Here is a 56451-nt window from a genome sequence, read left to right as displayed (position 1 = left end):
ATTAGGATTTTGATCAGTTGCCATTTTCATTTCCTCTTATTTAGGTTGCAATATCCATGACCTGAATTGAGTCGAACGAGTCATTGAAATTATCTAAACATAGATTTGGCCTGCTTTTGTGGCAGAGCTGTTAATAAAAAACTGAGTTTAGTAACAACCTTGACATTTTGGTTGCAAGTTTAATGACTTCAGTGAAGAAGGATACCTATAAAATGAATTAAGCTATTTTATGGTTTGTCGAATGTTTAAAGTTTTATAAAATAGTAGACATTGGGAAGTTAGTACTTTTGAAGAAATTTAAAGCTTTGTCGATTGTTGCACCTGGTTGTGAACGGATCGTATCAGGACTCAAAAAACTGGAAATCCGTTCATGGCAGCCTGAACAATTGCCCTTACGAGATTTAGTGATCGTACAAAATACGCAGTTTCTTTATCAAAATGGTGATGAACAGGCCGGAGAAGCCATTGCCATGATTGATATTATTGCTGTGCACCCGTGGTCTGAAAACGAAGTTGAAGTTGCTTGTGCAAATCATTGGGAAGCAGGCTATTGGGCATGGGAAATTACCAATGTGCGTCCGATTGTGCCACGACTTAAAACCGTAGCAAAACGTAAAATTTATCAGATTGAATTAGAATTATAAAAAATCCCCCTTAAGCGGGGGGATAAACTGAATAATACTCATCAATAGTATTGGGCTGATGAGCATTAAAATAAGAAATTACAGCGCATTTTCTAGGCTGAATTTTATAATTTAATCATTTTGTAGCATAGTCTATTTTTGCAACGCAGCATTGCAAAATAACTCTAGACATAAAAAATCATATTTTACTTGGATGGGAATTCACAGCTATCATCATTACATAGTGCTGTAGAGGGTGAAATAGGCCCTTCCTGATTTTGCTCTTGTGCTTGTTGTAAAGCTTGTAAAAAGACTTCACGTGGCTGTGCACCCGATAAAGCCAGTTTTTGATCAAAAACAAAAAAAGGAACACCACTAATATTGAGCTGTTCATGTGCAATTTTTTCATCATGGCGTACAAAATCAGCTAATTCATCACTGTTAAGTACAAACTCAACTTCTGCATGGTCTAGTCCAATACGAGACGCAATTTCCTCGACCACCTCACGTTCGCCAATGGCAAGGCCTTCAGTCATATACGCATGAAAGAAGGCTTCTTCGGCTTGATCACCTAAGCCTTTACTTTGCGCCAGATGAATAATTCGGTGTGCGTTAAAACTATTACCAGATTTGGCTTGCTGCCATTGGAAGTCAATCCCCTCAGTGGCTGCCATCTCTGCAATATTACGTTCCATTTCTTGCATTTGCTCAAAAGTACGACCATATTTAATCGCCAGACGTTCAGTATTTGACATATCATGTTTTGCAGGCGAATGAGGATCAAGTTCGAAACTATGCCAATGTACCTCTAATTCGATACCTGCCTGCTCTGCTACGTGTTCTAGACGTTTTTTTCCAATATAACAAAATGGACAAACTACATCTGACCAGATATCTACACGCATGTTTTATACTCAAATATGGATAATAACTTTATAATAGGGGTGAGCAAACGCAGTTTAAAGTACAAAAACTGCAATACAGCATTACAAGTTATGCAATCAAGCCAAGAGTTTGGTGAGGATGAGAATTCATCTGACCAATAGCAATAAAACAAAATAACAAATAAATAAAGGAGCTGCATATGCAAATGCGCCGTTTAATGATGGGTTTGGTTCTCATCATTTTGTTAGTGGCATGTGTCTTCTGGTTTTATAAAAACTCACAATATCAGCGCGACGATGCTTATAACCAAAAAATGTTTGATGTCGTGATGTCTGAAAAAATGCAGCAGCTTTACGATCAGGCTCAAAACTGGGAAAAGCCGATCCATCTGGATGTGCATGATAAACGACTGTATGGCGATTATAAAATTGTGTCCGAATTTTTGTTGAATTATTGGATGGAAAATGCCGAAGCCAGAAATCTATATTTACGAGAGCTAAAAGCCACTCAATGGGATAAATTTCTAGATGTTGATCGACTTGACCAAGATCGGCAAAAAAATTATGCAGAAACCTCACAAATGCTAGCTAATGTTAAAATGATTGAAACCAATTACTTACAGGACACAAGTGAATTACAACGGCATTTCTTCAATCAGGCACGTAGTTTATCCATTAATCCTCAAATGAAAGCCGCTCTTTTACAAAAATTAAGTCAAAAACAGGAACAACCTAAGGAGTACGCATTATTTAATCTGGAGCAACAAATTTATAATAAAGCAGAACAAATGTTTGAGTTACTCAAAAATCATCGTTGGCAAAAACAACAAGGTAAAATCTCATTCTATGAAAGTAGTCAAGTCAAACAATTTAATACACTCTATCAAGATGTATTACGGCTGAATGCAGACATTGAAAAAATTAAAAGTCAAAACGCGCAAACTTTAGAACAAGATGTAACCGCAGCTACACAATAAAAAAGGCAAATAATCAATAGTTGCCTTTTTCTGTTTTTTAAAGAAACAATGTAAATGAATCAAACCTGACTTTGAATATAGTTTTCGATACCTACATCTTCAATTAAGTCAATTTGTGTTTCGGTCCAATCCCAAAATTCTTCTTCTTTTTCTAGAATTTCACGAACTAAATCACGAGAGACATAATCTTGGGCCTGTTCACACACTTCAATCGTTTTCTTTTCGACTTCAATGTTTTCTTTTACCTTACGTACATCACACTTTAAAACTTCTGCAGTATGTTGGCCGATATAAAGCTTGCCAAGATGTTGCAAATTTGGAAGACCTTCTAAAAATAAAATACGCTCAATAATTTTATCGGCATGTTTCATTTGACGGATCGATTCTTTATATTCGCTTGAGCCTAATTTTTCAATGCCCCAGTCATTACACATACGTGAATGCAAAAAATATTGATTAATGGCGGTTAAATGATGATAAAGCACCTGATTGAGTTGATTGATAACTTCACGATTGCCTTTCATTGTGCTGACTCCCAAAACAAGTTTTGACCCGACAGTAAGATTCAAGGCCATCTTTTAAGCTAAGTTTAATCAAGATTTTGGGTTCAAGCGAGTAATTTATGGAACAGCAAATGAAAATCGCAATCAAAAACAACTAAATATAAAATTGAGAAAAAATAAAACCCGCTTAGAGTCACAAGCGGGGAGGAGAATATGATCTGGGGATCATGATGATATTGTTATAATTATGTTTAAAATAGAATTTAAGCAGCAACTGAAATGCGTGCAGCAATTTCAGCAAGTTCATCACTAATAATATTGCGGGCCTCTGGCGCGCAACGTCCGCAACATGTACCCAAATCTAATAAATCACGAATTTCACGATAGCTTTCAGCACCGTTTGCAACAGCATCTTTAATATCTTGATCGGTAATACCGCGACATAAACACACGTACATCAGACTTATTCGCATTATGAAATGGGATAACTGATATTATTGATAATTATTATCGTTTGTCAATGAAATTCATTTAAAAAGAGGATTTTGATCATTGCCATTTTGAATAAAAAAATACCACCTAATAGGTGGTATCGATTGCAAATTGATCTAATTATGAGTTGATAATCACGATACCATCCATCTCTACCAAAGCACCTTTTGGCAAACTTGCTACTCCTAAGGCCGCACGTGCAGGATAGGGCTGCGCAAAATACTCACCCATAATTTGGTTCACTAACTGAAAATTAGATAAATCAGTCAAGAAAATATTTAATTTCGCGATATCCGCTAATGTTCCACCAGCTGCTTCACAGACTGCTTTTAAATTATCAAATACTCGGCGGATTTGCGCTTCAATGCCTTCAACAAGCTCCATGCTATAAGGGTCTAAACCAATTTGACCCGATAAATAAAGCGTGTTGTCCACTAAAATTGCCTGAGAATAGGTTCCAATCGCAGCAGGTGCATTTTCAGTATGGATCACTTGACGGGTCATTGATTTTTCCTCAATCTAAACTATTCCCCATCATAATCCATGCGGCGGCTGGACAAAAGGTCGATCCATGAATTATCCAGAATTAATTCATTCTGTTTGAGTCATGCAATGAGGGCTTTAACTGGCTTGAGAGCTTTCCATAATCGAAGGGGGAAGAGCGAGGCGAGAAATACGGGGGAAATTGAATTGCATGCGTAAATCTCGGATGATTTGAGCAATTTGCTTTCGATTATTAACTACAATGTTGGCATAGGTAGAATCAGCATTAGGATAAACTTGCTCTACTCCGATATGCGATTTACGACATAAATAGATTAACTCAGAGACTTGTTCATCATCCATCGCCAATTCTACACATAAATACGCATTAAAGCTGACATCTTCCAGATCATCGGATTGCCAATGTAATGGCATAATATTTTCTGGATGTAAATGCTGTTCATGCAGTAAATTATGACATCGTGCACGATGTACAATGAGCCCGCGACGTGACAAATGGCCTTGAATAGGATCACCTAAAACAGGATTGCAGCAATGCGCATATTTGACATCAATCCCTTCAGTTCCCTGAATTAACCTATCGGATTCATGTGTTTCAACGGGCGCTGTATCTTGTTGCACATATAAATGATTAGCGACCAGTTGCGGTAACAGATCCCCTACCGCAATCTGTTCAAATAAAGCGTTTTGGGTCTCAACATGACGCCATTGTAATAAATCAAGCCAGTCCGATTCAGATAAATCATTGATGGATCGGTTAAATAGTTTTAAGGCACGATTCAAAGCTTGTTGTCCAACTAAGCGCTGTTCCTCAATGTCTTGATCACGCAAAATATTTTGTAAGGCGCGGCGTGCCTTTTGAGTATTAATAAAACTTAACCAGTCTGGATTAGGTGTGGCTAAAACATCGGTAATAACTTCGACTACTTGACCACTGGTTAATGGAGTAGAAAGGGGGCGAATTTCACCATCAACTTTGGCACCTACGGCATGATTGCCAAGAAATAAGCTAGCAGCATAGGCAAAATCAACAACGGTTGCGCCTTGTGGTAATTCGTGCAAGTGACCGTGTGGTGTGTACACCCAGATCTTTTCCTGATGAAGATAATCCAACAAATCATTAAATGTAGTTTTGGCGCAGGCATCATCAATCAGGGTATTTAAATTCTGCATGGAAGCCTGAATTGCTGATCGGCAAGCCTGTGGGGCATTTTCACCAAGTACCACACCAAAACGCGCTGCTTTACGCATGAGCTCAGTTTGAATAGTTAAGGACAGCGTAGTATTTTCACCTTTGAGTTTCATCAATAAAGATTGATTACCACCTGGAAGTGGACGTCGAATATGATCTTCGTAATGTAATACTTCGAAATTTTCCCTTAACGCTTCAACCAAACGATCACAATCGGCAATGCTATGTAAAATAATTTCAAAGGCATGGCTATGCGTCAGTTCATGCAAATCAATTTCATTTTTCACAAAATGACGTAATAATTCAATATTATTGTTTTTCTTTTTAATTCGACCATTTAACTGGTAGGCCAGAAGTAAATCAGCTAAATGCTTTTCCCATTGAGTCTGATACTCACAGCGTTTGGGTTTACTTTCAAGTAATGCTGTTTGTACATTATTGTACATATCCAAATCTAGATTCTGATAACACAACAATTCAAGGTTATCCGCCATTTCATTCATACCGACAATACGCGCCATAGGTACAAAAATATCGAGCGTTTCTTGTGCGATTCGTGCGCGTTTATCTGGGCGCAGGGCATCTAACGTGGTCATATTATGATAGCGATCTGCTAGCTTGATAATAATGACACGTGGATCTTGTAAGGTAGCTTGTAAAATTTTACGAAAAGAAGCTGCTTTATTAAATTGTTTATCGCTTGAATGGGTAAGTTTAGTCACCCCATCGACCAGATCTGAAACGGTACGCCCAAAACGCTCCGCAACATCATCTTTAGTATATTCCGTATCTTCAATGACATCGTGTAATAACGCAGCCATCAAGGTTTCTGCATCCAGCCGCATATGCGCTAAAATACAGCATACTGCAATAGGGTGCAGTACATAAGGCTCTCCACTTTTACGGGTAATGCCCGTATGTGCCAAATCGGCAAAATCACAGGCAGCAAGCACACGCTCGACATCCTCAACTTTTAAATAGGCATCGATAATAAGTTTGAGCTGTCGCTTGGCTTGGCTGACCTCTTCGCCTGGCATAGAGCACCTTTATTTGCAGTGAATAATTAGAATGTACCTATCTCTTAATGAAATGCATATTGCAAATTTTGTCAATTTGTTCACAAAAAATATGCGTTGGTAAATTTCAATAGAAGAGATCGGCAGAATCAATCGAATCTTACAGTTGTATCAAATCTTTTATTGAGATGCACCATTTTTGATGGGCAAGATGCATTTTTTTAGGCAGTTTAATGTAATGAGTGTTTTATTTTTGAGCAAAATGGCTGGGTTGAAATAAAGAATAGAGAAAAATTGATGACAAAAAGATGAATATGGAAAAATTAAATTGTAATGTGAAGCCGCAGATTATTATATTTTCGGGTATAAAAAAGAGTGCTATATAAGCACTCTTTTTCACTGAACAAAAGCTTATTGGAAAGAAAAGCCTTCCAGATTTAAGCTATTTGCAGATAAAGCTAAATCAAGACTAGACGTTTGATAATCTTGATCGCGCTGTTTTAAAATATCTTTAGTGACATGACCTGTAGCAATTTCACGTAATGCAACTACAGTTGGCTTGTCATTGTCCCATTCTACAGTCGGTTCAATGCCCTGACGAGCCAGTTGACGCGCGCGTTTGCTTGCCACTAGTACAAGCTCAAAGCGGTTGTCTACATGGTCTAAACAATCTTCAACGGTTACGCGTGCCATATAAATTCTCGGGTTATAAATACAACTAGACTGCGAAGTATAAAATGTATTGGGCGCAGACTCAAGTTTATTCGTTATTCGGAGTGATGAGCTGTTCAATCAAAGGCTGATGACGATAAACTTGCTGTGCCAAAGTCAGGCGGTTTGCAGTAATAATGGATTCAAGGTCGTGCAGTGCTTTATTAAAGTCATCATTAATAATCACATAATCAAAATTGACATATTGCTGCATATCTTCAACGGCACAGCTCAAGCGATGCTCAATGATTTCAACAGAATCTGTGCCACGGTTGGATAAGCGCTGACGTAAATCAAACTGGCTAGGAGGAAGAATAAAAATTTGTCGGGAATCAGGGAAAAGCCGGCGAACCTGTTGTGCACCTTGCCAGTCAATTTCGAGTAATACATCATGACCTTTTGCAAGTTGCTGTTCTACAGTAGCTTGTGAGGTTCCATAATAGTTACCAAAAACCTCAGCATATTCAATAAAACCACTCTGTTCAACGTGGCTTAGAAAAGCGTCTTTTGTGGTAAAATGATAATGTACGCCGTCGAGTTCACCTGATCGCTGTCCACGGGTGGTATGCGAAACGGAAACGTGTAAATTGGTGACACGCTCCAGTAGGGCTTTGACTAAAGATGTTTTGCCTGTTCCTGATGCAGCAGAAACGACAAACAATAGACCCGACATGATATTTTTCCTGATATGATAAAATATCTTCGCTATTGTAGTGTACCGACAGCTTAAACTAAAGAGTCGAAGACCAACTTTAGCCCGCTATCTCACTTAAAAATTTAAAATATTGTTCATTTCAGTCAGTTGTTGAGGATCATATGCAAATCGTATTGGCAAATCCACGAGGTTTTTGTGCTGGTGTAGACCGTGCGATTGCAATCGTCAATCGTGCACTTGAATGTTTTAGCCCTCCCATTTATGTGCGTCATGAAGTGGTTCACAATAAATTTGTGGTAGATGATTTGCGTCAGCGTGGTGCGATTTTTGTTGATGAGCTGGATCAAGTTCCAGATGATTCGATCGTGATTTTTAGTGCACATGGCGTTTCTAAAGCTGTTCAGCTTGAGGCGGAGCAGCGAGGCTTAAAAGTCTTTGATGCCACGTGTCCTTTGGTCACTAAAGTGCATATTGAAGTGACTAAATACGCACGTGAGGGTACAGAGGCGATTTTAATTGGTCATGAAGGTCATCCAGAAGTCGAAGGCACCATGGGACAATATGACAAAAAAAGTGGCGGAGATATTTATCTGGTTGAAGATGAAAAAGATGTTGCTGAGCTGGCGGTAAAACATCCTGAAAAGTTAGCCTTTGTGACACAAACTACTTTATCTATCGACGATACAGCTAAAGTCATTGATGCATTGCGTTCACGTTTTCCTCATATTCAGGGACCACGTAAAGATGACATTTGCTACGCTACGCAAAACCGTCAGGATGCGGTACGCGATTTAGCTGCGCAGTGCGATGTGGTGCTTGTAGTAGGTTCTCCAAATTCGTCCAATTCCAACCGACTTCGTGAACTTGCAGAGCGTATGGGGAAATCGGCGTATTTAGTGGATAATGCAGATCAGCTTGAACAGGTTTGGTTTAAACCTCAGGATAAAATCGGGGTAACAGCAGGTGCATCTGCTCCAGAAATTTTAATTAAACAGGTCATTCAGCGTTTGCAAGATTGGGGAGCAGAAGCACCAAAAGAGTTAGATGGGCGAGAGGAAAATATTACATTTAGCTTGCCAAAAGAGTTAAGAATACAAGTGGTTCAAGCTTAATTTTTACCCAGTAAAGACCTAAAAAAACGGATGAGTGCTACTCATCCGTTTTTTTACGCCCTTAATCTTGATTGTATTGGTTCTGTAAAAAAAACAGTTAATCTAGAATCATAAAAAAAGCGGTTATAAAAAGTAGGGCGGACAATGGTTAAGGGTTCAGGATTTACGCTAATTGAATTAATGGTCACTATTGCAGTGTTAGCAGTCATTGCGACAATGGCGGTGCCTTCTTTTAGGAATATGGCTTTGGCACAAAATTTTAATAGAAGTACGCAGCAGCTTGTATCTCAGTTGAATCAGGCACGTTCAAAAGCTGTGTTAGAGCGTAAAGAAATGACAGTCGATTTAAGTAAAACTGAACAAACTCCAGATACTGCAACAACCCTATATTGGATACCCACAGGCGATGCAGTTTTAAAATCTGGATCACCGACAGAAATTACTTTTTTATTGAGTGGTGGTGTGAAAGATTTTGATGCAGATATTAAGAATAAGCCTTTTGTGATTTGCAATAAAAGCGGTGGAGATAAATCTAAAAGTATTGATATATCTTTAATGGGTACAGTAAATATTACAGAGAGCTCAACATGCTAATAACTATAAAAAATCAACGTGGCGTAGGATTAATAGAGATATTAGTCGCGTTACTAATTTTGGCAATTGGCATATTAGGATTTATTGCTTTGCAATACCGTGCAGTTGAGGCCACATCCGAGAGTAATTATCGAGTTCAGGCAATGAATCTTGCAAGAGATTTAGCAGAGCGAGTACGTGTCAATCGAGGAGCATTGGCAACTTATGAAACTGAAATAAAAACAGCAGCCAACCAAACAACTTCGACAAAAAATTGTTTTACCGCAGATTGTAATGTAACAGAGTTAGCTGATTTTGATGTGGCTCAAATCACTACAAGAGCACATTCAGTAGGGATGTCGGTAAATTTAGTTGCTTGTCCTGGCAACAATGACAATCGTAATTGTGTTTATATTGCTTGGGGGGATACGGCTCCCCTTAATGGAGAAGCAAATGGGGAGGGAAATTGTACAACCAGTACAGCTTATGATCCTGTCTCAACGTGCTTGATTATGGAGATGTACTGATGCTAAAAAATCAAGCAGGACTGACTTTAATTGAATTAATGATTTCTCTAGCGTTGGGGTTAGTGATTTCTGCTGCTGCAATAATGTTATTTCTTACGGCTCAACGTAGTTATACCCTCCAGCAAGGAATGACCGATTTACAGGATAATGCTAACTTTGGTTTAAATTACATAACAAGAGATATTCGTCTAACAAATTTAAATATCTCTGTTTCTGAAATTAATGATCAGACGAGTTATGGCGGAGTTGTTTTAACTTCTTCTGTTAATGCGACGAAAGATGGATCATATACTCCTGCTAGGCCTTTAAGTAATTTATTTCGCACCATCGTTGGAAATAGTGCTGGGGTTAATTTTCTATCTAGAAGTAATGGGATGAGTGCTGGCACTGCGCCGGCATGGACAGGTGCCTCCAATGTTGTTACCGATTCCGATGGAAGTTTATCAAGTGATCAACTGACTATTCAATATCGACCGCAGTATATTCTGGATGATAAAGGCTCAACAGCTACCAGTGATGATGAGTGGGTAGGCGGTTATGATTGTGAAGGGCGTGAACTGAGATTTAAGGTTGAAGATCCTGGGGGAGGTCTTCCCTTTGGTCAGCAAATGATTGTTCAACGTTATTTTTTAAGATCAGACGCTAGTGCAGCATCTAATGAACCTAATACTCCGCTTGCTTTAGCTTGTGAAGCTGGTTTTTATGCCATTGCTGAAACACCAGCAGTTACAAAAGTAGAAGGTGGAGCACCATCTTCCGCCCTGGGGACTCGATTATTTGGTAGTACTTCCGGGCAAATTATTATGAAAAGAGTGGATTATTTTAGGGTGTTATTAGGTGTCCAGAGTGGTGCCAATTATCGCTATATTTCATTTAAGGATTATATGGATATTGCAGCAGGTTCACGTCCAAGGATTCTTTCTATACAACTAGGTGCATTAGTTCGTTCTGCTCAACCTGCAGGTAATGATGCCATTATTGATAATAGCCAAATATTTCAGGTCTTAGACCAATCTATTAAGGTTAAAACGCCAGCTGCATCCGCGCCAAAATATGTGAGGCAAGTGGTCGTGCAAAATATCGCATTGCGTAATACTTTTGGGGAGAGAGGGAAATGAGACATTATTCATCTCAACGCGGGGCGGCCTTAATTGTAGTAATGATTATGCTATTAGTTATTATGATTATTGGGACTCTTGCAGTGCGACAAAGTTTAATTTCACTAGGTATTGCTACAAATGGTCAAGCACAACAGTTATTAATACAAAATTCAGATAGTGCTTTTTTCAATGTTGAAAGAGAAGACAATTTAATTCAAAGCTTAACTGCAAGTGGCATGTTTGGTTATATCAATGGCGCAGCAAATAAAGATAAAGAAATGGTGTTCTGCTTTCGAGGGGAAGAGTCCGCTTTTTTTGATATTAATCGAGCCAGCTTAATGATGTGGGAAGCAGGAAAAACCCAGCCTACAAATGACGCCTTAGGTAAAGATGGCTATTGCAGTGTTTCTGCCTCAAGCGGGAACTTTTTTACTTCTGGACGTAGAGCAGTAATGACACAGGTTTCCGTTAAGTTTTCTAGTCAATCAGAAAATGATCCATTTTATGCAATGCAATATGGTACCGATTCAAATGGCGTAAAATTTGAAAAAAATAAGCCTGTAAAGGTATTTGCAGTATCGATTATGCCGACATTCTCTAGCGAGTCATCGGCCGATATTGATGAATGTCTCAATTCGCATATGAGTGAAGTCACTATGCCATCAGGAATAACGCCAGCTACAGGGGCAAAAGATAGTGTGACAGAATGTTTGGCACGTCGAAATATACCGTTTACTACCCAAGTTACCGAATACCTAATCGCGCAAGATTTTGTATAAGTAGGAGCAAGGAAAATGAAGCAGATTCAGAAAATACTAAAAAAATCCTACCCTCATAAATTGCTTGCGACCAGTATTGCGGCAATATCTACCAGTTTAATTATGACCAGCGTTGTTCAGGCTAGCGATATTGATATTTATCAGGAAGCTAAATCAGGACAAATTACGCTAATGTTTATGCTGGATATTTCGGGAAGTATGGGGGCGCCGCAATTAACAAATGATGCAGGGGCTTGTGACGCTCCAAGTAGTAATGGTAGTGGTAGTGAAGATTCGACTAATGGTTCACCGACCTACAAGCGTTATTATTGTAATGTAACGGATACAACAAGAACTTACTATTATAAGCGTACTGGTAATAGGAGTAACAACTATGCTTATTATCGTTGTGGTACTAGTGGTTCGATCTCACAGAGTGATTGTATAACATCTATCTCTAGCTCCAATATGTCTACAACAGATATGTCCACAACAAGTAGTGGTAGTGGAAGTAGTACAATTACTTATTATTATAAAGATGTAACCGGAGCAACGACTAAATATTATGACCGTATTACTCGCGTTAAAGACGGTTTGTTCGATTTGCTATATGGGAATACAACTAAAGGGATTATTCGTTTAGATGATGCCAAGGTCATTGGTTTATCAACTTACTCTCGACCAACCAGTTTTAATAGTTCGGGTGCACCATTAACTGCTGATAATACCACAGGTCAAGTACGTATACCTGCACGGCCATTAGGTACCATTGTTAATGGTGTTTCACAACGTCAGATTTTGTTAAATGAAATCGCTCAATTGGGAGCAAGGGGGGGGACGCCAACGGCCAATGCTTATGCTGAAACAGCAGCATATTTATTTGGAACAAGGACAGCTGGAACAACCACTGTAAATATTCCGAAGTATTTTAGATATTATCCTGATGTAATTACCACTTCAGGAACGACATACTCTGCTTGTGGTAATGCTTCTGCGAGTGGTAGTACAAATAGTTCTAATTGTACTTATACACCAACTACAGCACCAACGGCAGCAACACTTGCGAGTTACACGGCAAGTACTTCCAGTTCAACCAGTGGGAAAGTAATAACATATACAACGCTATATTATACAGGTAGTTCAAGCAAAAAATATTATTATAAAGGTGTTTATACTAGTACTACTTCGACAGGAACAACACCGTATTATCAAAGTTGTACAGCTTTTACCTCAAGTGGTTGTACTACATGGGGTTCAACTGGTACAACTAACCCTGCTACAGTACCGTATAGTACCTCGTCATGTACAGTTCCAGTAAGTGGTACAAGTACTACAGGTAATTGTGTATATGAAAACGAAGACTTTAAGACCTCAGCAACGGATAGTGGTTTTGAAAATTCTTATACTGACACCAAAAATACCGATCAAACCTTCTATAAAAAACCTGACTCCTTGCAGCAAAGTGATGAGGTTAAGCAATGTAGTGGACAAGGGATATATGTTCTTACAGATGGTGCACCAAATAATAATACAAGTGCCCAGTCTTTAATGAAAAATGCCTTAACCGCTGCAAAAAGTTCGACTTTGAGCTGTACCGATTCTGATACTGGCTGGGATTGTATGCATAAGTTTGTACAAAATTTATTAAATACAGTAAATAATCCAGCAGGTTTAAAAATTAGAACGGCCGTTGTTGGTTTTGGTTCTGATTTTAATAACTTATCTTCTTTTGATCGAACAAAAACACAGGCACAAAATATTGCAGCATTAGGTACAATTGATACAGATGTTAAAAAAGCCGCATATTGGGGAATTATTGGAGAAGGGGGGTGGTATTCAGGAAATAGTTCACAAGATATTGTTAATAGTGTTAATTCATTTTTAGGTGACTTAAATACAGATATTCCATCAGTGACCACGGGGTCGCCAACAATTCCAAAGGATATGCTGAATCCGGCTGTTTTACAGGATGATGCTTATTACCAACAATTTCAGCCTTCTCCAGACAAAGGTTATCAGCTCTGGGCGGGAAATTTAAAGAAATATTTAGTTGCGGAATCTGGAAAGTTAGAAGGCCGAAGTGGAGCAAGCGTTACAGATAGTAAAGGTAGATTGATTACCCCAACTTACGACGATAGCGGTAAATTATTAACTGCTACTTATGATTTTTGGTCAACGAGCATTGATAGTAGTAGCACTATTGCTGACGCAGATGAAAATACATTTGGAAGTAAAAAGTTTTCAGCGAAAGGTGGGGCTTGGTCCCAACTGAAATTGCGTACGGATACAGATGGAAAAGTTCAGCGTAAGTTGTTTACCAATCGCGTAGCAACTGGAACAGGAACTTCAGCAACATTTGGTGATGGAACAAGTCTAAGACAAATTAATTTGGATTATTTAACAGATACTACCTATCAGAATGATCCAGATCGTGGTTATTTAATTAGTTTATTGGGATACGTGGTTGATGCCGCTAATCCATCAACGATTACTGCCGCCTCTTTAAATACGGCAGCTGAATTACGTCAAATTGGTTCAGTAATGCATTCACTTCCAGTATTAGTAACCAATAAAGGTAAGGTTGCATATAACTCCACTACAAAGAAAATAGAATCAACTAATCGGGAAGACTATGTATTGTTTGGTACTACACAAGGTTTATTGCAAGTTGTGGATGCTAAAACGGGGCAAGAAAAATTTGCGTTCGTACCTAATGAAATGGTTGATAGTCAAAAACAAGCATTTCTTAACTACACCTCGACTAATGGTGGAATGAGTAATCTTTACTATGGTATAGATGGACCTTGGGCTTTATATACTGAATACGTTATTGATAGTTCTGGAAATTTGACTGTAGGAACAGGTAAGGGAACAAATCAGAAAGGTAAACAGTTGGCGTTTGGTGGATTACGTATGGGTGGCCGAAGTTATTATTCTTTGGATTTGGCAAATATTAGTAATCCTGCATTAAAATTCCATATTAATCCTGATGCTGTAACAAGTGGACCACTCAGTTATATGGGGCAAAGTTGGTCGAAACCGGCACTTGGCTATGTAAATTGGAATGGTAAACGTACCTTAGTGATGTTTGTTGGCGGTGGTTATGACACTGGCTATGAAAGCGATGGCTATGATCAAACTAATAAGAAAGGTGCTGGAATATATATGTTTAGTGCCGAAGACAGCGTAGATAAAAATGGCAATACAATTAAAGCTGGTACTCTATTATGGTGGTCAAGCGCAAATGCAAACACGAGTACAGGATCTACCTTACCTATTGGCACAAATAATGAAAATTTAAAATATAGTGTTGTTAGTGAAATTCGTACTGTCGATCGAAATGGTGATGATCTTATTGACCATTTATACTTTGGTGATTTGGGTGGGCAACTGTTCCGTATCGATTTAGATAATAACGCATCGAGTTTAACTAGTTTCGCCAAAACTCCTGTTCGGTTATTAAACTTGCATGAAAATAGTGGTAAAAGCCCTCGTTTTTATGATATGCCAGGATTCTCTATATATAGTAATAATGGTGAGACTTTTGCGGTCATTTCCATAGGAAGTGGTAATCGTAGTAAGCCTTTAGTGAGCTATACAACAGGCGCTGCTAATACTAATAATGATGCAGTTTATAATATTTATGATAAAGATGTAGCGAAAAAAAGTTTATTTACTACAGGCAGTTCAAATACTCAGAATATTACTCGAGCGACTTTAGGCAAGCTGACAGAAAGCAATCGTTATAGCGATACTACCCTTATCGCTCCTTATGGAGGGAAAGATGGTTGGTATTATGAATTTGATAACTGTGTTGCGGGTATAGATGGAACAAAAACAGGGTGTAGTGACTATAAGTTGCAAAGTGAAAAAGTGTTTGGTACCCCGCTTGCAATGAACTATCGTTTATATGTTTCGACATTTGATAGCAGTAAACCAGGGCTTTCTGGAGATTGCGGTGCGGGTGTTAAAGGAGAAAGCTTATTAAGTTCATTCTGTTTACCTTATGGGCAATGTAAATCTTCATCTGTGGATGATGGAGGAAGTCGAGGAGCACCTATAGGCATTGGTATCCATAATGTGACCGTAGGTAATTGTACAGGTGATAATTGTGGTGGAGGAACTAGTGGAGGAACTGGTGGAGGAACTGGTGGAGGAACTGATGACGGTCCAGTGGCAAGTGCTTCTAATTATTGTGCTAGTACAGGTGGACGTATGGCTATTACAGTGACTGGTGGAGTGGGTAAAGGCGAAGCAACCCAAATGTGTTTAATTCCACAACGCTGGTATGAACGTGCCAGTCTAAAATAAAGGGGTAATTTATGAAGCATATTTTATCCCAGAGACAAGGTTTTACTTTGATAGAACTAATGACAGTGCTAGCAATTGTTGCAATTTTTGCAGCAATTGCTATTCCAAGCTATCAAGGGTATGTTCGCCGTGCTCAAGCGTCTCAGGCTCAACAAGAAATTCAACGTATTGCAGGTGAGCTTGCTCGCTGGAAATCTAGGAACTTTAACTACCTTGGTTATAATCTATCTGCACGAACAGTACAGGGGGGATATCCCTCTACAGCTTTTGAAGTTAGAGATGCGGCAGTAGGTAATCCATTATTAACAGCCGCTACAGCAAGTGGTCAAAATTGGGCAATTCGTGTGCTAAATGATGATGAAAAAAATTACTCATTTTTAATGACGAGTACAGGTATACAATGTAAAAATAAAACTCAAGCAAATATTACATTTACGACCTGCGGTATTGGTTCGGAGGAATGGTAATGAAGAGCTATGGGTTCAGTTTGATTGAATTAATGATAGTAGTGGCTATTATTGGTATTTTGGCCGCAATAGCATATCCATCTTATCAAGAATATGTTCATAAGACTAAACGTACTGACGCGCAAGCAGATATGATAAATATTGCGAATAGACTGCAAAAATATAAAATTGTAAATTTTTCTTATCTAAAATCAAATGATTCAGCAATTAGCTTAAGTGATATCGGTCAATCTAGTCAAATTCCTCAATCTAGTACTCCTCTATATGACTTAGCCTTATCTAATGTCACAACTGGAACATGGACACTGACAGCGACTCCAATTACAAACGCTGGTCAATTCGGTGATGGGCATATTGTATTGAATCATAGGGGAGAGCGTTGCTGGACTAAAGGAACGGATAAGAATGATGGAACCCCGTGTGTACCCTCTGCCACCTCCAACTGGGATGGCCGTTAAACTCTAAATTCAAAACTGCGGATAACTCTAAAAAGCATCTTTCATTTGGCTTAAATATCACGTAGAATATCGCCCTCTATGAAAGGGGTTTGAAGTGTTGCCGATGGTCGGCTACAGGGATAATCCGTAAGAATTATAAGGCTTTTATCATGGTTGTTATTCGTTTAGCGCGCGGTGGTGCAAAAAAACGTCCATTCTATCAAATCGTTGTGACTGATAGCCGCAATGCACGTGATGGTCGTTTCATCGAACGTATTGGTTTTTTTAACCCAACAGCTCAAGGTCAAGCAGAAAAACTTCGTTTAGATGCAGACCGTTTTGCTCACTGGGTTTCTCAAGGTGCTCAACCATCTGAGCGTGTTGCTTCTTTAGCTGCTCAAGCTAAAAAAGCTGCAACTGCTGCTTAATCAGTAGTAGGTAATCCATGACCTCAGCACTGAATGTTCCCGAAGATCGTATCCAGATTGGACAGTTACGTTCAGCCTATGGTTTAAATGGATGGCTCTGGGTGTATTCCAATACAGAACCTATGAGCAATATGTTTGACTATCTGCCTTGGTACATCGAGACCAAAGCAGGTTGGCAAACTATAGATGTAAAACGCTGGAAACCGCATGGTAAAGGTCTGGTTGTGAGCTTAAAAGGTGTGAGTGATCGCACTACTGCTGATAGTCTGGTAGGTGCCAATATCTGGGTTGCTAAATCACAATTGCCAAAAGCAGATGTGGACGAGTATTACTGGTCTGATCTCAAAGGTCTTACAGTGTTGGGACTAAGTGAAGATGAGCAAGAAGTAAATCTTGGGCAGATTCATGAGCTTTTTGAAACAGGTGCCAACGATGTCATGGTGGTTCGTGCCACTGCGGATAGTGTGGATGCTGAAGAGCGCATGATTCCTTGGCATAAAGATGTAGTACAGCGTGTTGATCTTGAAGCGGGTCGTATTTACGTCAATTGGGGCGTAGATTACTAAATTACGAATAAGTAGTGGAGTACGAACGCAGTAGGAAAATAGAGGAGTCTGCGATGTTTTTTGCAGTCATTACACTGTTTCCTGAAATGTTCGATGCAATTACTGCATATGGGATTAGTGGTCGTGCAGCCAAGCGTGACATGGTACAGGTGACCTGTATCAACCCACGTGATTTTGCACAGGGTAACTATAAACGAGTGGATGAACGTCCATTTGGTGGTGGCCCTGGTATGGTGATGATGGCTGAGCCTTTGGCAAAAGCAATTCAACATGCCAAACAACTTGCGAGCCAAGCAGGATGTGTTCATGCACCTGTGGTGTATATGTCGCCACAAGGTAAAACCTTAAATGAACAGGCGGTACAACAATTCGTCCAATACGATGGCTTAATTGTACTGTGTGGTCGTTATGAGGGCGTCGATGAGCGTTTGATCCAGCGTTATATTGATCAAGAATGGTCAATTGGTGATTATGTTTTATCGGGTGGTGAATTGCCAGCGATGGTGCTTTTAGACAGTATTATTCGGCGTCTGCCAGATGTTATGTCTGATGAGCAATCGCATATACAGGATTCTTTTGTGGATGGTTTGTTAGACTGCCCGCAATATACCAAGCCTGACCATTTTGAAGGGCTAGATGTGCCTGAGGTACTGAAATCAGGACATCACGCCAATATTGAAAAATGGCGTTTTTTGCAACGTTATCAACGTACACTTGCGCGCAGACCTGAGTTGCTTGAGCAGGTTACGTTGAGTAAGCAGCAAAAAAAATGGCTCAAAGATGAACGAGGGAATGGCAGTGATTAAATGATGGCTGCCCTAAGGAGTGAAAGCTCCGCCAGAAGGTAAAAGCTTTGCTTTTGCACGACGATAAGCAAACATGATGATTGTTTTTCCCCGTACCCAACGAGAAGCGTTGCTTCGAGTTCTGCTTAAACTTGGTTTAAGTTAAAAATAGGCTCTTTAAGTTAAGGCAGTTTTGTTTTGTCTTAAAGGGAAAGTTAAACGGGTTGATATGCGCTTTAGCCTCTATCCCCAGCGGTGTAAGAGACCTCTTCTCTCCCGCAAATATTGGAGATTCCACAATGAGTGGTAAACATCCTTTAGTTCAAGCAATTGAAAATTCACAGTTAAAATCAGACATTCCTGCTTTTGCTCCTGGTGACACAGTTATTGTCCAAGTTAAAGTAAAAGAGGGTGATCGTGAGCGTCTTCAGGCATTTGAAGGTGTTGTGATTGCGAAGAAAAACCGTGGCCTAAACTCTGCGTTCACTGTTCGTAAAATTTCTAGCGGTGTTGGTGTTGAGCGTGTTTTCCAAACTCACTCTCCAGTTGTTGCTAAAATTGAAGTGAAACGTCGTGGTGATGTTCGCCGTGCGAAACTTTACTATCTTCGTGACTTGTCTGGTAAAGCTGCACGTATTCGTGAAAAATTGCCAGCACGTAAACAAGGTTAATCTTAACTTTGTTTTCAAGCAAAAAAATGCGCCGAATCTGGCGCATTTTTTATGTTTGTTATAAACCTTGTAGTTTAAGACGATTAGCATGTTGACGATAAAGCGACACAGGATCTGCCGAGAAAACACTGCGTAACCCGAGTACCTGATTCACTTCATCAAAATGATTATGATAGTAGTCATCTCGAATGGTTTTTCCGAGTCGACTGCTGCATTGACTCACCAGACCATCATTCTTTTGACCACTAAATGCGACGTAGCCCATTGAAGTAAGTAAGGTATCAGGATCTAGGAGGTTGGTAGTTTGTGCAGCACCTGTCCATGAATAAAATGCAATACCGTTGGCCGTTGCAGGCCCATCCTGACAAGCTTTGGATGGCAAGCCGAGTGGAAATTTAGTATTAAATTCTGCTGCCCCCTGAGCAGATAAACTACGAATAGATGCTTTAAAATCACTGGGCAATTTAGACCGAAGTTGTGCATAGCTAATAATAGGCGAAACTAAAGCATCTACCGCAGCAGCCAGTGCAGTATTGAGTAACGGCACGTTCTGAACCAAATCAGCGACAGGAGAGCCAAAGTTTGTACCCGCTACGCTAGTGACTGAGGAAACTAGATCTGGTCTGACCCCTGCAATATAACGTGCTGTTGGACCGCCATGACTGTGGCCAATGAGATTGACTTTGTTTTTTCCAGTCAGTGCAACGACTTCTTCGACTTGCTGTAGGAGTTGCTCACCACGTACTTCTGTGGATTCAAGTGGTGAAACCTGTGTCGCATAGGCAGTTGCCCCATTTTTGGCTAAATCGGGCAATACCTGATACCAATAATCCAACCCAAATTCGGCTGAACCTAAACGGTTGAATCCAAACATTCCATGTACAAATACTAAAGGGTATTTGGTTTTGGCATAGTCTGAAATAACATTTTTTGTTTCTGCACTTTGTAACCCTTCCGCAGCAAAACTGCTTTGGATTACAAGGCAACTGAGAAGTCCTGTTATGAATAATCTTGATCGCATTTGATCTTATCCTCTTTTTTGTTTTTGGATTTTTTGCTGGCTGTCCTCTCCAGCAAATGGTTTAAAAGGCATCCTCCTGTGATTACTATTATTTTAATTGGAAAAAGGTAATTTCCCGCCTTGATCGTGAACTGATTCAAACGTTTGTAAGCGTAGCTGCTCTTGTGGTTGGTCAAAAGACTGCTGGCGTAATTGATGAATGGCTTGTTGCTTGGCCGCCTCAGACATACTGCTACTTAAAATATTGTCACGCTGATCTAGATATTGATTAACTCGACTTTTCCAACTATCACGGTTTTGATCCAATGTTTCTAAACGTTGGGTAGCCTCTGCTCCCACCAGATTCAAACGCATCTGCCGCAATTCACTTGGAGAGCCATGACGCTCTTGAATTGCTTGAGTTAAATGTCTCAGTTCTTCAAGTTTTGTAGTCTGTTGTAGGTTTTCCTGCCAATCTTGAGGAAGTTGATCGAATAGTGCTTTTAAACGTTTGGCTTTATCGCTTTCAGAGAGATTTTTATCATCCAGTATTGCCATACGGTTCAGTGTGTATTCATGATAAATATCCTCGCTCCCAAACAGTCCCGAAATTTCATAAGCGGAGAAAAATTGTTGGCGTAGATTTTTCATATTGCTAAAAATTGCACGATAATAAGCTGGGTCATCCTGTTTTAAATTCGGTGGGGTGAGTTCTCCAAGCTGCTGGCGATATTTTAAATAACGACTCCAAAGATCCTGAATCTGGGATAAAGCAGGTTGTTGATAATTTCCCTGTAAATACTTTTTAAAATCAGCGTCAATTTGGGGAATACTTTTTTCGCCATACTGGCTAATAAAATATTCAAAGCAATCCTTGGTTTGCTCATTCACGATTAAACTATTGTGATTATCCAGCTGAAGCTGGCAGTTAATCTGGGTGTCTGCCTGACTCGGGCTATTGAATGTTGATGAGCTTAAATTTGATAAAGGGGATGATGGCGTCAAAGCACTTTGCCCGATGATCTTTTGCTTTGAGTTTTCCTGAGTAGATATTGACCCATTGGCGGGCTGAGGTTTAAGCCAGAATACCAAACCAATCACGAGCAGAAGAATAAAACCAATAGTGATCCAAACATAATGATTGCGAAATCCTTGCATCTAGAGATCCATCCCTATTTCATTTTTTGTTTTAGTAGATTTAAAGAATCCATTCATAAAAATAGCACACTAAACATAAAATACTGTAAAAATGGATAAGCGGATTTGATAACATGGCGGCAGTTTTGACTGCCTTGCACTGGACACACATGACCGCTAAATCTGGAAAAATTCCTCGTCGCCACTTAAGTGGTGTTTTTCTGTTGAATAAACCTTTAGGAATTAGCTCAAATGCGGCACTACAAAAAGTTCGCTGGTTGTTTCGGGCACAGAAGGCGGGGCATACAGGTGCACTTGATCCATTGGCCACAGGCTTATTGCCTATTTGTCTGGGAGAAGCCACCAAGTTTTCGCATTATTTATTAGATTCAACCAAGCGTTATCAAACTGTAGTCAAACTCGGACAAACCACTTCAACGGGTGACGTGGAAGGGGAGATCCTACAAACCAGAAGTGTTCCAGTATTGACCCGTGAAAGTATTGAGCGAGTACTAAATCAGTTCCGTGGTGAGATTGAGCAAGTACCGCCTATGTACTCAGCCTTAAAGCGCGACGGACGTCCTTTGTATGAGTTGGCAAGACAGGGTATTGAAATTGAACGTGCAGCCCGCCCTGTGACGATCTATGAGTTAAAATTAATTGATTTTGATGCAGAAAGTTTAACCTTGGATGTGACTTGTTCTAAGGGAACTTATATTCGTGTATTAGGTGAAGATATTGGTGAAGCACTCGGTTGTGGTGGTCATTTAACCCAGTTACATCGTACTCAGACGGGGCATTTTGAATTAATTCCAGAATATAGCATTGAATATTTAGAGCAACTTAATGAATCCGCTCGCGATATGCTATTATTGCCGGCCTACGCACCAGTCGAATATTTACCGAAAGTTCAAATCCCTGAAGGTCGCCACAAATACTTCTGCAATGGTCAGGAAAGCAATATTGAACATGGGCCTGCGCCTGAAGTTCTAGTGTTTGATCAGGATCAATGTTTGGGTCTGGCTGAAATTACCGATAAAAAAAGATTGGTGCCGAAGCGTATTTTAAACTTATAGGCATAGCTCCCCGATGGAAATTGAAGTCATACTCAGCTTAATCTTTTTTGCGTTTTGTGCAGGTGCAATTGATGCAGCAGTAGGTGGCGGTGGCCTGATTCAGATTCCTGCGATTATGAGTACTTTTCCGCAAATGTCACCTGCAACGGTGATTGGAACGAACAAACTTTCATCGGTTTTTGGAACGGCTTCTGCCGCATATACCTTTGTACGCAGGGTTAAACTACAATGGAAACTGCTTGCAGTGATCGCAGTTTGTGCACTGATTAGCTCCTTTTTAGGTGCGGCCTGTCTGTCATTAATTCCTCAATCTGTTTTGCGCCCATTTGTATTTGTAATGCTCATCGTTATTGCGATCTATACATTGATTAAAAAGAACTTTGGGCAAGTCCATGTCGCTTTAAGCATTACTCCTAAAGTTTTAGTGTTGGCTGCAATTGGCAGTCTACTCATTGGTTTTTATGACGGTATTTTTGGTCCGGGAACAGGTAGTTTTTTTATTTTTTTCTTTATCCGCTTTTTGAATGTTGATTTTTTGCATGCCTCAGCATTATCAAAAATCGGAAATTTTATGACGAATATTGCCGCTCTTAGCTTTTTGGCGCCTACAGGCCATGTTATTTTTCATATCGGTTTAATGATGGCAGTCGCCAATGTTATTGGTTCGGTTGTTGGTGTACGTGTTGCGCTGAAATATGGCAGTGGATTTGTCCGGATCATCTTTTTGATTTTAGTTTCAATCCTCATCTGTCGTATTGGTTATCAAATGTTTGTAACAGGCTAATGGCTAAAGCAACGTTCTGAAACAGATTTTGACATCAATAATCTTTTTTTATCACATCAAAAAAGTAAACTGGAGGTAGCCAAAGGGTTACCTTTTTCTTATTTAGCCATATGATAATAGCCAGAATAGGATCTATAAATAGATGAATATTTTTGAAGCATTGCGGGAAAGTCATGAAAATCAGCGTTTACTTTCAGAGCGACTGGTACAAACGCATGGACATACTGAAGAACGAGAACAATTATTTAAAAACTTAAAAAATGAACTGTGGGCACATTCGGTTGCTGAAGATCGCTATCTTTATATTCCCTTGATGTTTAATGATATTGGGCTGGATATTAGTCGCCATGCATTATCAGAACATCATGAAATGGATGAGTTGGTTGAGCAGCTTGAAGAAACGGATATGAGTAGCCCTAGTTGGTTAGCGATTGCTAAACAATTAAGTGAAGTCGTTCATCATCATTTAAAAGAAGAAGAGCATAAATTTTTCCAACAGGCAGGAAAAATTTTAGATGACAAGCAAAAAGAAAAACTGGGTCAGCAATATTTAAAAGAATATGCAAAGTATAAGAACAATGAACTCGCCTGATGCCCCAGTAAAAATATCAATAATATTTTATAAAATTGCATAAAGTCAGGAACTGGCAGTGTCAGTTACCTGACCCGATGCACGAAACGTTACCCCAATGGAAGCCAACATAATAAAACCTAATGCGATCCACTGTAATAACGTAATATTTTCACTGAGTAAAACCAGACCTGCAAGTGCAGCTAAAGCAGGCGAAAGACTAGAAAGTGTGCCATAACTCAGTTTGGTCAGTCTTTTAAGCGCAAATAAATCTAATGCATAGGGGATCGCAGTAGCTAGAATGGCGATCAGTAATGCTTTGGGCCAATGTGCAGGATTGATTAGGTGCTCAGGTTGATGTACTAAACCGATGGGAAGCAGAATTACTGCTGAAAGGCTAATTGCTATGGTTAATGCATGCATACCAATGTTTTGACGTACTACTTTATGACCAAAATAAATATAAAATGCCCAACATAAGCCAGCGCCAAGTGCAAAAGCGGCGCCACTGATGGAAAAATTAGCCTGTGCCGCCTGTTGCCACGGCACCATCAGGGCGATACCTAAAATTGCACAAAAGACCCAAATATAATCACGCCGTTGTTGAATCGAAAGCAAGGCTAGTCCTAGTGGGCCAATAAATTCAAGCCCGACCGCGATTCCTTGTGGAAGTTTGCCCAGTGACATATAAAACAGCACATTCATTAGACCTAATGCACCGCTATAACCGAGTAAATCTCGCCATTTGAGTGTGGAGAGTTTAGTTAAAATCCTCCATGAGCGAAACATGAAAAAAACTAAAACCGAGGCAAAACAGAGTCTTAAAATGGTAACACTTAAAGGATCCAGTACGGCGATGAGTTGTTTGGCAAAAGATGCGCTAATCTGATAACACATCATCGACAGCAACATGGCAATAACAGCAATCAATGGGGTGTTAGGCATGATTAAGGCTCAACATAAGTAAATGTATAAAAGGGATTAAAATAATCTGTCTAATAAAATCTCGAATAAATCCATATCCAAATAAATAAGACCTTCATCAAGAAATCGTATCGGTACTTTTGGCTCGTTGAGTTGTTACTGTACAACCCACTGAAGCAGTAATAATCGTCGCTAAAGCAAGCCATTGACTCCATATCAATTTTTCACCTAAAAAGATAAATCCTGAAAATGCAGCAACAGCAGGTTCCATACTCATTAGCGTGCCAAAACTAAGAGCAGTCAGTCGTTTTAATGCCAGCATTTCCAGCGAAAAAGGCAAGGCACTGGCTAAAATTGCAAGCGCAATAAAATAAAAAATATGGGGAAGTTCAAACACATGAGCGACCGAACCTGTCATAAACGCAATGGGGAGTAAAATGATCATCCCTACGCTCATGCCTAAAAATACTGTGTGATTCCCTGATATACCTGAAGGTTTTTGCCCCGCAATAATATATAAGGCCCAACAGACCCCTGCAGCTAATGCAAATGCAATTCCGATGAGATCAAGATGATGACTGGCTTGATGAAATGGAAACAATAAGAGTAAGCCCAAAATCGCACAACATACCCAGATCAGATCATACTTTTGTCGCGCATAATATAAAGCAATGCTAAGGGGACCCACAAATTCAAACGCTACCGCAATCCCTAAAGGCAAGCGTTGTAATGATAAATAAAACAGCGCATTCATTCCAGCCAGTGCAATCCCATAACTAATAATGGCTTTCCAACGAACCTGCTGCCATTCAATTTTCCATGCCTGAAAAATGATTGCTAAAATCAGCGCCCCAAAAAATAGACGCATGGCTGAAACTGTCAAAACGGGATAACTTTGAAATAAGATTTTTGCGAGAGAACCACTACTCTGTACACAGATCATCGCGACAAGCAAAAAGATGAGTGCCTGTAATTGTGACTTTGGACTGGATAACGACATTTTGAACAAACGGTATATTTTATATCATCATAATTCATCTTGATATAAAAAAGCCACAGGCAATGCTGTGGCCTTTTATCAAGGATTTGATTAGAACAGGATACGAACGCGGATAGTCCCTTCGACTTCACTCAACATATCTAATGCTTCCTGAGATGCCGATGCATCTACATCCATCACAAGATAGCCAATATCACCTTTGGTCATTAAACTTTGGCCAGAGATGTTAATGCCTTGCTCTGCAAACAGATTATTGATTTTAGATAAAACACCCGGAATATTCTTGTGAATATGCAATAGGCGATGTTTACCTTCGGTCAATGGTAATGCAATTTCTGGGAAATTCACCGCAGAAAGAGTCATACCTTTATCAGAATACGCTACAAATTTTTCAGCAACTTCAAGACCAATATTGGCTTGCGCTTCCATAGTCGAACCGCCCACATGTGGAGTGAGGATTACGTTTGGAATGTTACGCAATGGAGAAACAAATTCTTCACCATTGGCTTTAGGTTCTTTCGGAAATACGTCAACCGCCGCACCTGCAAGATGACCAGATTTCAAAGAATCTGCCAGATCTTCAATCACGACACATGTACCACGTGCAGCGTTTAGGAAGATTGCGCCTTCTTTCATTTTTGCAAACTGTTCTTTTTTGAAAAAGTTACGAGTAGAAGGCACATCTGGAACGTGTAAAGTGACTACATCAGCAGTCGCTAAAAGTTCATCTAGTGAGCCAACCTGACGCGCATTACCTAATGGTAGCTTTGTGACAGCATCAAAATAAATGACTTTCATACCTAGGCTTTCTGCCAATACAGAAAGTTGGGAACCAATAGAACCGTAACCGACAATACCTAAAGTCTTACCACGAGTTTCAAAAGAACCCACAGCAGATTTATTCCATCCACCTGCATGTGTATCTGTTGATTTCTCTGGCACACGACGCAACAACAAAATTGTTTCAGCAAGTACCAACTCTGCAACGGAGCGCGTATTTGAATACGGGGCGTTGAAAACTGGGATCCCACGTGACATCGCTGCTTTTAAATCAACCTGATTTGTTCCGATACAGAAACAGCCGACCGCAATCAATTTATTCGCGGCTTCAAATACTTCTTCAGTTAATTGAGTACGCGAACGAATACCAATAAAGTGTGCATCTTTGACAGCTTCTTTCAAAGCTTCGCCTTCAAGTGCAGTTTTATGGTAGTCGATATTGGTGTAACCCGCTGCATTTAAGGTATCGATGGCATTTTGGTGAACGCCTTCTAACAATAAGAAACGAATTTTATCTTTAGGTAGTGATAGATGTTGGCTCATTACGGCTCCGCTACAAAGGCCAAATTTAGTCGCGAAATTATATCACAAGTCATGCCAGTTGTTTATGCGTTATAAATAGACGATATGGACTCAATAGGTGAATAAATTTCAGTTTATTGACAATCTCATTCAAGCTGTGTTTAGCGTTGAGAGGAATATTGGCGGTTTGGCTGTGGATTCAACACATTTTGTAGCGACTGCATTTTTAAGCGATGCTTTATCCAGCCCGTGCTTACATGTAAAATAAACGCTGATTTTTGGTAGAATCTAAAAAGCTTTTAGAAATTTGCAAGACGTGCAATTGATTTTAATAGCATTCCCAAATTTCCTAAACCCACCTGTTTATTTCTTGCTAGGCCTGTAAACGATGAATGCTCCAGTCGCTTTAACACCTGAGTTACTTACCCAATTAACTGCAATCGTCGGTGAAAACCGTATAAAAACCGATGCGGATAGTCTCGAAAATTGGGGACGCGATCATACCAAGCATTTTGATCCACACCCATCAGTCATCGTTTTTCCATCGACTACTGAGCAAGTTCAAGCCATCGTAAAATTGGCCAATCAGTTTAATGTTGCTATTACACCATCAGGTGGACGCACAGGATTATCCGCAGGTGCAGTTGCGACCAATGGTGAAATTGTCGTAAGTATGGACAAGATGAACCAGATTCTGGAATTTTTCCCAGCAGATCGTATGGTACGTGTGCAAGCAGGTGTGGTGACTGAGCAATTGCAGAATTATGCTGAAGAACAGGGGATGTATTATCCAGTTGATTTTGCATCAGCAGGTTCGAGCCAGATAGGGGGGAATATTGGCACCAATGCCGGCGGTATTAAAGTCATAAAATACGGCATGACTCGCAATTGGGTGTTAGGTCTGACGGTGGTTACAGGCAAAGGTGACATTTTACGCTTAAATAAAGGCATGGTTAAAAATGCCACAGGCTATGCACTACAACATCTATTTATTGGTGGTGAGGGAACGTTAGGTTTAGTGACTGAAGCTGAAATTAAACTGGAACGACAACCACAAAACTTACAAGTTCTAGTTTTGGGGGTGCTTGATTTCGATGCTGTCATGCCAGTACTACACGCTTTCCAGAAAGAAATTGACCTGACTGCATTTGAGTTCTTTGGTGAACTTGCGATGCAAAAAGTGCTGGATCGTGGCCATGTCCAACGCCCATTTGAAACCCAATGTCCATTTTATGTATTGCTTGAATTTGAAGCGCCATATGAACCGATTATGGATAAAGCTATGCAGATCTTTGAACATTGCATGGAACAAGGCTGGGTACTTGATGGTGTGATGAGTCAAAGTCTGGATCAGGTTGAAAGCTTGTGGCGTTTACGTGAAGACATTTCTGAATCAATTGCGCCGTTTATCCCTTACAAAAATGATATTTCAGTATTGATTACACATGTTCCTGCATTTATTAAAGAAATTGATGCAATTGTACAGGATAATTATCCTGACTTTGAAATCTGCTGGTTTGGTCATATCGGTGACGGTAACTTGCATTTAAATATTTTAAAACCTGAAAATTTAAGCAAAGCCGAATTCTTTGCTAAATGCCAGATTGTTAATAAATATGTGTTCGATACTGTGAAAAAATATGATGGTTCAATCTCTGCTGAACATGGCGTAGGTATGACCAAAAAACCATATTTAAACTATTCGCGTTCACCAGAAGAAATTGAATATATGAAGGCTTTGAAATTGGTATTTGATCCAAATGCGATTATGAATCCGGGTAAATTATTTGATTTATAAGGTCAGCATTTTCTAGAAGCTACATAGTTTCTACAGTGTAATTGGCATTGGCGTAGCATCATAAAGCTACGCCTTTTGATTGATTAGATGTGTGAAAAAGATGTTACGTTTACTTGCGATTTCAGGATTATGTTTGGGATTGATGATGGGTTGTGCGACTACAACAAAACTCATGTCATTCGGTGGCGGAGAAAGCCCAATGCAACAGGTTTTAAAAGCACAACCTGAGATTACTAAAGAACATCAGAATGCGTCGATTCAACAAGTATTTAATCGTGTTGAATCGCCAACTGTTTCCAGAATTACTGTAATTCAAACAGGTTTGATGGATGATTCGGTGTCCGCGATCAAGACTGAATATCTATTTAAGTTAGATGATAAAAAGTGGCAGTTGCAAAACAAACAGCAAAGTTATCAATGTGCTAGAGGGAAGAATACGCGAGGTTTTCAGAAACAGATGTGTTCTTAATGGATTAGGCTTTATTACTTGAATAAATAGAAAAATTTAGGTAAAAAGTGTATCGAAAGATGCGCTTTTTTATTATGAGAAATTTATAACAATGAATATTGATCATGAAATCGAAAAATTATTTCAACAGCGCCAAGACATTCCATTATTTTATATTGAAAGTGGTAGTCGCTTATGGGGCATGGCAAGTCCTGATAGTGACTATGATGTTCGTGGCTTTCATTTAGCCAGTAAAAATCAATATTTTGACTATAAAAAGTATCGTGATCTGATCGAAATCATGGATGGCGATTTTGATTTTGTATCTTATGACTTGGATAAAATGTTTGGACTACTCGCAAAAAGTAACCCAACGGTTCTGGAGTGGGTGAGAGCACATATTGTTTATTTTAATGCATTTCCAGAATGGCAGACTTTTCGTGAAGGATTGCTTGAGCGAATTGAGTATAGTGCCTTGTATCACCATTATTTATCATTGGCAAAAGGCGGCATGAAAGTAATGCAAACTGCAGATAATTTTACTTATAAGAAGGTATTTTATTCAATTCGTGGATTGATGTCAGCAGAGTTAGCGACCCAACAGCAACTGCCTGAATTGCTTATTACTGATTTGTTTGCACAAGTAGATTCAAATGATCCGTTACGTCATTGGGCTGAGAACTATCTGGAAATTAAAAAGCGGCAAAAAGAAAAGGCACAACTGCCTGAAACAGAACAAGCCGCGATACTTCGGTTACTGGAAACAAAGATTGAACAGTTGACAGCAAAATCAATGCAAAAGGCGGATCATCATGCAGGTTTGGACGCATATTTAACAGAATATAGTCGTCATCTAAAACAGCATTATTATCAGTAGAAGCTTACGTCTATTGATATTTTTTAGCAGTTAGATTCCACGCTCTAAAATACGAATGTTCACATCTGCCACATGATCTTTAATTAGATTGAAATGCTGCCGCATGTGTTCTGTTTGCATATGTGCTTCTAGGTGTTTCGTACTCTTCCATTTTTCCAGCATCATAATCGAATTGTCATCTTGCACTTGCATGTTAATTGCAGGAAGATGATCAACCAAAGTTTCATAACCCTGACAGCCATCTTCTGCCAACACTGTTGGAATGATTTTTTGAAAGGCATCTAGCACCGCTTGACGATGCTCAGAACCTGCATGAGTATGGATTTCTGCAATAATTGTCAGCATATTATTCTCTTTCTCAATCTTCAGTTTTAAAAAATTGATCTAAATGGGCTTTATACGCGTCCAGATAGCTCGGCACGTTTGGCATTTTAATCACATCATTGACGATAAAAGTGGGGAGTGAGTCCATTCCCAAAAATTGGTTTGCCTTATGAAAAGGAAGATAAACTCCATCTACGCCGACGCCGTGAAAAAATTGATCAGGATCATTAAAGGCTTCAATTGGAGCATTCCATGTCAACGACAACATATATTTTTTTCCTTGAATCAATCCACCCGAACCATATTTTTTAGAATCATCCGAACGGCTACGTCCATCACTGGCATACAGTACGCCATGGCCGATGGTAAATACGTCATCAATATATTTTTTCATGGTCCAGGGTGCGCCCATCCACCAACCCGGCATTTGATAGATCACCACATCTGCCCAGACATACTTCTCAATTTCAGTTTGGATATCATAATCACTGTCCGCTCGCGTCACTTTGACATCATGACCTAACTGGGTTAAATGACTCTGTGCCAGATTTGTCAAAGTATCATTTAATTGTCCATTGGAATGTGCAAACGCTTTTGCACCGTTTACGATGAAAATATGACTCACGGGAATACCTAATTTTTAAAATGAATGAGGATGACTATAGGGTGTTTATTGTTTTTAAAAAATGCATTAATATGCAAAATATTATTGCTTAAAAGTCAATAATAAAAAGGCATAAGTCATCCTTGTGTTTGTTTTTTAACTCAAACTGTGGATAACTTCGTGTTTAACCACAGTTATATAGAGCATAATTGGGGGCGAAGTATTAAAAAAATATGAATGAAATAATAGTGTTATCTCTTATTTAACACTTTAATATCGACGCTTAAAATAAAAAATGCTATGTTGACGCCAGATTTTTTCATAAATCATGGTAATGTGCATTTACCAAATCTCACGTTGTTATTTTCTCCTCAAAATTTAGACACTTTGTGAATACAGTGTTTTATTGCTGAGTGTTCAGCACATTAAAAATCCAACTTTTTAAAACTCAGTGTTTGTCATTGGGCTGGCGTATATTGATCAAAAATAATGTTCAGCATTAAACAGACATCTTGAATAAGTAGATCAAAATGCAAGATATGCAAACGACAACATTAAATCGTAAGACCTTAATGTTTCCGCTGGCTTTAGTTCTGTTTGAACTTGCGGTTTATATTGGCAATGATTTAATTCAGCCAGCAATGCTGGCCATTACACAGGATTTTGGTGTCAGTTCTACATGGGTACCATCGTCTATGTCTTTTTATTTGTTGGGTGGTGCAAGCGTGGCTTGGTTGCTCGGCCCACTTTCGGATCGTTTAGGGCGTAAAAAAGTTTTACTGAGTGGTGCGTTATTTTTTGGTATTTGCTGTCTGCTGATTTTATTAACGCAGAATATGGCGCAATTTCTAAGCTTGCGCTTTTTACAAGGAATTGGACTGACGGTGATTGCGGCGGTCGGGTATGCCGCAATTCAGGAAAGCTTTGAAGAACGCGATGCCATTAAAGTCATGGCGTTAATGGCTAATATTTCCTTACTTGCACCGTTGCTTGGGCCTGTGCTAGGTGCATTCATGATTGATTATGTATCATGGCACTGGGGTTTTGTTGCGATTGCGGTGTTGGCATTTATTAGCTGGTTTGGGCTAAAAGCAAAAATGCCGAGTCAGCAGCAGAGTGTGACTCGTCAACCCTTTATTTATCTATTTGATGATTTTAAAAAAATCTACACTGATAAAAAGTTTCTAGGTCTCACACTGGCCTTACCTTTGGTGAGCTTACCTCTGATGCTATGGATTGCTTTGTCACCTGTGATGTTAGTCGAAGAACTCAAGTTTAGTAGTGTGCAATATGGTTTGGCGCAGTTTCCGGTATTTATCGGGCTGATTCTGGGAAATATAGTGTTGATTAAAATTATTGACCGTTATCCTTTAGGAAAAACCATTTTAATGGGTTTGCCAATTATGTTATTAGGCACGCTTATTTTAGTCATTGGTGCAATTTGGCAACAGTATTTGGTGCTCTGTCTATTAGTTGGCATGACGTTGATTAGTTTTGGTGAGGGTATCAGTTTTTCAGTAATGTATCGATTTGCCTTGATGTCATCTGAAATTAGTAAAGGAACAGTGGCTGCAGCAGTATCTATGTTATTGATGCTGAGCTTTTTTATGATGATTGAAATGGTGCGTGAGCTCTATGTACATTTTCATATCATGGCATTTAGTTTGGCATGTTTAGTTTTGATTGTTATGTGGTTTGTCAAACCCAAACAGATATTGATAGATGTGATGCAACAGCGCCATCAGGAAGGACAGTTTTAAAAAAGGCGAATCCACGGATTCGCCTTTTTTTATGCATCGGAAACAGGAGGGCTATAGCGTTTTAATTTATGATCAAAAACAAAAGGGCCAAAGGGTAAGATAGAAGCAATAAAGCCGAGAATAAACATATGAACCGACCATTTCATACGCTGGCATACCACCAATAAGACCAATAGAAATAAAATAAATAACAGGCCATGTCCCATACCGACATATTTGACCCAAAGCGGATTATCCCAAATATATTTGAGTGGCATCGCAATAAAGAGGAGCAATAAAAAAGATAGGCCTTCTAAGAATCCAACAATGCGTAAAGTGTTTACGTTCATACGTTGCTCTAAAATATAAACAAAATCCGAGTGTAGCCCAGATCGATCTAAAGCTAAACAAAAACGGAATTTATTTAATTTCTAGAGTGAGTAGTTTATTTTGCAACATCAATAATTCAGGTAAAGTTTCAAGCAATAAACTGATTTGTTTTAAAATTAGCATCAGGTAATCCGACGTCGAATTCTGTTCAGAAAGGTGCTGAATTTCTGATAACTTGCGCTCTATTTCTTGAGTAGGAAGTATTTTTTGTTCCAATAAAGTCTGTTGCAGTGTTTGAGTGCACCAAATTAGTAAATCCATAACGTCCTGATCATCGATTTTTTCACGGTGGCTCCCTAATGCTGAGATATAACTGAGTTGACTATGGCTGTAAACCAAATATCGAAACGCAGAATGAATCAATTCCTGATTCGGGTGCGGCTCAGCACTTAAGCTGGAAATCATGCTGGAGAGTTCAGTCTGTGCATTATGTGCCAACCGTCTTGCCGTGCGATATTCAACACTATTGGTACAGCCAAATTGATATTGATCCAGTACCGCTTTTAAGTAAGTCATACTGGCATGACTACTTTTTTTAATATTGTTAGAAATATTGCGAAAGTTCCAGTCGGGCCAGATAAAACTCACGGCAAACCATGCGATGGCACAGCCAATGAGAGTATCCATAATTCGGGGAGCGATAATACTGTAACCAAATCCTTTTAAATTAAAAATTAGTAAAACCATCAAGGTTGCCATAGACGTCGCAAGAGCATATTTCTTTTGACGCAGATAGAAAAAGTACACGCCACAAATGATCGTAATGATCAGTTGGCCTTCGACACTGGGCACAAAATATAAAATCGGCAGCCCTAAAATCACACCAAGTAATGTGCCTAACGTTCGTAGTTTTAAACGACTTTTGGTCGCAAAGTATGTCACCTGACAGACAAATAAACTGGTTAGAACAATCCAATAACCATTTTGGGCAAATGGTAAAAGTGAAACCAGTGAGCCTGCTGCAAAGACAAAAGCAATACGCGTTGCATGGCGAAATAGGGCAGACTTTGGCGTTAAATGTTGTTTGAATTTAAGCCATAAATCTTTAAAGCCATGAATGTCATCATCCAGTAGATTTAAATTATCGACATGTTGTTCAAAACGATAAGCATAGGTAAATTGCACATTTTGTAAGTGACTCAGTTGATCGTGCAAATCTTTCAAATTTTTTACAATCAATTGCAGATTTTTGACTTCGGTATTATGGGGATGATCCTGAATCCAGTCCTGTAGGGAAAGCTCCAGATTTTGTAACGCATGCGTCGGATCAAGACTGGGCGTAAATGCTTCATTACCTAAGATACATTCAGATAATTGCTGACAGGAAAGTGCCAATAACCGAATATTCTTTTGGAACCGAAAGATGAGATCACTACGACTAAAGTTTTGCTGGATCTGTTCATAATGTAAATAATTGGCACTCACCTTTTCGTGAATATCTTGCGCTACAAAATATAAATGTAGCCAATAAATACTATTTTTATTGACTCGTGATGCTTTGAGTCGTGTTAATAAGGATGCTTTACTAATATTTAAATAATGAACCACTTGCGCATGTTCAGTTGAGAGTTCGAATAATAATGGCTCAACATTATCTTTATTATCTGGGTCAAATAAGCGGGCTTTAGTCATGAGTACATCAGATAAATGACTAAATACTTGTGAAAGATTGTCTTGAACGGGAAGCGTCGGTTTTATGAGAAAAAAGACAATTGAGGTGAAACCATACCACACTACGCCGTAAACAAAATAAATTGGCTGTTGATACCAATGCTGATATTCACCTAAACCAAAAAGGCTATATACCGAAAGTAAAATAGTGCCAAACGAAATGGTCGCATAACGTTGACCCAGTGAACCCAGTAAAATCAGAAAACCACTAGAGAGGGATAAATATAAAATTAGTAAAAATTTATAAGGGGCTAAAAACTCTAAAATGCTACTGACAGCAAAAAATAAGGCGGCAACATAAAATAAATTTCTAAGCCGAATACTCAAACGATCATCAAAGTCCGTCAATGCTGTTGCAATCGCCCCCAATGTAACAGGTACGATCAGCTCATTATGTCCGAGCCAGCGCAATCCCAATGTGGTGCCAGTGAGAACAATCAATATTTGAAAGCAATAAACCAGCGTCGCATTAAAATTGTAATGCTTTAAAAAACGGATGAGACCATTCATGAATTGTGGGTAGTTCATTTATATTTTTGTTGAGGTTGGGCTTTTTTTAAAACACTGTCAATCCCGATCCAATAAAAAGGAAGCGAATCCTTCGCTTCCTTTAAAAAACACGTTGTATGATCTTAATAACCGACTGTAAAACGCTGTTGGATATGATTGTTTTGCTCAAGCTCATCAGCCAAGGCAACTGCAAAATCTTCGGCTGAAATTTTACTTCCTTCATCACCTACCAACAGCTCATCCTTGCCTAAGCGAAATTCACCTGTACGTTTGCCTGGACCAAACTCGGCAGAAGGTGAAATGAAAGTCCAGTCGAGATCATTTACTTCTTTGAGTTTATCCAAAAAAGTGGCGGCTGCTTCTGCTTCTGGTTTATATGCCTCAGGAAAATCAGGGGTATCTAAAACGCGAATATTTTGATGGGGTGCATTTAAACTTCCTGCTCCACCCACGACTAAATAACGTTTTACTTTGGAGTCACGCACCGCTTGAATCAGTGCATGAGCATCTAGACCCTGAAAACGAACTGCACTTATGACGGCATCTTGTCCTTTTAAAGCGTCTACTAAACCCTCATGATCATTTAAATCGACATTAACTGCCATCACCCGCTCAGTATCTGCCACTTTATGCGTGTCTCGTGCAATAGCTTTGACATAATGACCACGTGAAACCAATTCTTCCAAAATACGTGAACCTGCCATACCCGTTGCACCAATTAAAGCGATTTTCATTGTAAGCCTCTTTGTTTCTTGTAAAAATTTAACTTAGGTTTGAATTACAGTGATTCTTATCATGCCAGTCTGGCTTGTAAGTTACGTTCGTTTTATGTCCATACCATGTAACAATCATACTTAAGTAATTAAATATAAATAAGAAACTTGAATTTCATAAAGATTTTTGAAAATGAAAAAATAGAGCAAAAGCAAATATCTTTGCAAAAAATGGAAGTGCATATTCAGATAAGCTCAGTATTAATGTGACTCATTATGGAGCCTCTAAAATCCTGAGCCTGTAGGTTTAACATATTTCAAAATTAAATTTTGGGATCATCCAGATCATCATAAATCATAGTGGTTTTCGGCATAGGTTCAGGTTCAATATTTTCATGTAACCATTCACGCCAGATTGCAAGTAGAATTGCCAAAATCACAGGGCCAATAAATAAACCGATTAGACCAAAACTTGCTAAACCACCAAGTACGCCAAACATAATAAGCAGGAATGGGATCTTGGTTGCGCCAGAAATCACCAAAGGACGAATCACATTGTCAGAGGTGCTGACGATACAGACCCCCCACAGCATAACCCCAATGGCTCCCATCATGTGATCCTGAGAAAATAACCAAAGTGCGACCGATGTATATGCAACAGGTGTCCCAAAAGGAATCAGAGCTAATAAAAAGGTAACAATAGTCAATACCATCGGATTGGGAACACCCGCTATAAAGTAACTTAAACCGGCCAAAATTGCCTGTGCTACTGCGGTTAAACCGACTCCATATACAACCGCACGAGTGGTTTCAGAAATGGTGTCCATATAATGATGGACACGTGGACCAATGACCATTTCCATGGCTTTTTTAACCTGATTTAAAATGGTCGGCCCATCACGATAGAAGAAATACAGGGATAACAATGCAAAACCTAGTTTGACTAGATTTCGACTGATCTCACTTAATACAAAACGTCCATAACCCATATGCCCCTGAATCCACGCGGCTACATTCTGAGTAATACTATTGGGGTCATTATTAATATCATTTAAAATTCGTGAAATTTCCTTACCTATAATTGGAAGTTCACGAATAAAATCCGGGGCATCCAGATGTCCTGAGAAAATCTGTTTTTGCAGTTCAAAAAACAGATTGCGCCCCTCATGTTGTAACATAAAGACGCCAAAGGTTAGCGGTACACCAATGACCAGAATGATTAGTAAAATCATGATAGAGGCGTTGAGATTGGGACGCTGAGCGCCACAGAGCCGTTGTACTGATTGATAAATTGGCCAAGTCATATACGCAATAATGGCTGCCCAAACTACAGGAACAATAAAGTATTTCAGGATATTAAATCCCAAAAAAAGCAGGATAATGAGTAATCCGAACAGTAAAGCTCGTTGTAGCGTAGGCGCGTATTGTTGCACTGAACTCTCTATCTGTTAAATATTAGGCAAATCATCTTAACTGAAAAAAAACCATCCGAAAATAAATGTTGAGTTTCATTACGTTGTAAAAATGAATGCAAAAAAAATCTGGAGGTTTTAAGCGTTCAGCAGAGATCTAAAACCATTCAGCAGGATCCTCAATTAAAGTATCAAGCAATGGCTGCCACTGCGACTGTAATAACAGAAAATTCTTTTGAGAGCGGTCAAAAATACTTAAGCCCTGCATGGCTAGTTGACCATAAGCACTACGTTCAGAAATCGCAGCCACAGGCTGTTGTTCAATTTTTTCAAAAAACTGCTGAATATCTTTACTGCTCGACGTATTAGCTTTCATGCGGTTGGCAACTAAATGAATTCCCACTTTACCTTTACGAATCCGTTTAATGTCCTGTAAATGTTTTAAAAAACGCTTGGTACTGTCAATATCAAAAAAAGAAGGTTGTAATGGAGTGACAATCGCATGTGCTTCACTAATCAGTTGTTCAGCATGTTCACCCGATAATGCACCAGGTGCATCAATAATCAGATAATCAATATTTTTGGGCGCCTCGCCAATCGATTTTTCGTGTCGCCAATCCAGACTCTGAATGATTGCTGCCGTTTTTGGGCGTTGTTTCAGCCACTGTAAAGCAGATTTCTGATTATCTGCATCCGCCAATGCAACTTTATATCCTTTCTGAGCCAATGCTGAAGCCAATGTGATCGCTGTAATGGTTTTACCGCATCCGCCTTTTTGGTTTGCTATAAGTATCGTTTTCATGCTCGAGATATATTCTTGATTTACTCAATTAGATTAGCATCTTTTTAACACCGAAAGGTTACACATGACAAAAGTCTTAAGCTTATTTAAAGTGTTAAGCAAAATCGGTAGCAGGTAAGTTCATGTCCATCTGGATGGCAATGTTAATTGGGGCGTGTATTGGTGTGGTGGTTACCACACTGATTCTTTCAAATACACGAAATGGGCGAATTCGAGCGGAATATGAACAGTATATTGCTGAACTGCAACTTGAGCATCAACAAGCTTTGGCACAGGCACAAAAACGCAGTGTGAATACGAGTCGCGCTGTATTAAAAGGCAAAATGGCAGAACAACTTGCACCGATAATGCCAGAATTTCGTTATCTTCCGAGTGACGCTAAATTCCTAGGCGATCCAGTAGATTATGTGGTGTTTGATGGTTATACCGATTTCCGGGATGGCGAGGGATTAGCCGAAGATATCGAGGTTATTTTAATTGATATTAAAAGTGGTGGAGCAAGACTGACCAAAGGGCAACAAGCGATTGCACAGGCCGTGCAAGAAGGTCGAGTCCGTTTTGAAACGCTTAGGATTGATTTTGAAGATTGAACATTTATTACTGCATCTTGCAACATGACTGATCAATTGGGAAGGCAACCATCCAGACAAAAAGTGACGAAAAATCTATTTATTGTTACTTAATTTTCCTTCTTTTTATTCATATTAGATTTAACATAAAAGTCAAAAGATTAATCGTATTTAACTAGGAAGAGGAGTCAATATGCTCAAGCATCTATGTCTGGGGGTGATGGTTGCATTGTGTATTGGGCAAGTCAGCGCTTCCACTTCCAGCGACTATAATATTGCAAGAGGATTAGCGCCAGAGGTCAAAGGCCAATCTATTTCTGTACTTAAACCATTTAAAGGTGATTTTCGTATTTTGGGTTCTAAGCAATACCGTGATGATGAACAGGCAAAATTTTCGCCTATAGATTTTGCTGTGAGTTATGGCTTATTTGCTCACCCCAATATTGCATCGCAAATTAAAATTAATCAGTACGATCGTTATTTGAACTGGACTATGCAAACACTTCCAGTACCTCCCGATCAAGCTTTAAAGCTGGTCTCGAATATGCATATTATTCCTGCTAATCCGAATATTGCCAAACAGATTACCCAAGTGAAACGTGGCGATCTGGTCCGTTTAAAAGGTGAACTGGTTGAAGTCAAAGATAATAATCTGGTATGGACATCCTCTCTTTCTCCGGGTGGTGTCGGCGATGGAGCATGTGAAGTCTTTCGGGTGCAGTCCATCCAATGGATTGAACGGCAGAAAATTTAAATTTATTTTCAAAATTTTAGTTATACAGCGGCCAACTAGATTCCCTTTGAGTTTTACCGCTGTTTTTATATAATTTATGTTGGCTTCTGTTGATCTTTCCAGTGTTTTAACTGTTCCTGAGCATGTAAATAATCACTTAAATCTTGAACGCTAATGGCGGTTTTTTTCTGGTTTTGTGCATTTGCGGAGCTCGTTTGCTCATTGATTAACTTCCCCTGATTTTCCCAGTATTGATAAAGCAATCCCTGAATATAGCGCCCTTGTGCTGTTTTTAAGTCTAGCTCTTTCAGCATAGTGAGTGCTGACTGTATATGATCTAGTTTACGATTACGATCGAACTCTGATGTCAATGTTCCATCCTGTTGCATTTTTGCCAGTTCATTGTCCATATCATCAGTCATGGCAGTGAATTTTTCATCAAATTCATCTAACAGAGCAATATCATGCGTATCTTGTGCTGTTGCAGGGAACTCTTTTACAGGTGGTGTTTTTAACTGATCAACGTCTGCTTCATGTGAAGGGGGCTGCTGCTCAGTTTGAGCGGTTTGGGTGTGATCGTTTTTATTACATGCACTCAGTAATAGCGTACTACTTAAAACTAAGGCTAAAATCTGTAATGGTTTATTATTTTGGATGCTCATAGGGATTCCTTATTAAATGTGAATCAATATTAGATTTTTTTAAAATGATAAGCGTAGGTAATATACGGAAATTCAATTTCGTCCTGTGGCTGTTTACCCGTTAACTCGAATACGACCTGTTCAAATTGTTGCTTCAGTTCATATTGTTGATCTTCGGGCAGGGCAGCTACAAAACTTGTAGAAAGTAAGCGTTTGCTCACGACTTGTTCAACACTTCCTTTTTGGGTCTGTGAAAAAACGTTGACACTTTCAAGTCGGAATAAAAATTGATGTTCAAATACCTTTTTCCAATCACCACTGTGGTAACGGGGAGTATCTTGTTCTAGGGGTTCCAAAATATTTGCCAGAGCCTTGACCCAGTTAATTTCAATATCACGCTGATTCCAGACTAATCCCAAATGTCCTTCTTTTTTGAGAATTTGATGGATTTCATTGAGTGTTTCGATATTAGAAAACCAATGGAATGATTGTGCACATATGACCGCGTCAACGCTTTGGGGCGCAAGGGGAATTTCAGAGCTATAGGCGGCTAGCGTTTTAACATCAGGATGCACTTTACTAAATTGTTCTCGCATGGCCTGTACAGGTTCCACAGCGATAATATCTGAGGTTATCTGTTTTAGATAAGGAATAAATTTACCTGTACCCGCGCCTAAATCTACTACACGTGAACTTTGATCTAATCGCAACTCCTGCTTTAACCAGTTCACAATATCTTGCGGATAATCAGGACGAACTTGTTGATAGAGTTCAGCAGCCTGAGTAAATCCTTGTTGTGCAGCATGATGAATCGGTTTCATAAGATCGGGCTCAATAACAATGAATGATGTGTAAACCGTATATTTTTCTATTATGAACTGAGCTCGTATGCAAGTTGTTGAGAAAATAGCATTTCTCATACAATTCGACGAATTTTATAACATTTTTATATGGGGTTGTTGCTGAGTCCTCAGATTATGCATGTTAAAAAGAAAGATACGATCAATATAGAAAAGATTGAAAAATGACTAAACAGATGAAAATTCCTCTTATAAAACTACATGACGGACATCAGATCCCAGCGCTTGGCTTTGGTACTTATACTTTAAAAGGCAAAGCTGGCGTTGAAGTCATGCTACGTGCCTTAAATAATGGCTATCGTATGTTGGACTCCGCCTTTAACTATGAAAACGAAGGCGCTGTTGGCGAAGCCTTTCGCCAGTCGGGATTAGAGCGAAAAGAGGTATTTATTACTTCAAAACTTCCGGGTCGTCACCATGAATATAAAATGGCGGCTGAAACGCTTGAAGAATCTTTATATCGCATGCAGCTTGATTATTTGGATCTTTATCTCATTCACTGGCCTAATCCCAAACAGGGATTGTATGTCGAGGCATGGCAAGCGTTGATTGATGCACAAAAAAATGGGCTGATTAAATCGATAGGTGTAAGTAACTTTTTACCTGAGCACAATGATACTTTACAACGTGAAACAGGCATATTGCCTGTGATTAATCAAATTGAATTGCATCCCTATTTTAATCAAACGCAACAACGAGACTACGACCAATCGAAACAGATTTTGACAATGGCATGGAGTCCTTTGGGACGAGGCAGTGATGTCATGCAAAATCAGGTATTACAACACATAGCGCAAGAGTTGAATTATTCTGTACCTCAGGTGATTTTAAGATGGCAATATCAACTTGGCGTCATTCCAATACCAAAAGCCAGCAGTGATAAAAATCAGATAGCCAATCAAGAAATTTTTGAGTTTAGTTTGAGTGATGAGCAAGTCCAGCAAATCAATCAATTGACCCGTGCAGAGGGTCGACTTCGGAATCAGGATCCTGCTATTTATGAAGAATTTTAAATCACAGTAAGGTTCAAAAGAGGATGAAGTTTAAGTGGCAAGGGCGCCCCATAGAGCTGAATTATTGAAATTGATAATCATTATCAATAAATGCTATATTTAAACTATCTTCTATTATGAGAGTTTGATGATGAATCAGGCACAACCTTATTTGATTGTGAATATGCAATTGGCTCAAATTCAAAAACTATCTCCAACCATGACTCGGTTTACTTTTCAATCAGAAGAACTGGCTCAGATCGTGAGTTATGCGCCTGATCAGCGAGTTAAATTATTCTTTCCTGTCTCAGACCATTCAGCACAGACACACTGGATAGAAAATAGTCCTGACTGGTATCAATATTACCGTCAATTACCCGAACAAATTCGTCCTCCGATGCGTACTTATACAATTCGCTATTTACGTCCACAACAGAAACAGGTTGATATTGATTTTGCCATGCATGGTGCAACAGGCCCTGCATCTTCATGGGCGGAACAGGCCAAAGTAGGAGACCGAGTACAAATGGCTGCACCAAATGCGATTTGGCAAGGGGATCAAGCGGGATTTGAATGGCAACCGCCGCAGCAGGCAGATCAGATTTTACTTATGGCTGATGAAACAGCATTGCCCGCAGTTTCTGGAATCATCAATGAGTTAATTCAACAAAATACTCAGGCACACGTCAACGTGTATATCGAAATGCCTTCGGCTCTTGATCGAGTCACCTTCAATGAACATCCAAATATACAAATCCACTGGTTTAGTCGTGATGATGGCCAACAACCTGGTCGTAAATTGATCGAAACAGTTCATCAATTATTTCAACCGCAAAAACAACAACAAGTCGAATTGGATGACATTAATATTGATGAAGAAATTTTGTGGTTCACTAAAAATGAACAACAAGCACAGCAAACCTTTTATGCGTGGGTTGCAGCCGAGTCTGCGGCAGTTTTAGCGATACGCCGATTTTTAATTCAGGATTGCGGCATAGATAAAAACTGTCTGAATTTTATGGGATATTGGCGTAAGGGCAAAGTATTTGATTAATTTGGAAGGGTTCTAAAGCTCATAAAACGTTCTTATCTGAATTTTAGAAAAAATAAGAGTTCAGTTCCTTAACATCTGGGCTTGTTAATGGTTGGTTATAGGGCTTAAATCTTACTCGATTAGGGTGAATTGTGGATAACTTTTTCCATTTTGCTGATAACTTTTGAAGTCGCATTTTTATGAGAGGTGCCAACAAGATTGCAACATTGTGGTAGCTTTTGCCCTGTTTTCTTCGCACAGTCTTTATAAAATAACAGGTTCCGCCATGTTTTGTACCGAATGGAACATTGCATGCGTATACATCAGAGCCAGTCACTATTTTTCGGTAGCCTAATGGACAAGCAAATTATTTTTGAAGACGAACACATACGGGTTATTTTTCTAAAAGGGACATCTCAAGAACTGGTGATTTCATTTGGAGATTTAATTAGTCGTGCCAAAGGTCTGACCATTAATGCTGAAAAATCATTAATCAAATATGATTACAATGTATTGGGTATTATGCCTAAGCTCAAGTCATGGTTTCCACACGCTTCAATGCAACAGATGATGGAAAGTGCGCAGCCGATATTGGAACAATTTAAACATATTGTTGGCTATGGTGGTTCGATGGGCGGTTATGCGGCAATTAAATACTCAAAATTGCTGAAAATGAACCGTATTATTGCTTTTGTACCTCAATTCAGCATTGATCCTCAACAGGTCGAAGATCGCCGTTATGCTGAATTTTTCGATGTTAATCTCAATCGTGATATGCAGATTCAGGCCACTGATATTTCGGCTCAGGCAGAATATATTGTGGTTTATGATCCTTACTACAAAGAAGATCGTGAACATTATTTAAAAATCAAAAAAATTATTCCAGCTCTCTATACACTAAAACTGCCATTTACAGGACATGAAGCTCTTTCTGTGTTAGCAAGTTCTAGTTTGCTCAATGATCTTATTCGTCATCCTTATGATCAAGGCTATTTTTACCAGCAAATGCGAAGTGTAAAGAAAAATAGCAAATTTTATTATCGTACGGTGATTTCAAATTTGATGTCGCGGCATAGCGCGGCACTTGGACGCATTTTACGCAATAATGAGCTTCATCTGGATGATCAATATTTTGATGCCAATTTAAAGCAACTGATCACTCGTGTCATGTTGAGTAAGCGTCAGGTCACAGAACAAGATTTACAAAAATTGGGCATTAAAGTTAATCTTCCGATGTCGCAGCAAGAGACTAATGATCAGTTACAGGATAATTTTGGACATCATCTCGTATTTAATCTAATTAGTCATAAGCTTGAGAGCTATCTGGCTGATGCGGTGCAACTCAATAATAAATACCTGATTAGTATTCATGCTAAAAGCAGTGGTATTGTCAAAATTGTCATTAATGCCGAGCGTTATATTGTGGCGATGAATGACCGGCGTGTCATGAAGCTGTTTAAAGAAGAGGATGCCTTAACCACAGATATGAGTCCAATTTTAATTAAAAAATATGCGGATTATTTTGTACTAAGTTACAAACAGTTAAGTCTAAATAGCGATGAGCAAGGCATTTGTGTCTTTACGGAAAATTCTGTACAAGACGCAGAAAAGTTCAAAACGATTTAATCCTCATTTATTTGAAATAGATAAGACCAAAGGGACGAATTTTCGTCCCTTTGGTCTATTTAGCATGAGTCTTATCAAATCATTTTCAATGCAGCTACAGCCTATCGACCAACGCCGACCTGAGTTTGTACGCCAGCATTACGTGGTGAGATGTTGGTATCTACACCCGCGTTGGCATTCACTGAACCAACCTTGACGCCTGCTTGAGTATTTGCTTTTACGCCTGTTTGTGCTTTAGCATCGCGTTTAGCTTCGGACTGCTTTTTCTTTGCATCCCAATGTGATTCAGCTTTGGCTTTTTCCTCAGCAGTAAATTTTTCAGTGTTGTTTACTGCCTTTTTGGTTCCGCGTTTGGTGTCCTGCCAAGCTTGTTCACTTTTATTGCCCACTTTCTCTGCGGCATTTACAGTTTTATCTTTGGCGCTCACAGCAACATCATGTGTTTTATGCGTAACATGACTACCCGCATCAATTGTAGCATCTGTGGCTTTCACGGCTGTTGAATGCACAGCATGAGCGGTATTGCTGACACCATTTTTCACCCCATTTCCAATGTTGCTTAATAAACCACCAGATTCTACTTGGGCGTTTGCTCCCGCATTAACGGAGGCGTTTTCTGCAAATACTGTTGCAGAAGTTAAAATACTTGCAGCTAAAATAGCAGTTTTCATCATTTTCATTTTTCTTTCCTTTTGTGAATTCACTCAGTTTAAGATTGAGTAATCAACGTCGCTATCATATGCAACAATCCCTAATTTGTGTGACATAATTCAAAAAAATTACACGCATTTAACAACATCAATAAAATCAAGGAGAAATTGTGGAGGATCAAAAAAACCTCATTTCTAAATGAAATATTAAATCATTCATTCAACGTAAATGAGCCTTGACGCATTGTTATTTCGGATAGATAGTCATATGTATATCCCAAAATACCAGCCTTCATTCTTTATGAGGAATGCTGAGTTTTCTATTCAATAATTTACACAAGAGTACATGATGAATTTAACTGCCGCATTTTTGGATTATGGTTCATTAGACATGAATGATCTGGATTTTAGTTCATTACAAGGCTGTTTTAGTGAGCTTCAGTTATATGAAAGTACCGAATCTGATCAAGTACTTGAACGATTAAGCAATGTTGAGGTCGCTATTAGTAATAAAGTCAGAATAGATGCGGAGATGCTCAAGCAGCTTCCTCAACTGAAATTGATTTTGATCTCTGCAACAGGCACGAATAATGTCGATCTGGATGCAGCCAAAGAACAAGGTATCGTAGTGTGTAACTGTCAAGGCTATGGAACGGCTTCTGTTGCACAGCATACCTTGACCTTGATGCTGGCACTTGCTACTTCACTCATTGATTATGATCGTGCGGTCACACAAGGACGCTGGCAACAATCACCGCAATTTTGCTTTTTGGATTATCCGATTATTGAACTTTCAGGAAAGACCTTGGGCATTGTAGGTTATGGTGAGCTCGGACAAGAGGTTGCACGCTTGGCACGAGCTTTTGGTATGCAGGTTTTAATTGCCAATTTACCGAACCGACCGAAACATGCCAATGGTTTAGAACTGCATCAGCTATTATCACAAGTAGATTTTTTAAGTTTACATTGTCCGCTTACAGAGGAGACCCGAAATCTGATTAATGCAGATGCCTTTGCATTAATGAAAACCTCTGCCTTTTTGATCAATTGTGCGCGTGGTGGCATCGTGCATGAAAAAGATCTGGTCGATGCATTAAAACAAGGAAAAATTGCTGGTGCAGCCACCGATGTGTTGAGTGTTGAACCTCCAAAACATGGCAATGTGCTATTAGATGCAAATCTTCCTAACTTAATCATAACCCCGCACTCTGCTTGGGGGAGCGTTCAGTCCAGGCAACGCATGGTGGAACAATTGACTGAAAATGCAAAAGGATTTATCAACGGACAAATCTTACGGCAGGTCAATGCCTGATGCATGATAATCCCCAAAAAATTAAGGATTAGCACTTTCAGGCAGGGGAGCCGTCGAAGTTGCTGAGCTAATAGAGCTTGCAGGCGCAATGGGTGCAGCTACGGCTGGCGTTGGTACAGTGGAAGACTGAGTTAAACTCCCTTGTTCAATCGGAACTGTGCCACCATTCGTGCCTACCACTGCATCTTTAGTTTGTTGCCATTTTTGCTCAGTATAGGTTTTTGCTTCAGTTGCTTTTTCTTGGGCCACTTGGGATTGTTCTGAGCCATAGGTTTTGGTTTCTTGCCATTTCTCACTAATCTTGGCCGAAGATTTATCAGCACCGCGTTGAATTGAATTACCCAAACGACTAATACTTTCTCCAGTCTTATACGTCAATACACGAAAGATATTCGGGTTATCTCCATAAGGCATGGTTTTAGGTTGATCAGATGGAGATGTAGGACTTTCAGTTGCACTGGCAGATATCGGTAGAATAATAGCTAGGCTGAGAGTTGCACTATAAAGGGCGTGCTTAAGCATTTTAGCAATCCTTTTTTCTTGATTCTATGATGTTGGCTATATTAGCGGGATCACGTCAATTTAAGAATAAAAGAGATCAAACTGATACAGCTTGCTACAAGCGATATACAGTGAAGAAAAAATAAGGGAAATGATCAGGATTTGCCCTTAACTCACATTAAGGGCAAAACGGGATACTTTATTCACAAGCCGCAACATTTTCTTTTTTGAAATTGTCACGTAGCGAAAGGAAATTCGCTTGAACTTGTTTGTCATACAGGTCAAAAGACTTGGCTGAACTGGTTCCATCTTTGGCAACAATCACGCTTCCAGCTGAAATCAAGGTATTGCCTTTAAATACCCAGTTCTCGCGAGCGCGAGCTGCATCCATAATACCAGTAAATTCAATATTGCAATGATCGCCCATTTTGATCAGCTTTGCCTTATTATTTTTGGTGTCAGGAAATGCTTTAATGTTTGTGACTTCCTCAATTACCCCTACCGTGGTTTCTGGAAGAGGGGGAGTTGTAGAACACGCAGTGATAGTTAAACAGGCAGCAGTTGCTAAAAAAAGAGTTTTAAGTTTCATCATTCAATTGCTTACATATGTTGTTATTGACTCTAAGTATAACCATATTTGATCGTTCAGCTAGAGTAATGAATGAAAAAATTAAGCTATTTTTTGTTTGAAAATTCTGCTTTTAATAGCTCAATAAATGCTTCTCTGGCTTTATGATGTTGAATATTTTGATGCCATAAAAATTGATTCTGCATAGATGCAAGTTGTGTGAACTGATATCCACAGATGTTAGTCATGATTTTGTATTGCTCAAAAATACTTTGGGGAACTAAAGAAACCCCAGAACCTGCACTTACACAACCTATAATTGTGGCATAACTGGTAATTCCTGTGATTGGGAGGGATAGATTTTTTAGGTTAAGCCATTCTTCCAATGCTGCACGATAAGGACAACCTTCGGTCCACATAAAAATTTCTTTATCGATCAAATCTTCCTGACATTTAATTTCACCAAGAGAGGCAGGCGCAATCAGCACCATATTTTCTTTATAAATTTCGAGTTTATGCAGTAAAGGAAATTGAATTTGTCCAGCTACAATCGCGCCGTCCAGTTTATGTTGAAGAACATCCTGCAATAATTGTTTCCAGGTACCTGTAGTAATTTGGATCAAAACATCTGGATATCGTTGGTGATATTTTGCCAGTAAACGGGGAAGGCGAGTCGTAGCGGACGATTCAATCGCTCCGATTCTTAATGGGCCCGATGGAGCACTATCCGGATGAATACTGCGTTTGGCTTCGTCGCATAATGCTAAAATTTTTTCACAATATTCTAGAAAAACCTCTCCTGATGCAGTTAGTTTCAAGGTCTTTCCTTCACGCAAAAATAAAGGAGCTTTGAGTTCTTCTTCAAGCTTTTTTATACGTATAGTGACGTTAGACGGAACACAATGCAGTTTAGTGGCCGCTTGTACCATACTGCCACACTCCACAATGCTTTGAAAAATTCTGAGCTGTTGGATATCCATATTTTATGATTGAATAAAAATGAATGATAAGCTTAATATAAGTTAATTTTACTTAATCATCTATTTCTTTATGATGCAAAAAAGACTAAGTCTGGTCGTGTTTAATGCATCATTTCGCCTTTTCATTTCTGAAAAATCAACAACTCAAACTTTATTTCTCTATTGCTTTAGTCGTGATCTGCTGGGGCTATTCACCTGTAGGTGTGCATACGGCTTTATTGTTTTATTCTCCTGAACATATCGCGCTCTTACGTTTTATGGTTGCCTCAGGCATTTTAGGGATAATTGCAATTCATAAAGGAATTATGATTCCAAGAACACGTGATATTCCAGTGTTTCTAATCTTGGGGCTTTTTTCCGTGACCTTGCATCATGTGTTGATTAATACTGGACAACAATATGTCACAGCAACTGCCTCGAGTATTTTAAGTCAATCCATTCCACTTTTTACCCTAATCATTTCAGCATTAGTTTTTAAAGACACCATCTCCCTCAAACAAAGTGGTTGTATTTTAATGGGATTAGCTGGTGCAATTTTAGTGGTGAGTGGCGACCATGGACTAGATTTGCCCAATTTCCATAGTGTATTGATTCTCTTGGCGGCGATGTGTTGGGCTATTTATTTTGTACTGTATAAAAAGTTTGATCTTCCTTATGACTCAATTAGCATGATGTGTTATGTGATTTGGTTCGGAACCTTGCCGTTACTGGTTTATAGCCCTGATGTGATTTTACAAATTCAATATGCGAACTGGCAGGCAAATATTGCAGTGTTACTCTTGGGGCTTTTCCCAAGTGCTTTAGCTTACTTACTTTGGGGATATGTACTTAAACAGATGCCTTTAATGCAGGCTTCAAATTATTTGTATAGTACGCCTTTAGTGGCCATGAGCATTGCCATCCTATTTTTGGGCGAACGACCATCGATTTATGTTTTGATGGGTGGTGTGATGATTGTAGGAAGTATTGGATGGATGAATTGGAAAAATAAAGTGATTGAATCTGTTCAGAAAACTACAATAGTTTAATAAGAATTAAAAAATGCCTCAATTCAGAGGCACTTTTTGATTCTCATATAAATTATTGCAACATGCTTACATCCGCAATTGCCGTAAATAAACCACGTAATTGCGCGAGTAAACGTAAACGATTGGCTTTCAGTTGAGGGTCTTCCGCCATCACCATAACGTTATCAAAGAAAGCATCAATTGGTGCACGTAAAGACGCTAATTGCGACAATGCATCGGTATAGTTATGTGCTTCGAGTAAGGGTTGTACCACAGGACCAATACTTTGAAGGGCAGCAAATAACTCTTTTTCCGCATTTTCAATTAATAAACTAGTATCCACATCACCCGTGATTTGACCTTCTTTGGCCAGAATGTTGGCGACACGTTTATTGGCAGCCGCTAAAGCTTGTGCTTCTGCTAAAGTCTTGAAATGATTCACGGCTTTAACGCGATGATCAAAATCCAGTGGAGATTTTGGAGACAATGCCTGAACGGATTGAATTACATCAATCGCAACACCTTGATCTTCATACATGGCGCGATAACGTGCTTCAATAAAGTTCAATGCTTCATGTTGAGCTTTGACAGGTTCACGTAATTTGCCATGATAGTTTTCAGAAGCAATTTTGGTGAGTTCAACCAATGGCAAGTCTAGGCCTTTTTCAATCAATAGACGCAACACACCAATCGCGGCACGACGTAAACTAAACGGGTCTTTTGAACCTGTGGGTGCCTGACCAATTCCAAAAATACCAACCAATGTGTCTAAACGATCTGCCAATGCAAGGGCAGTCCCTGTTTTGGTTTGCGGCAACACATCACCTGAAAAACGCGGTAAATATTGTTCAGCAATCGCATCTGCTACTTCACTTGGTAAGCCTTCCAGACGTGCATAATAAGTCCCCGCAGTTCCTTGTAACTCAGGGAACTCACCGACGAGTTCAGAGGTCAAATCACATTTCGCTAAAAGACCTGCTTGTTCTGCGGCTGCGCTATCACCATGAGTTAAAGTGGCAATCTGGCTTGCTAACTTGGCAATACGCTGAGACTTATCCCACAGTGTTCCGAGTTCAGCTTGGAATACCATATTGGCTAACTTGTCTTTACGGCTGGCAAGTGGTTGTTTTTGATCCTGTAAAAAGAAGAATTCGGCATCACTTAGGCGAGGACGTACAACTTTTTCATTCCCTTCAATAATTTGGGTTGGATCTTTCGATTCAATATTGGAAATGGTAATAAAGTACGGTTGTAACTTACCTTCAGCATTAACCAGACAGAAATATTTCTGGTTGTCTTGCATGGTGGTGATCAAGGCTTCTTGAGGAACGGCTAAATAGCGTTCTTCAAAAGTTGCACGTAGTGCAACAGGCCATTCGACCAATGCCGTGACTTCGTCCAATAAATCTGAAGGTACAATTGCAGAGGCGTTGACTTCATCCGCCAATTTTTTGACTTGTTGTTGAATAGTCGCTTGACGTTTTTCAAAATCAGCCACCACATAGGCATTTTCAAGTGCTGCCAAATAATCATTAGCATGACCCAATGTAATTGCTTGAGGTGCATGGAAACGGTGACCATAGGTCACATTTGCTGCTGGATGATCCTGAATTGTAGCTTGAATGACCTGATCATCTTTGAGCAAAACCACCCATTTTACAGGGCGTACAAACTCAGTACGGCTTGCCGCAGAGCGCATCCGTTTGGCAATAGGTAAATGATCTAAAGCAGTTTGCAAAATATTGGGTAATAATTCATCTAGGCTTTGGCCTTTAATGTCTTTGTAATAGCAGACTTTCTCAACTTTACCTGCTTGAAAAGTTGACACCTGAGCCGCCTCAATGCCTTGACCACGCATGAAACCTTCAAGCGCTTTAGTAGGTTTACCTTCACTATCATAGGCTGCCTGAAGTGCAGGACCATCAAAACGTTTTTGAGTGTCTGCCTGTGCGCCATCGACATCAATAATTTTGAGGGCAAGGCGGCGTGGTGCTGCATGGGCTTCGACTGCTGTGAAGTTTAAACCAGCGTCAGTTAAACCTTTGATCGTTTCTGCTTGTAGTGCATCACGTAATGTTTTTAAATTTTTGGGTGGCAACTCTTCGCAGCCAAGTTCAAATAAGACCGTATGTTGACTCATTATTTGTTCTCCGCTTTTTGCGCTTTCGCTGCATCGCTTTCTGCTTGTGCTTTTAATTGAGCTAAAACTTCATCACGTAAATGTGGCTCTGCCATTGGGAAGCCAAGTTCAGCACGAGCTTGAACATAACTTTGTGCAATAGCGCGTGCTAAAGTACGTACGCGTAAAATGTATCGTTGACGCTCAGTCACCGAAATTGCCCCACGTGCATCAAGTAAGTTAAAGGTATGCGATGCTTTAACCACTTGTTCATAGGCAGGCAAAGAAAGTTTTGCTTCAATTAAACGAACTGCTTCTGACTCATAAAAATCAAATAGCTCAAATAATTTATCGACAGGTGCATATTCAAAGTTATAGGTCGATTGTTCGACTTCATTTTGATGGAACACGTCGCCATACGTTACGGTTCCAAATTGACCTTTCGTCCAGACCAAGTCATAAACTGAGTCGACACCTTGTAAATACATGGCCAAACGTTCAAGACCATAAGTGATTTCACCAGTGACAGGATAACATTCAACACCGCCAACCTGCTGGAAATACGTAAACTGGGTCACTTCCATGCCATTTAACCAAACTTCCCAGCCTAAGCCCCATGCACCTAGGGTTGGAGATTCCCAGTTATCTTCTACAAAGCGAATATCGTGGGTGAGGGTATCAATCCCAATCGCTTTGAGTGAGTCTAAATAAAGTTGTTGAATATTGTCCGGGTTTGGCTTTAACACGACTTGAAACTGATAATAATGTTGCAAGCGGTTTGGGTTCTCGCCATAGCGGCCATCCTTCGGACGACGCGAAGGTTGCACATAAGCAGCATTCCATGTTTCAGGACCGAGCGCACGTAAAAATGTTGCGGTGTGGAATGTCCCAGCACCCATTTCCATATCATAGGGTTGTAATACGACGCAGCCTTGCTCCGCCCAATAGTTTTGAAGGGCAAGAATTAAGCCCTGAAAGGTATCAATATGCGATATGGCGCGACTCATGGTGCATCCACTAAAAAATCAAAGAAAAATTGCGTTCAAGTATAAGGATTTTAAAGGGGAGTGGCAAAGATTTCTGCTGAATTAATGCTTGCATTTTTATAAGATCAAAAACCAATAAATAATCTGTGGGTATTTAAAACCTTTATGTTAATTTACTCTGAATACGATACCGACACCGCATGACTTGAGATGAAGTTCATGAATAAAAATCTAAAAACTTATGCTTTTATTTTATCCAGTTTGTTGATGAGTCAAAACCTTTGGGCGCAAACTGAAACAGAACCAGACTTATACAGCCAATGTTTGGACGAAACCATACAGGAGCAGCATTTACCTAGTATTAATAATGCTGTGGTAGACGTTTGTAGTGAACATGCCCGACGAATTTATGAAAAGCAAATTGTGCAATTGTTGGATCAAATTAAAAAAACGGGGAATTCTGAACGTTATAGCAACATTATGAAATCGCAAAAGCTTTGGAAACAATATGTTGATCAAGAGTGTCAGAATGCAGGTGATTATATCGGTTCTCCAATGTATGGATTCTGTCCGATGTCAGAATATCAAAATCGAGTGAAGCAATTGGGTGAATACGTGAATTAAAAGTCATTAACAAGTTTTCTCATAATCATAAGATATAATACAAATACATATTTAAAATAAATCCGCTTATAATTTTGCGACTCAGGCAAGATCAATACCTAGGTGAATTGTGAGCGGTATACAGCAAGATTGGCTTTCGGCCTTAAAACCAAACTTCAAAGTTCTTCCTTTAAAAGAACGATTATTATGCGGTGTTGGTGCATTATGCGGCCTAGCGATTTCTTCCCTAATTAGCTGGTATATATTGGGTGGAATAAATGCCTGGTATATTGCGCCGATGGGTGCATCTTCTGTCTTATTGTTTGCTGTCCCCTCAAGTCCATTGGCACAGCCTTGGAATGTAGTCATTGGCAACACGATAGCAGGGATCATTGGCGTAGCGTGTTCTACATGGATTCCTGATCTTACTGGGGCATTTAGTTTTGCCGTAGGTTTGGCAATATTTTTGATGATGACGACGGATTCATTACATCCTCCAAGTGGAGCAGTTGCAATGACTGCTGTTTTAGGTGGAGAAACAGTTCATCACTTGGGTTTTAACTTTGTGATTTATCCTGTTTTACTTAATTCTGTACTATTGTTGGCATTCGCCTTACTTTTTAATCGCTTGATTGGGCGACATTATCCTTATCCGAAACATGTCAATGAACGTTCCAGTGACCCAACGCCCACACAAAAAGTGAGTATCCAGCCTCAAGATATTCAACGTGCGCTGGATGAACACACTGAATTATTGGATATTAGCCAATACGATCTGGAAAAAATTATTCTCGAAGCACAAGAATTAGCCAATGAAAGACAGGTCAATATTTACGTGTGTCAGGATATTATGAGTAAGGATGTTATCACTCTTGATGAGAATGACGATATTCATCAGGCTTTAAATAAATTTAAACACAATAATTTAATGAGCTTACCTGTGATTCAGGGAGAGGGCCGTATTGTTGGAACTCTGGCTTTATATGAGGTCGTAGAGTGGTTTAAGCGAGCGGCAGATCCGAGAGCGTCTTGGGAACATTTAGTTAAACAGATTATGAATCGTAAAGTGGTCACCGTTACGCCATTGCAACCTATTCAGGATCTAGTGCCTTATTTTGTGGAAAAATCTTTTAATTATATTCCTGTGGTTGAAGATCAAAAATTGATTGGTATTATCAGTCGTGCCGATATGATTGCTGCATTACAACAGCAGCTCAATCAGATTAAATAAGGATTGGACTCAGTAGAATTAAAATTTTAAAAAAAAGCTACGATTGTATTTTAGGGGGATCACAATCGTAGCGACCAAAATAACGAGGTCAAATAGTGTGGAGAATTAACGTCTAATTCGTTGCTCTTCATTTACCGTACGAATCGGGTGATACGAGTCCTGCTGATATTGCAGGCGTTCAGTTTTTTTTGGCATGACTAGCCATAAAACTAAATAAACTAAAATGCCAGGGAAAGCAGCACTCATCACTGAAATCAGGACGAAAATAACCCGTAATAAATTTGCATTCCAACCAAAACGTTCAGCAATACCGCCCATAACACCGGCGATCACATGTTGTCGGTTAGAACGATATAAACCAGTATTGGCCATTCAGAAGATCTCCTTAGATAAAAGTAACTACATACGCAATCAAATAATTTTTGCTATGTAATGTATAAAGTGGGGAGAATTTATATGCTTTAAAGGCAGCAAAACTAAAAAATCGTTATTTTATGTAAGTAAAATGACTTCATAAAAGCTGAAATAGATAAACTTGCACCAATTTCAAGCAGAAATTGAATTCGTTGAATTATATCAACCTCTCATTATGAGATTTGAAACATAATCATGGTCTTAACCTTATGATATAACGGTCTTTTTTCTAAAAATAAGAAAAAAGGCGGTAAAGATGCTTATCTATGTTTTATTTTAAATTTTCCTTTGCCAGTCTCCCAGTTGTGCAGCAGCGTTTATTGTTTGTACTGTTATTAAGTCTGGGATTGTCGGCATGCGACCGACAGTCATCTGAACACGACATTATGTCTAATGATCGTGCTGGGGTATCTTCTGTGGCGCTAGATTCATCTCCTAAAGATGAACAGGGCAGTAAACTGGTGGATGTTGCAGGACAAGCAACCTTGCCTGCTGAAAGCATAGCCTCTGAAAAGAAATCAGCTTTATTGTCTGATGATGCATTGAAATATGTAGGGCGCTATCACGCGCATATTCGTTGTACTGATCCATTTGCGCGTTGCAAAGGGAACACGGGTGAAGTCGACTATATTTTAAATCTATTGGAGGATGGTTCTGCTTATCGTCAGCGAGTGAGTTTAGGACGTCTGAAAATAGATGATAGCCAGAATACCAAATCTTACCGACATGATAATTGGATGATGGATCAACATGGGACTCAGCATGAAATTGTGGTGAGTGTCGCAGCTGGAGGAAATCTCTATTTCACGGTGAATGATCAGAATCATTTAAAAATGAATCTCACCAAAACCATGAATGATGATCGTGGTGAAAATCGTCAGCAATTAGGTGAGAGTTTTATTTTGCCTCAGCAAGCGTATATTCTCACACGAATTTACGATACAAAAATATCGAATCAACCTTGAATAAAAAAGTAGTCTCTTTGAACCTTACTCATCAGTGAAGGATGTTTAGTTTAATTTTTAATCTCAATATCCTTTTTTATATTTTAAATTATTTATAAATCAATATCCTATAATTAAATTTGTGTTTTTATGCTAAAAATAAAGTTTAAAATGACAAGATTTAAACGGGTCTCTTTTCTAAGATGAAAATAAAGAATAGACACAGCGAAAAACCATGCTGCACAATATTGATAATATATTAGAACACTTAGGTTTAGGAACCCTACACCGCACTCTTCATGTCCAAT

General features: G+C 39.3%; 61 protein-coding genes (1 of these 61 only partly in view). 32 read left to right on the top strand and 29 right to left on the bottom strand.

Features of this window, described 5'->3' with window-relative positions; all coding sequences use genetic code 11:
* On the bottom strand, positions 1–24 hold the 5' end (the start) of the coding sequence (locus IAE20_RS14745) for a glycine zipper domain-containing protein (protein ID WP_200461536.1). The gene continues 207 nt to the left of window position 1, outside the view; only the first 24 of its 231 coding nucleotides appear in the window; its start codon is at positions 22–24; its stop codon lies beyond the left edge, outside the window.
* A gap of 263 nt (positions 25–287) precedes the next feature.
* On the opposite strand from IAE20_RS14745, the gene IAE20_RS14740 reads away from it, so the two are divergent.
* Positions 288–644 (top strand): ASCH domain-containing protein, encoded by a 357-nt coding sequence (locus IAE20_RS14740; protein ID WP_200482654.1) that lies wholly within the window; start codon positions 288–290, stop codon positions 642–644.
* A 185-nt stretch (positions 645–829) separates the two neighbouring features.
* Here IAE20_RS14740 and IAE20_RS14735 read toward each other — a convergent pair whose 3' ends face one another.
* Entirely contained in the window at positions 830–1528 is a 699-nt protein-coding gene (locus tag IAE20_RS14735; RefSeq protein ID WP_200461534.1) for a DsbA family oxidoreductase, read from the bottom strand.
* Positions 1529–1713: 185 nt separating this feature from the next.
* Here IAE20_RS14735 and IAE20_RS14730 point away from each other — a divergent pair, with 185 nt between their 5' ends.
* A complete protein-coding gene (locus IAE20_RS14730; protein WP_227611105.1) occupies positions 1714–2484 on the top strand; it encodes a hypothetical protein in 771 nt (256 codons plus the stop codon).
* A 59-nt stretch (positions 2485–2543) separates the two neighbouring features.
* On the opposite strand, the gene bfr is transcribed toward IAE20_RS14730, so the two are convergent.
* The 6 genes from bfr to gmk all read right to left on the bottom strand — a co-directional run bounded on the left by bfr (position 2544) and on the right by gmk (position 7575).
* Complete coding sequence (bfr, locus tag IAE20_RS14725) at positions 2544–3008, bottom strand: heteropolymeric bacterioferritin subunit Bfr (RefSeq protein WP_200461532.1); 465 nt, start codon at positions 3006–3008, stop codon at positions 2544–2546.
* Positions 3009–3250: 242 nt separating this feature from the next.
* Positions 3251–3445, bottom strand: a complete 195-nt coding sequence (locus IAE20_RS14720; protein WP_004683388.1) for a bacterioferritin-associated ferredoxin — start codon at positions 3443–3445, stop codon at positions 3251–3253.
* Between the two features lie 154 nt (positions 3446–3599).
* Complete coding sequence (locus IAE20_RS14715; protein ID WP_200461531.1) at positions 3600–3983, bottom strand: RidA family protein; 384 nt, start codon at positions 3981–3983, stop codon at positions 3600–3602.
* Positions 3984–4100: 117 nt separating this feature from the next.
* On the bottom strand, positions 4101–6212 hold the full coding sequence (locus IAE20_RS14710; RefSeq protein ID WP_200482652.1) for a RelA/SpoT family protein: 2112 nt from the start codon (positions 6210–6212) through the stop codon (positions 4101–4103).
* Positions 6213–6602: 390 nt separating this feature from the next.
* Entirely contained in the window at positions 6603–6884 is a 282-nt protein-coding gene (gene rpoZ, locus IAE20_RS14705; protein WP_120371097.1) for a DNA-directed RNA polymerase subunit omega, read from the bottom strand.
* 67 nt (positions 6885–6951) lie between these two features.
* Positions 6952–7575: a guanylate kinase gene (gmk, locus tag IAE20_RS14700; RefSeq protein WP_200482651.1), complete on the bottom strand. Its 624-nt coding sequence runs from the start codon at positions 7573–7575 to the stop codon at positions 6952–6954.
* 143 nt (positions 7576–7718) lie between these two features.
* On the opposite strand from gmk, the gene ispH reads away from it, so the two are divergent.
* The 12 genes from ispH (at position 7719) to rplS (ending at position 19292) form a co-directional block, all read left to right on the top strand.
* Complete coding sequence (ispH, locus tag IAE20_RS14695; protein WP_200482650.1) at positions 7719–8669, top strand: 4-hydroxy-3-methylbut-2-enyl diphosphate reductase; 951 nt, start codon at positions 7719–7721, stop codon at positions 8667–8669.
* Positions 8670–8813: 144 nt separating this feature from the next.
* Positions 8814–9263, top strand: a complete 450-nt coding sequence (locus tag IAE20_RS14690) for a GspH/FimT family pseudopilin (RefSeq protein WP_200482649.1) — start codon at positions 8814–8816, stop codon at positions 9261–9263.
* Positions 9257–9769: a type IV pilus modification protein PilV gene (gene pilV / locus IAE20_RS14685; RefSeq protein WP_200482648.1), complete on the top strand. Its 513-nt coding sequence runs from the start codon at positions 9257–9259 to the stop codon at positions 9767–9769. Before IAE20_RS14690 ends, pilV begins: the two co-directional genes overlap by 7 nt.
* On the top strand, positions 9769–10887 hold the full coding sequence (locus tag IAE20_RS14680; protein ID WP_200482647.1) for a PilW family protein: 1119 nt from the start codon (positions 9769–9771) through the stop codon (positions 10885–10887). Before pilV ends, IAE20_RS14680 begins: the two co-directional genes overlap by 1 nt.
* Positions 10884–11648, top strand: coding sequence for a PilX N-terminal domain-containing pilus assembly protein (locus tag IAE20_RS14675; RefSeq protein ID WP_120371091.1), 765 nt, complete (start codon positions 10884–10886; stop codon positions 11646–11648). Before IAE20_RS14680 ends, IAE20_RS14675 begins: the two co-directional genes overlap by 4 nt.
* Positions 11649–11663: 15 nt before the next feature.
* Positions 11664–15938 (top strand): pilus assembly protein PilY, encoded by a 4275-nt coding sequence (locus tag IAE20_RS14670; RefSeq protein WP_200482646.1) that lies wholly within the window; start codon positions 11664–11666, stop codon positions 15936–15938.
* An 11-nt stretch (positions 15939–15949) separates the two neighbouring features.
* Entirely contained in the window at positions 15950–16405 is a 456-nt protein-coding gene (locus IAE20_RS14665; protein WP_227611103.1) for a type IV pilin protein, read from the top strand.
* The gene (locus tag IAE20_RS14660) at positions 16399–16863 is read left to right on the top strand and encodes a type IV pilin protein (protein WP_200482645.1); all 465 of its coding nucleotides are present in this window, start codon (positions 16399–16401) and stop codon (positions 16861–16863) included. The genes IAE20_RS14665 and IAE20_RS14660 overlap by 7 nt, the downstream gene beginning before the upstream one ends.
* 149 nt (positions 16864–17012) lie before the next feature.
* Positions 17013–17270, top strand: a complete 258-nt coding sequence (rpsP, locus tag IAE20_RS14655) for a 30S ribosomal protein S16 (protein ID WP_004923845.1) — start codon at positions 17013–17015, stop codon at positions 17268–17270.
* A gap of 17 nt (positions 17271–17287) precedes the next feature.
* On the top strand, positions 17288–17836 hold the full coding sequence (rimM, locus tag IAE20_RS14650) for a ribosome maturation factor RimM (RefSeq protein WP_200461522.1): 549 nt from the start codon (positions 17288–17290) through the stop codon (positions 17834–17836).
* A gap of 53 nt (positions 17837–17889) precedes the next feature.
* Positions 17890–18642, top strand: coding sequence for a tRNA (guanosine(37)-N1)-methyltransferase TrmD (gene trmD / locus IAE20_RS14645; protein ID WP_200461521.1), 753 nt, complete (start codon positions 17890–17892; stop codon positions 18640–18642).
* A gap of 278 nt (positions 18643–18920) precedes the next feature.
* The gene (gene rplS / locus IAE20_RS14640; RefSeq protein WP_200461520.1) at positions 18921–19292 is read left to right on the top strand and encodes a 50S ribosomal protein L19; all 372 of its coding nucleotides are present in this window, start codon (positions 18921–18923) and stop codon (positions 19290–19292) included.
* Positions 19293–19350: 58 nt separating this feature from the next.
* On the opposite strand, the gene IAE20_RS14635 is transcribed toward rplS, so the two are convergent.
* Positions 19351–20313: an esterase/lipase family protein gene (locus IAE20_RS14635; protein ID WP_200461519.1), complete on the bottom strand. Its 963-nt coding sequence runs from the start codon at positions 20311–20313 to the stop codon at positions 19351–19353.
* Positions 20314–20406: 93 nt separating this feature from the next.
* Positions 20407–21450: a lipase secretion chaperone gene (locus IAE20_RS14630; protein ID WP_200482644.1), complete on the bottom strand. Its 1044-nt coding sequence runs from the start codon at positions 21448–21450 to the stop codon at positions 20407–20409.
* A gap of 149 nt (positions 21451–21599) precedes the next feature.
* Between IAE20_RS14630 and truB the strand changes: the two genes are divergently transcribed.
* The 3 genes from truB to IAE20_RS14615 all read left to right on the top strand — a co-directional run bounded on the left by truB (position 21600) and on the right by IAE20_RS14615 (position 23881).
* Complete coding sequence (truB, locus tag IAE20_RS14625) at positions 21600–22505, top strand: tRNA pseudouridine(55) synthase TruB (protein WP_200482668.1); 906 nt, start codon at positions 21600–21602, stop codon at positions 22503–22505.
* A gap of 13 nt (positions 22506–22518) precedes the next feature.
* Entirely contained in the window at positions 22519–23289 is a 771-nt protein-coding gene (locus tag IAE20_RS14620; RefSeq protein ID WP_200461517.1) for a sulfite exporter TauE/SafE family protein, read from the top strand.
* Positions 23290–23431: 142 nt separating this feature from the next.
* Positions 23432–23881 (top strand): hemerythrin domain-containing protein, encoded by a 450-nt coding sequence (locus IAE20_RS14615; protein ID WP_200482643.1) that lies wholly within the window; start codon positions 23432–23434, stop codon positions 23879–23881.
* Positions 23882–23926: 45 nt separating this feature from the next.
* Here the strand turns inward: IAE20_RS14615 and IAE20_RS14610 are convergent, their stop codons facing one another.
* The 3 genes from IAE20_RS14610 to serA all read right to left on the bottom strand — a co-directional run bounded on the left by IAE20_RS14610 (position 23927) and on the right by serA (position 27107).
* Entirely contained in the window at positions 23927–24805 is an 879-nt protein-coding gene (locus IAE20_RS14610; protein WP_200461515.1) for an EamA family transporter, read from the bottom strand.
* Positions 24806–24902: 97 nt separating this feature from the next.
* On the bottom strand, positions 24903–25784 hold the full coding sequence (locus IAE20_RS14605) for an EamA family transporter (RefSeq protein ID WP_200482642.1): 882 nt from the start codon (positions 25782–25784) through the stop codon (positions 24903–24905).
* Positions 25785–25874: 90 nt separating this feature from the next.
* On the bottom strand, positions 25875–27107 hold the full coding sequence (gene serA, locus IAE20_RS14600) for a phosphoglycerate dehydrogenase (RefSeq protein ID WP_200461513.1): 1233 nt from the start codon (positions 27105–27107) through the stop codon (positions 25875–25877).
* A 97-nt stretch (positions 27108–27204) separates the two neighbouring features.
* Here serA and IAE20_RS14595 point away from each other — a divergent pair, with 97 nt between their 5' ends.
* From IAE20_RS14595 to IAE20_RS14580, 4 genes are all read left to right on the top strand, one after another.
* Positions 27205–27354 carry a hypothetical protein gene (locus IAE20_RS14595; RefSeq protein WP_200461512.1) on the top strand — a complete coding sequence of 50 codons (150 nt, stop codon included), beginning with the start codon at positions 27205–27207 and terminating at the stop codon, positions 27352–27354.
* Positions 27355–27474: 120 nt separating this feature from the next.
* Positions 27475–28884, top strand: coding sequence for an FAD-binding oxidoreductase (locus tag IAE20_RS14590; RefSeq protein ID WP_200482641.1), 1410 nt, complete (start codon positions 27475–27477; stop codon positions 28882–28884).
* A gap of 100 nt (positions 28885–28984) precedes the next feature.
* Complete coding sequence (locus IAE20_RS14585) at positions 28985–29353, top strand: hypothetical protein (RefSeq protein WP_200482667.1); 369 nt, start codon at positions 28985–28987, stop codon at positions 29351–29353.
* Between the two features lie 91 nt (positions 29354–29444).
* A complete protein-coding gene (locus IAE20_RS14580; protein WP_200482640.1) occupies positions 29445–30209 on the top strand; it encodes a DNA polymerase beta superfamily protein in 765 nt (254 codons plus the stop codon).
* 30 nt (positions 30210–30239) lie between these two features.
* On the opposite strand, the gene IAE20_RS14575 is transcribed toward IAE20_RS14580, so the two are convergent.
* Positions 30240–30554 carry a putative quinol monooxygenase gene (locus IAE20_RS14575; RefSeq protein WP_200482639.1) on the bottom strand — a complete coding sequence of 105 codons (315 nt, stop codon included), beginning with the start codon at positions 30552–30554 and terminating at the stop codon, positions 30240–30242.
* A 13-nt stretch (positions 30555–30567) separates the two neighbouring features.
* Positions 30568–31158, bottom strand: coding sequence for an NAD(P)H-dependent oxidoreductase (locus tag IAE20_RS14570; protein ID WP_200482638.1), 591 nt, complete (start codon positions 31156–31158; stop codon positions 30568–30570).
* A 509-nt stretch (positions 31159–31667) separates the two neighbouring features.
* Here IAE20_RS14570 and IAE20_RS14565 point away from each other — a divergent pair.
* Positions 31668–32897 carry an MFS transporter gene (locus tag IAE20_RS14565; RefSeq protein WP_200482637.1) on the top strand — a complete coding sequence of 410 codons (1230 nt, stop codon included), beginning with the start codon at positions 31668–31670 and terminating at the stop codon, positions 32895–32897.
* A 29-nt stretch (positions 32898–32926) separates the two neighbouring features.
* Here the strand turns inward: IAE20_RS14565 and IAE20_RS14560 are convergent, their stop codons facing one another.
* The 5 genes from IAE20_RS14560 to IAE20_RS14540 form a co-directional block, all read right to left on the bottom strand.
* Positions 32927–33226, bottom strand: coding sequence for a DUF3817 domain-containing protein (locus tag IAE20_RS14560; protein ID WP_200482636.1), 300 nt, complete (start codon positions 33224–33226; stop codon positions 32927–32929).
* A 70-nt stretch (positions 33227–33296) separates the two neighbouring features.
* Positions 33297–35447, bottom strand: coding sequence for a YccS family putative transporter (gene yccS / locus IAE20_RS14555; RefSeq protein WP_200482635.1), 2151 nt, complete (start codon positions 35445–35447; stop codon positions 33297–33299).
* A 122-nt stretch (positions 35448–35569) separates the two neighbouring features.
* A complete protein-coding gene (locus IAE20_RS14550; protein ID WP_200482634.1) occupies positions 35570–36181 on the bottom strand; it encodes an NAD(P)-dependent oxidoreductase in 612 nt (203 codons plus the stop codon).
* Positions 36182–36483: 302 nt separating this feature from the next.
* Positions 36484–37593, bottom strand: coding sequence for an AI-2E family transporter (locus IAE20_RS14545; RefSeq protein ID WP_200482633.1), 1110 nt, complete (start codon positions 37591–37593; stop codon positions 36484–36486).
* A 136-nt stretch (positions 37594–37729) separates the two neighbouring features.
* Complete coding sequence (locus IAE20_RS14540; RefSeq protein WP_200482632.1) at positions 37730–38374, bottom strand: ParA family protein; 645 nt, start codon at positions 38372–38374, stop codon at positions 37730–37732.
* 122 nt (positions 38375–38496) lie between these two features.
* Between IAE20_RS14540 and IAE20_RS14535 the strand changes: the two genes are divergently transcribed.
* Both IAE20_RS14535 and IAE20_RS14530 read left to right on the top strand, forming a co-directional pair.
* On the top strand, positions 38497–38964 hold the full coding sequence (locus tag IAE20_RS14535; protein ID WP_200482631.1) for a Holliday junction resolvase-like protein: 468 nt from the start codon (positions 38497–38499) through the stop codon (positions 38962–38964).
* Between the two features lie 199 nt (positions 38965–39163).
* Positions 39164–39697: a hypothetical protein gene (locus IAE20_RS14530; RefSeq protein ID WP_413784503.1), complete on the top strand. Its 534-nt coding sequence runs from the start codon at positions 39164–39166 to the stop codon at positions 39695–39697.
* Between the two features lie 74 nt (positions 39698–39771).
* Here IAE20_RS14530 and IAE20_RS14525 read toward each other — a convergent pair whose 3' ends face one another.
* Together IAE20_RS14525 and IAE20_RS14520 are read right to left on the bottom strand one after the other, a co-directional pair.
* A complete protein-coding gene (locus IAE20_RS14525; RefSeq protein ID WP_200461498.1) occupies positions 39772–40338 on the bottom strand; it encodes a hypothetical protein in 567 nt (188 codons plus the stop codon).
* Between the two features lie 29 nt (positions 40339–40367).
* Positions 40368–41138: a class I SAM-dependent methyltransferase gene (locus IAE20_RS14520; RefSeq protein WP_200482630.1), complete on the bottom strand. Its 771-nt coding sequence runs from the start codon at positions 41136–41138 to the stop codon at positions 40368–40370.
* A gap of 203 nt (positions 41139–41341) precedes the next feature.
* Here IAE20_RS14520 and IAE20_RS14515 point away from each other — a divergent pair, with 203 nt between their 5' ends.
* The 3 genes from IAE20_RS14515 (at position 41342) to IAE20_RS14505 (ending at position 44828) form a co-directional block, all read left to right on the top strand.
* A complete protein-coding gene (locus tag IAE20_RS14515) occupies positions 41342–42190 on the top strand; it encodes an aldo/keto reductase (RefSeq protein WP_200482629.1) in 849 nt (282 codons plus the stop codon).
* Positions 42191–42317: 127 nt separating this feature from the next.
* Positions 42318–43223 carry a siderophore-interacting protein gene (locus IAE20_RS14510; RefSeq protein WP_227611102.1) on the top strand — a complete coding sequence of 302 codons (906 nt, stop codon included), beginning with the start codon at positions 42318–42320 and terminating at the stop codon, positions 43221–43223.
* A 333-nt stretch (positions 43224–43556) separates the two neighbouring features.
* Positions 43557–44828, top strand: coding sequence for a hypothetical protein (locus IAE20_RS14505; RefSeq protein WP_200482665.1), 1272 nt, complete (start codon positions 43557–43559; stop codon positions 44826–44828).
* 101 nt (positions 44829–44929) lie between these two features.
* Here IAE20_RS14505 and IAE20_RS14500 read toward each other — a convergent pair whose 3' ends face one another.
* Entirely contained in the window at positions 44930–45508 is a 579-nt protein-coding gene (locus IAE20_RS14500; RefSeq protein WP_200482628.1) for a hypothetical protein, read from the bottom strand.
* 319 nt (positions 45509–45827) lie between these two features.
* On the opposite strand from IAE20_RS14500, the gene IAE20_RS14495 reads away from it, so the two are divergent.
* Positions 45828–46790: a 2-hydroxyacid dehydrogenase gene (locus IAE20_RS14495; protein WP_200482664.1), complete on the top strand. Its 963-nt coding sequence runs from the start codon at positions 45828–45830 to the stop codon at positions 46788–46790.
* A gap of 21 nt (positions 46791–46811) precedes the next feature.
* Here the strand turns inward: IAE20_RS14495 and IAE20_RS14490 are convergent, their stop codons facing one another.
* From IAE20_RS14490 to IAE20_RS14480, 3 genes are all read right to left on the bottom strand, one after another.
* Positions 46812–47312, bottom strand: a complete 501-nt coding sequence (locus tag IAE20_RS14490; protein WP_200461494.1) for a hypothetical protein — start codon at positions 47310–47312, stop codon at positions 46812–46814.
* 178 nt (positions 47313–47490) lie between these two features.
* Complete coding sequence (locus IAE20_RS14485) at positions 47491–47880, bottom strand: hypothetical protein (protein ID WP_200482663.1); 390 nt, start codon at positions 47878–47880, stop codon at positions 47491–47493.
* An 86-nt stretch (positions 47881–47966) separates the two neighbouring features.
* Positions 47967–48839 carry a LysR family transcriptional regulator gene (locus IAE20_RS14480; RefSeq protein ID WP_200482627.1) on the bottom strand — a complete coding sequence of 291 codons (873 nt, stop codon included), beginning with the start codon at positions 48837–48839 and terminating at the stop codon, positions 47967–47969.
* Between the two features lie 104 nt (positions 48840–48943).
* Between IAE20_RS14480 and IAE20_RS14475 the strand changes: the two genes are divergently transcribed.
* Entirely contained in the window at positions 48944–49867 is a 924-nt protein-coding gene (locus IAE20_RS14475; RefSeq protein WP_200482626.1) for a DMT family transporter, read from the top strand.
* A gap of 52 nt (positions 49868–49919) precedes the next feature.
* Here the strand turns inward: IAE20_RS14475 and glyS are convergent, their stop codons facing one another.
* Positions 49920–51986: a glycine--tRNA ligase subunit beta gene (glyS, locus tag IAE20_RS14470; RefSeq protein WP_200482625.1), complete on the bottom strand. Its 2067-nt coding sequence runs from the start codon at positions 51984–51986 to the stop codon at positions 49920–49922.
* Positions 51986–52972, bottom strand: coding sequence for a glycine--tRNA ligase subunit alpha (gene glyQ, locus IAE20_RS14465; protein ID WP_200482624.1), 987 nt, complete (start codon positions 52970–52972; stop codon positions 51986–51988). Before glyQ ends, glyS begins: the two co-directional genes overlap by 1 nt.
* A 198-nt stretch (positions 52973–53170) precedes the next feature.
* Between glyQ and IAE20_RS14460 the strand changes: the two genes are divergently transcribed.
* Both IAE20_RS14460 and IAE20_RS14455 read left to right on the top strand, forming a co-directional pair.
* Positions 53171–53575 carry a lysozyme inhibitor LprI family protein gene (locus IAE20_RS14460; protein WP_200461489.1) on the top strand — a complete coding sequence of 135 codons (405 nt, stop codon included), beginning with the start codon at positions 53171–53173 and terminating at the stop codon, positions 53573–53575.
* Positions 53576–53684: 109 nt separating this feature from the next.
* Positions 53685–54785: an HPP family protein gene (locus tag IAE20_RS14455; protein ID WP_200482623.1), complete on the top strand. Its 1101-nt coding sequence runs from the start codon at positions 53685–53687 to the stop codon at positions 54783–54785.
* A gap of 105 nt (positions 54786–54890) precedes the next feature.
* Here the strand turns inward: IAE20_RS14455 and IAE20_RS14450 are convergent, their stop codons facing one another.
* Positions 54891–55157, bottom strand: a complete 267-nt coding sequence (locus IAE20_RS14450; RefSeq protein WP_200482622.1) for a PspC domain-containing protein — start codon at positions 55155–55157, stop codon at positions 54891–54893.
* Between the two features lie 308 nt (positions 55158–55465).
* Between IAE20_RS14450 and IAE20_RS14445 the strand changes: the two genes are divergently transcribed.
* The gene (locus tag IAE20_RS14445; protein ID WP_227611101.1) at positions 55466–56164 is read left to right on the top strand and encodes a hypothetical protein; all 699 of its coding nucleotides are present in this window, start codon (positions 55466–55468) and stop codon (positions 56162–56164) included.
* Positions 56165–56451: the final 287 nt, after the last annotated feature.

The organism is Acinetobacter sp. S54 (assembly GCF_016624945.1).
Lineage (GTDB): Bacteria > Pseudomonadota > Gammaproteobacteria > Pseudomonadales > Moraxellaceae > Acinetobacter.
The sequence above is the reverse complement of the archived record's forward strand: the minus strand, read 5'-3'. Positions and strand labels throughout refer to the sequence as shown.

What these genes read in the sequence shown, in the direction of transcription:
- IAE20_RS14735 (WP_200461534.1), bottom strand. Translation starts at nt 1,528, where the DNA reads ATGCGTGTAGATATCTGGTCAGATGTAGTTTGTCCATTTTGTTATATT.
- IAE20_RS14730 (WP_227611105.1), top strand. Translation starts at nt 1,714, where the DNA reads ATGCGCCGTTTAATGATGGGTTTGGTTCTCATCATTTTGTTAGTGGCA.
- bfr (WP_200461532.1), bottom strand. Translation starts at nt 3,008, where the DNA reads ATGAAAGGCAATCGTGAAGTTATCAATCAACTCAATCAGGTGCTTTAT.
- IAE20_RS14720 (WP_004683388.1), bottom strand. Translation starts at nt 3,445, where the DNA reads ATGTACGTGTGTTTATGTCGCGGTATTACCGATCAAGATATTAAAGAT.
- IAE20_RS14715 (WP_200461531.1), bottom strand. Translation starts at nt 3,983, where the DNA reads ATGACCCGTCAAGTGATCCATACTGAAAATGCACCTGCTGCGATTGGA.
- IAE20_RS14710 (WP_200482652.1), bottom strand. Translation starts at nt 6,212, where the DNA reads ATGCCAGGCGAAGAGGTCAGCCAAGCCAAGCGACAGCTCAAACTTATT.
- rpoZ (WP_120371097.1), bottom strand. Translation starts at nt 6,884, where the DNA reads ATGGCACGCGTAACCGTTGAAGATTGTTTAGACCATGTAGACAACCGC.
- gmk (WP_200482651.1), bottom strand. Translation starts at nt 7,575, where the DNA reads ATGTCGGGTCTATTGTTTGTCGTTTCTGCTGCATCAGGAACAGGCAAA.
- ispH (WP_200482650.1), top strand. Translation starts at nt 7,719, where the DNA reads ATGCAAATCGTATTGGCAAATCCACGAGGTTTTTGTGCTGGTGTAGAC.
- IAE20_RS14690 (WP_200482649.1), top strand. Translation starts at nt 8,814, where the DNA reads ATGGTTAAGGGTTCAGGATTTACGCTAATTGAATTAATGGTCACTATT.
- pilV (WP_200482648.1), top strand. Translation starts at nt 9,257, where the DNA reads ATGCTAATAACTATAAAAAATCAACGTGGCGTAGGATTAATAGAGATA.
- IAE20_RS14680 (WP_200482647.1), top strand. Translation starts at nt 9,769, where the DNA reads ATGCTAAAAAATCAAGCAGGACTGACTTTAATTGAATTAATGATTTCT.
- IAE20_RS14675 (WP_120371091.1), top strand. Translation starts at nt 10,884, where the DNA reads ATGAGACATTATTCATCTCAACGCGGGGCGGCCTTAATTGTAGTAATG.
- IAE20_RS14670 (WP_200482646.1), top strand. Translation starts at nt 11,664, where the DNA reads ATGAAGCAGATTCAGAAAATACTAAAAAAATCCTACCCTCATAAATTG.
- IAE20_RS14665 (WP_227611103.1), top strand. Translation starts at nt 15,950, where the DNA reads ATGAAGCATATTTTATCCCAGAGACAAGGTTTTACTTTGATAGAACTA.
- IAE20_RS14660 (WP_200482645.1), top strand. Translation starts at nt 16,399, where the DNA reads ATGGTAATGAAGAGCTATGGGTTCAGTTTGATTGAATTAATGATAGTA.
- rpsP (WP_004923845.1), top strand. Translation starts at nt 17,013, where the DNA reads ATGGTTGTTATTCGTTTAGCGCGCGGTGGTGCAAAAAAACGTCCATTC.
- rimM (WP_200461522.1), top strand. Translation starts at nt 17,288, where the DNA reads ATGACCTCAGCACTGAATGTTCCCGAAGATCGTATCCAGATTGGACAG.
- trmD (WP_200461521.1), top strand. Translation starts at nt 17,890, where the DNA reads ATGTTTTTTGCAGTCATTACACTGTTTCCTGAAATGTTCGATGCAATT.
- rplS (WP_200461520.1), top strand. Translation starts at nt 18,921, where the DNA reads ATGAGTGGTAAACATCCTTTAGTTCAAGCAATTGAAAATTCACAGTTA.
- IAE20_RS14635 (WP_200461519.1), bottom strand. Translation starts at nt 20,313, where the DNA reads ATGCGATCAAGATTATTCATAACAGGACTTCTCAGTTGCCTTGTAATC.
- IAE20_RS14630 (WP_200482644.1), bottom strand. Translation starts at nt 21,450, where the DNA reads ATGCAAGGATTTCGCAATCATTATGTTTGGATCACTATTGGTTTTATT.
- truB (WP_200482668.1), top strand. Translation starts at nt 21,600, where the DNA reads ATGACCGCTAAATCTGGAAAAATTCCTCGTCGCCACTTAAGTGGTGTT.
- IAE20_RS14620 (WP_200461517.1), top strand. Translation starts at nt 22,519, where the DNA reads ATGGAAATTGAAGTCATACTCAGCTTAATCTTTTTTGCGTTTTGTGCA.
- IAE20_RS14615 (WP_200482643.1), top strand. Translation starts at nt 23,432, where the DNA reads ATGAATATTTTTGAAGCATTGCGGGAAAGTCATGAAAATCAGCGTTTA.
- IAE20_RS14610 (WP_200461515.1), bottom strand. Translation starts at nt 24,805, where the DNA reads ATGCCTAACACCCCATTGATTGCTGTTATTGCCATGTTGCTGTCGATG.
- IAE20_RS14605 (WP_200482642.1), bottom strand. Translation starts at nt 25,784, where the DNA reads ATGTCGTTATCCAGTCCAAAGTCACAATTACAGGCACTCATCTTTTTG.
- serA (WP_200461513.1), bottom strand. Translation starts at nt 27,107, where the DNA reads ATGAGCCAACATCTATCACTACCTAAAGATAAAATTCGTTTCTTATTG.
- IAE20_RS14590 (WP_200482641.1), top strand. Translation starts at nt 27,475, where the DNA reads ATGAATGCTCCAGTCGCTTTAACACCTGAGTTACTTACCCAATTAACT.
- IAE20_RS14585 (WP_200482667.1), top strand. Translation starts at nt 28,985, where the DNA reads ATGTTACGTTTACTTGCGATTTCAGGATTATGTTTGGGATTGATGATG.
- IAE20_RS14580 (WP_200482640.1), top strand. Translation starts at nt 29,445, where the DNA reads ATGAATATTGATCATGAAATCGAAAAATTATTTCAACAGCGCCAAGAC.
- IAE20_RS14575 (WP_200482639.1), bottom strand. Translation starts at nt 30,554, where the DNA reads ATGCTGACAATTATTGCAGAAATCCATACTCATGCAGGTTCTGAGCAT.
- IAE20_RS14565 (WP_200482637.1), top strand. Translation starts at nt 31,668, where the DNA reads ATGCAAGATATGCAAACGACAACATTAAATCGTAAGACCTTAATGTTT.
- IAE20_RS14560 (WP_200482636.1), bottom strand. Translation starts at nt 33,226, where the DNA reads ATGAACGTAAACACTTTACGCATTGTTGGATTCTTAGAAGGCCTATCT.
- yccS (WP_200482635.1), bottom strand. Translation starts at nt 35,447, where the DNA reads ATGAATGGTCTCATCCGTTTTTTAAAGCATTACAATTTTAATGCGACG.
- IAE20_RS14550 (WP_200482634.1), bottom strand. Translation starts at nt 36,181, where the DNA reads ATGAAAATCGCTTTAATTGGTGCAACGGGTATGGCAGGTTCACGTATT.
- IAE20_RS14540 (WP_200482632.1), bottom strand. Translation starts at nt 38,374, where the DNA reads ATGAAAACGATACTTATAGCAAACCAAAAAGGCGGATGCGGTAAAACC.
- IAE20_RS14535 (WP_200482631.1), top strand. Translation starts at nt 38,497, where the DNA reads ATGTCCATCTGGATGGCAATGTTAATTGGGGCGTGTATTGGTGTGGTG.
- IAE20_RS14530 (WP_413784503.1), top strand. Translation starts at nt 39,164, where the DNA reads ATGGTTGCATTGTGTATTGGGCAAGTCAGCGCTTCCACTTCCAGCGAC.
- IAE20_RS14525 (WP_200461498.1), bottom strand. Translation starts at nt 40,338, where the DNA reads ATGAGCATCCAAAATAATAAACCATTACAGATTTTAGCCTTAGTTTTA.
- IAE20_RS14520 (WP_200482630.1), bottom strand. Translation starts at nt 41,138, where the DNA reads ATGAAACCGATTCATCATGCTGCACAACAAGGATTTACTCAGGCTGCT.
- IAE20_RS14515 (WP_200482629.1), top strand. Translation starts at nt 41,342, where the DNA reads ATGACTAAACAGATGAAAATTCCTCTTATAAAACTACATGACGGACAT.
- IAE20_RS14510 (WP_227611102.1), top strand. Translation starts at nt 42,318, where the DNA reads ATGATGAATCAGGCACAACCTTATTTGATTGTGAATATGCAATTGGCT.
- IAE20_RS14505 (WP_200482665.1), top strand. Translation starts at nt 43,557, where the DNA reads ATGGACAAGCAAATTATTTTTGAAGACGAACACATACGGGTTATTTTT.
- IAE20_RS14500 (WP_200482628.1), bottom strand. Translation starts at nt 45,508, where the DNA reads ATGAAAATGATGAAAACTGCTATTTTAGCTGCAAGTATTTTAACTTCT.
- IAE20_RS14495 (WP_200482664.1), top strand. Translation starts at nt 45,828, where the DNA reads ATGAATTTAACTGCCGCATTTTTGGATTATGGTTCATTAGACATGAAT.
- IAE20_RS14490 (WP_200461494.1), bottom strand. Translation starts at nt 47,312, where the DNA reads ATGCTTAAGCACGCCCTTTATAGTGCAACTCTCAGCCTAGCTATTATT.
- IAE20_RS14485 (WP_200482663.1), bottom strand. Translation starts at nt 47,880, where the DNA reads ATGAAACTTAAAACTCTTTTTTTAGCAACTGCTGCCTGTTTAACTATC.
- IAE20_RS14480 (WP_200482627.1), bottom strand. Translation starts at nt 48,839, where the DNA reads ATGGATATCCAACAGCTCAGAATTTTTCAAAGCATTGTGGAGTGTGGC.
- IAE20_RS14475 (WP_200482626.1), top strand. Translation starts at nt 48,944, where the DNA reads ATGCATCATTTCGCCTTTTCATTTCTGAAAAATCAACAACTCAAACTT.
- glyS (WP_200482625.1), bottom strand. Translation starts at nt 51,986, where the DNA reads ATGAGTCAACATACGGTCTTATTTGAACTTGGCTGCGAAGAGTTGCCA.
- glyQ (WP_200482624.1), bottom strand. Translation starts at nt 52,972, where the DNA reads ATGAGTCGCGCCATATCGCATATTGATACCTTTCAGGGCTTAATTCTT.
- IAE20_RS14460 (WP_200461489.1), top strand. Translation starts at nt 53,171, where the DNA reads ATGAATAAAAATCTAAAAACTTATGCTTTTATTTTATCCAGTTTGTTG.
- IAE20_RS14450 (WP_200482622.1), bottom strand. Translation starts at nt 55,157, where the DNA reads ATGGCCAATACTGGTTTATATCGTTCTAACCGACAACATGTGATCGCC.
- IAE20_RS14445 (WP_227611101.1), top strand. Translation starts at nt 55,466, where the DNA reads ATGTTTTATTTTAAATTTTCCTTTGCCAGTCTCCCAGTTGTGCAGCAG.